The 57,671-nt window shown below is 54.4% G+C and carries 50 protein-coding genes (2 of these 50 cut by a window edge); 28 read left to right on the top strand and 22 right to left on the bottom strand.

What is annotated here, in order from left to right; all coding sequences use genetic code 11:
• On the bottom strand, positions 1-64 hold the 5' portion of the coding sequence (locus BCS36_RS09535; RefSeq protein ID WP_291302660.1) for an aromatic amino acid transport family protein. Its footprint begins 1,166 nt before the window's first position; the window shows 64 of its 1,230 coding nt (coding positions 1-64); its start codon is at positions 62-64; its stop codon lies off the left edge, out of view.
• A complete protein-coding gene (locus BCS36_RS09530; RefSeq protein ID WP_291302659.1) occupies positions 64-1,023 on the bottom strand; it encodes a bile acid:sodium symporter family protein in 960 nt (319 codons plus the stop codon). Before BCS36_RS09530 ends, BCS36_RS09535 begins: the two co-directional genes overlap by 1 nt.
• Positions 1,024-1,294: 271 nt before the next feature.
• On the opposite strand from BCS36_RS09530, the gene ettA reads away from it, so the two are divergent.
• From ettA to BCS36_RS09515, 3 genes are all read left to right on the top strand, one after another.
• Positions 1,295-2,977 carry an energy-dependent translational throttle protein EttA gene (gene ettA / locus BCS36_RS09525; protein ID WP_291302658.1) on the top strand — a complete coding sequence of 561 codons (1,683 nt, stop codon included), beginning with the start codon at positions 1,295-1,297 and terminating at the stop codon, positions 2,975-2,977.
• 151 nt (positions 2,978-3,128) lie between these two features.
• Positions 3,129-4,628 (top strand): DUF4139 domain-containing protein, encoded by a 1,500-nt coding sequence (locus tag BCS36_RS09520; RefSeq protein ID WP_291302657.1) that lies wholly within the window; start codon positions 3,129-3,131, stop codon positions 4,626-4,628.
• A gap of 107 nt (positions 4,629-4,735) precedes the next feature.
• On the top strand, positions 4,736-5,386 hold the full coding sequence (locus tag BCS36_RS09515; protein WP_291302656.1) for an HAD-IA family hydrolase: 651 nt from the start codon (positions 4,736-4,738) through the stop codon (positions 5,384-5,386).
• A 6-nt stretch (positions 5,387-5,392) separates the two neighbouring features.
• Here BCS36_RS09515 and BCS36_RS09510 read toward each other — a convergent pair whose 3' ends face one another.
• The 5 genes from BCS36_RS09510 to BCS36_RS09490 form a co-directional block, all read right to left on the bottom strand.
• On the bottom strand, positions 5,393-6,622 hold the full coding sequence (locus BCS36_RS09510) for an HD-GYP domain-containing protein (protein WP_291302655.1): 1,230 nt from the start codon (positions 6,620-6,622) through the stop codon (positions 5,393-5,395).
• A 218-nt stretch (positions 6,623-6,840) separates the two neighbouring features.
• Positions 6,841-8,064 carry an aspartate kinase gene (locus BCS36_RS09505; RefSeq protein ID WP_291302654.1) on the bottom strand — a complete coding sequence of 408 codons (1,224 nt, stop codon included), beginning with the start codon at positions 8,062-8,064 and terminating at the stop codon, positions 6,841-6,843.
• A gap of 70 nt (positions 8,065-8,134) precedes the next feature.
• On the bottom strand, positions 8,135-8,620 hold the full coding sequence (tsaE, locus tag BCS36_RS09500) for a tRNA (adenosine(37)-N6)-threonylcarbamoyltransferase complex ATPase subunit type 1 TsaE (RefSeq protein WP_291302653.1): 486 nt from the start codon (positions 8,618-8,620) through the stop codon (positions 8,135-8,137).
• Positions 8,608-10,269, bottom strand: a complete 1,662-nt coding sequence (locus BCS36_RS09495) for an NAD(P)H-hydrate dehydratase (RefSeq protein ID WP_291302652.1) — start codon at positions 10,267-10,269, stop codon at positions 8,608-8,610. The genes tsaE and BCS36_RS09495 overlap by 13 nt, the downstream gene beginning before the upstream one ends.
• The gene (locus tag BCS36_RS09490; protein ID WP_291302651.1) at positions 10,269-10,640 is read right to left on the bottom strand and encodes a holo-[acyl-carrier-protein] synthase; all 372 of its coding nucleotides are present in this window, start codon (positions 10,638-10,640) and stop codon (positions 10,269-10,271) included. The genes BCS36_RS09495 and BCS36_RS09490 overlap by 1 nt, the downstream gene beginning before the upstream one ends.
• 170 nt (positions 10,641-10,810) lie before the next feature.
• Here BCS36_RS09490 and BCS36_RS09485 point away from each other — a divergent pair, with 170 nt between their 5' ends.
• From BCS36_RS09485 to BCS36_RS09455, 7 genes are all read left to right on the top strand, one after another.
• Positions 10,811-12,145, top strand: a complete 1,335-nt coding sequence (locus tag BCS36_RS09485) for a UDP-glucose/GDP-mannose dehydrogenase family protein (protein ID WP_291302650.1) — start codon at positions 10,811-10,813, stop codon at positions 12,143-12,145.
• Between the two features lie 168 nt (positions 12,146-12,313).
• Complete coding sequence (locus tag BCS36_RS09480) at positions 12,314-13,915, top strand: sigma 54-interacting transcriptional regulator (RefSeq protein WP_291302649.1); 1,602 nt, start codon at positions 12,314-12,316, stop codon at positions 13,913-13,915.
• Positions 13,916-14,572: 657 nt separating this feature from the next.
• A complete protein-coding gene (locus tag BCS36_RS09475; protein ID WP_291302648.1) occupies positions 14,573-15,778 on the top strand; it encodes an ammonium transporter in 1,206 nt (401 codons plus the stop codon).
• A gap of 26 nt (positions 15,779-15,804) precedes the next feature.
• Positions 15,805-16,143 (top strand): P-II family nitrogen regulator, encoded by a 339-nt coding sequence (locus BCS36_RS09470; RefSeq protein ID WP_291302647.1) that lies wholly within the window; start codon positions 15,805-15,807, stop codon positions 16,141-16,143.
• A gap of 54 nt (positions 16,144-16,197) precedes the next feature.
• Entirely contained in the window at positions 16,198-18,390 is a 2,193-nt protein-coding gene (locus BCS36_RS09465; protein ID WP_291302646.1) for a glutamine synthetase III, read from the top strand.
• 364 nt (positions 18,391-18,754) lie between these two features.
• Positions 18,755-19,618: a diaminopimelate epimerase gene (dapF, locus tag BCS36_RS09460; RefSeq protein WP_291302645.1), complete on the top strand. Its 864-nt coding sequence runs from the start codon at positions 18,755-18,757 to the stop codon at positions 19,616-19,618.
• 15 nt (positions 19,619-19,633) lie between these two features.
• On the top strand, positions 19,634-20,857 hold the full coding sequence (locus BCS36_RS09455; protein ID WP_291302644.1) for an LL-diaminopimelate aminotransferase: 1,224 nt from the start codon (positions 19,634-19,636) through the stop codon (positions 20,855-20,857).
• A gap of 214 nt (positions 20,858-21,071) precedes the next feature.
• On the opposite strand, the gene BCS36_RS09450 is transcribed toward BCS36_RS09455, so the two are convergent.
• The gene (locus tag BCS36_RS09450) at positions 21,072-22,010 is read right to left on the bottom strand and encodes a DMT family transporter (protein ID WP_291302643.1); all 939 of its coding nucleotides are present in this window, start codon (positions 22,008-22,010) and stop codon (positions 21,072-21,074) included.
• A gap of 169 nt (positions 22,011-22,179) precedes the next feature.
• Here BCS36_RS09450 and BCS36_RS09445 point away from each other — a divergent pair, with 169 nt between their 5' ends.
• Positions 22,180-23,607: a PLP-dependent aminotransferase family protein gene (locus BCS36_RS09445; protein ID WP_291302642.1), complete on the top strand. Its 1,428-nt coding sequence runs from the start codon at positions 22,180-22,182 to the stop codon at positions 23,605-23,607.
• 205 nt (positions 23,608-23,812) lie between these two features.
• Here BCS36_RS09445 and gdhA read toward each other — a convergent pair whose 3' ends face one another.
• Positions 23,813-25,162: an NADP-specific glutamate dehydrogenase gene (gene gdhA, locus BCS36_RS09440; RefSeq protein WP_291302710.1), complete on the bottom strand. Its 1,350-nt coding sequence runs from the start codon at positions 25,160-25,162 to the stop codon at positions 23,813-23,815.
• A 222-nt stretch (positions 25,163-25,384) separates the two neighbouring features.
• The gene (locus BCS36_RS09435; RefSeq protein WP_291302641.1) at positions 25,385-26,758 is read right to left on the bottom strand and encodes an NAD(P)/FAD-dependent oxidoreductase; all 1,374 of its coding nucleotides are present in this window, start codon (positions 26,756-26,758) and stop codon (positions 25,385-25,387) included.
• Positions 26,759-27,014: 256 nt separating this feature from the next.
• Between BCS36_RS09435 and BCS36_RS09430 the strand changes: the two genes are divergently transcribed.
• Both BCS36_RS09430 and BCS36_RS09425 read left to right on the top strand, forming a co-directional pair.
• Complete coding sequence (locus BCS36_RS09430) at positions 27,015-28,079, top strand: transglutaminase-like cysteine peptidase (RefSeq protein ID WP_291302640.1); 1,065 nt, start codon at positions 27,015-27,017, stop codon at positions 28,077-28,079.
• Positions 28,080-28,087: 8 nt separating this feature from the next.
• Positions 28,088-30,193, top strand: a complete 2,106-nt coding sequence (locus BCS36_RS09425; RefSeq protein ID WP_291302639.1) for an HD domain-containing phosphohydrolase — start codon at positions 28,088-28,090, stop codon at positions 30,191-30,193.
• Positions 30,194-30,305: 112 nt separating this feature from the next.
• Here the strand turns inward: BCS36_RS09425 and BCS36_RS09420 are convergent, their stop codons facing one another.
• The gene (locus BCS36_RS09420; RefSeq protein WP_291302638.1) at positions 30,306-30,974 is read right to left on the bottom strand and encodes a B3/4 domain-containing protein; all 669 of its coding nucleotides are present in this window, start codon (positions 30,972-30,974) and stop codon (positions 30,306-30,308) included.
• Positions 30,975-31,511: 537 nt separating this feature from the next.
• Here BCS36_RS09420 and BCS36_RS09415 point away from each other — a divergent pair.
• The 4 genes from BCS36_RS09415 (at position 31,512) to BCS36_RS09400 (ending at position 37,408) form a co-directional block, all read left to right on the top strand.
• The gene (locus BCS36_RS09415; protein WP_291302637.1) at positions 31,512-32,618 is read left to right on the top strand and encodes a glutamate synthase; all 1,107 of its coding nucleotides are present in this window, start codon (positions 31,512-31,514) and stop codon (positions 32,616-32,618) included.
• Positions 32,606-34,237, top strand: coding sequence for a glutamate synthase-related protein (locus tag BCS36_RS09410; protein ID WP_291302636.1), 1,632 nt, complete (start codon positions 32,606-32,608; stop codon positions 34,235-34,237). Before BCS36_RS09415 ends, BCS36_RS09410 begins: the two co-directional genes overlap by 13 nt.
• A 58-nt stretch (positions 34,238-34,295) precedes the next feature.
• The gene (locus BCS36_RS09405; protein WP_291302635.1) at positions 34,296-36,554 is read left to right on the top strand and encodes an FAD-dependent oxidoreductase; all 2,259 of its coding nucleotides are present in this window, start codon (positions 34,296-34,298) and stop codon (positions 36,552-36,554) included.
• A 344-nt stretch (positions 36,555-36,898) separates the two neighbouring features.
• Positions 36,899-37,408: a nitroreductase family protein gene (locus BCS36_RS09400; RefSeq protein WP_291302634.1), complete on the top strand. Its 510-nt coding sequence runs from the start codon at positions 36,899-36,901 to the stop codon at positions 37,406-37,408.
• Between the two features lie 150 nt (positions 37,409-37,558).
• Here BCS36_RS09400 and BCS36_RS09395 read toward each other — a convergent pair whose 3' ends face one another.
• The 4 genes from BCS36_RS09395 to BCS36_RS09380 form a co-directional block, all read right to left on the bottom strand.
• Positions 37,559-38,227, bottom strand: a complete 669-nt coding sequence (locus BCS36_RS09395) for a DNA-3-methyladenine glycosylase 2 family protein (RefSeq protein WP_291302633.1) — start codon at positions 38,225-38,227, stop codon at positions 37,559-37,561.
• Positions 38,205-38,714, bottom strand: a complete 510-nt coding sequence (locus tag BCS36_RS09390; RefSeq protein ID WP_291302632.1) for a methylated-DNA--[protein]-cysteine S-methyltransferase — start codon at positions 38,712-38,714, stop codon at positions 38,205-38,207. Before BCS36_RS09390 ends, BCS36_RS09395 begins: the two co-directional genes overlap by 23 nt.
• Positions 38,715-38,968: 254 nt before the next feature.
• A complete protein-coding gene (locus tag BCS36_RS09385) occupies positions 38,969-39,535 on the bottom strand; it encodes an Ada metal-binding domain-containing protein (protein WP_291302631.1) in 567 nt (188 codons plus the stop codon).
• 96 nt (positions 39,536-39,631) lie between these two features.
• Entirely contained in the window at positions 39,632-41,053 is a 1,422-nt protein-coding gene (locus tag BCS36_RS09380; protein WP_291302630.1) for a PLP-dependent aminotransferase family protein, read from the bottom strand.
• Between the two features lie 334 nt (positions 41,054-41,387).
• Here BCS36_RS09380 and BCS36_RS09375 point away from each other — a divergent pair, with 334 nt between their 5' ends.
• The 4 genes from BCS36_RS09375 (at position 41,388) to BCS36_RS09360 (ending at position 44,915) form a co-directional block, all read left to right on the top strand.
• On the top strand, positions 41,388-41,849 hold the full coding sequence (locus tag BCS36_RS09375) for a pyridoxamine 5'-phosphate oxidase family protein (protein ID WP_291302629.1): 462 nt from the start codon (positions 41,388-41,390) through the stop codon (positions 41,847-41,849).
• A gap of 393 nt (positions 41,850-42,242) precedes the next feature.
• On the top strand, positions 42,243-42,563 hold the full coding sequence (locus tag BCS36_RS09370) for a cupin domain-containing protein (RefSeq protein ID WP_291302628.1): 321 nt from the start codon (positions 42,243-42,245) through the stop codon (positions 42,561-42,563).
• Between the two features lie 356 nt (positions 42,564-42,919).
• Positions 42,920-44,392 carry a DUF438 domain-containing protein gene (locus BCS36_RS09365; protein WP_291302627.1) on the top strand — a complete coding sequence of 491 codons (1,473 nt, stop codon included), beginning with the start codon at positions 42,920-42,922 and terminating at the stop codon, positions 44,390-44,392.
• Between the two features lie 241 nt (positions 44,393-44,633).
• On the top strand, positions 44,634-44,915 hold the full coding sequence (locus BCS36_RS09360; protein WP_291302626.1) for a hypothetical protein: 282 nt from the start codon (positions 44,634-44,636) through the stop codon (positions 44,913-44,915).
• Between the two features lie 274 nt (positions 44,916-45,189).
• Here the strand turns inward: BCS36_RS09360 and BCS36_RS09355 are convergent, their stop codons facing one another.
• Genes BCS36_RS09355 through BCS36_RS09340 form a run of 4 tightly spaced genes read right to left on the bottom strand, consistent with a single transcriptional unit; the run spans position 45,190 to position 49,738 of the window.
• Positions 45,190-46,044: a 1-acyl-sn-glycerol-3-phosphate acyltransferase gene (locus tag BCS36_RS09355; RefSeq protein ID WP_291302625.1), complete on the bottom strand. Its 855-nt coding sequence runs from the start codon at positions 46,042-46,044 to the stop codon at positions 45,190-45,192.
• A 3-nt stretch (positions 46,045-46,047) separates the two neighbouring features.
• Positions 46,048-47,271 carry a replication-associated recombination protein A gene (locus tag BCS36_RS09350; protein ID WP_291302624.1) on the bottom strand — a complete coding sequence of 408 codons (1,224 nt, stop codon included), beginning with the start codon at positions 47,269-47,271 and terminating at the stop codon, positions 46,048-46,050.
• The gene (locus BCS36_RS09345; protein ID WP_291302623.1) at positions 47,268-48,023 is read right to left on the bottom strand and encodes a 16S rRNA (uracil(1498)-N(3))-methyltransferase; all 756 of its coding nucleotides are present in this window, start codon (positions 48,021-48,023) and stop codon (positions 47,268-47,270) included. The genes BCS36_RS09350 and BCS36_RS09345 overlap by 4 nt, the downstream gene beginning before the upstream one ends.
• Positions 48,020-49,738 (bottom strand): hypothetical protein, encoded by a 1,719-nt coding sequence (locus tag BCS36_RS09340; RefSeq protein ID WP_291302622.1) that lies wholly within the window; start codon positions 49,736-49,738, stop codon positions 48,020-48,022. Before BCS36_RS09340 ends, BCS36_RS09345 begins: the two co-directional genes overlap by 4 nt.
• Positions 49,739-50,022: 284 nt before the next feature.
• Between BCS36_RS09340 and BCS36_RS09335 the strand changes: the two genes are divergently transcribed.
• From BCS36_RS09335 to BCS36_RS09325, 3 genes are all read left to right on the top strand, one after another.
• Positions 50,023-51,060, top strand: coding sequence for a GAF domain-containing protein (locus tag BCS36_RS09335; RefSeq protein ID WP_291302621.1), 1,038 nt, complete (start codon positions 50,023-50,025; stop codon positions 51,058-51,060).
• A gap of 2 nt (positions 51,061-51,062) precedes the next feature.
• Complete coding sequence (locus tag BCS36_RS09330; protein ID WP_291302620.1) at positions 51,063-52,088, top strand: rod shape-determining protein; 1,026 nt, start codon at positions 51,063-51,065, stop codon at positions 52,086-52,088.
• Positions 52,089-52,367: 279 nt separating this feature from the next.
• On the top strand, positions 52,368-53,153 hold the full coding sequence (locus BCS36_RS09325; protein ID WP_291302619.1) for an inositol monophosphatase family protein: 786 nt from the start codon (positions 52,368-52,370) through the stop codon (positions 53,151-53,153).
• Between the two features lie 35 nt (positions 53,154-53,188).
• Here BCS36_RS09325 and BCS36_RS09320 read toward each other — a convergent pair whose 3' ends face one another.
• Positions 53,189-53,704, bottom strand: a complete 516-nt coding sequence (locus tag BCS36_RS09320) for an NUDIX hydrolase (RefSeq protein ID WP_291302618.1) — start codon at positions 53,702-53,704, stop codon at positions 53,189-53,191.
• Here BCS36_RS09320 and rimI point away from each other — a divergent pair.
• The 4 genes from rimI to BCS36_RS09300 all read left to right on the top strand — a co-directional run bounded on the left by rimI (position 53,703) and on the right by BCS36_RS09300 (position 56,771).
• On the top strand, positions 53,703-54,176 hold the full coding sequence (gene rimI, locus BCS36_RS09315) for a ribosomal protein S18-alanine N-acetyltransferase (protein WP_291302617.1): 474 nt from the start codon (positions 53,703-53,705) through the stop codon (positions 54,174-54,176). The two genes, BCS36_RS09320 and rimI, sit on opposite strands and share 2 nt — an antisense overlap.
• A gap of 17 nt (positions 54,177-54,193) precedes the next feature.
• On the top strand, positions 54,194-54,961 hold the full coding sequence (tpiA, locus tag BCS36_RS09310) for a triose-phosphate isomerase (RefSeq protein ID WP_291302616.1): 768 nt from the start codon (positions 54,194-54,196) through the stop codon (positions 54,959-54,961).
• Between the two features lie 53 nt (positions 54,962-55,014).
• The gene (gene secG / locus BCS36_RS09305) at positions 55,015-55,395 is read left to right on the top strand and encodes a preprotein translocase subunit SecG (protein WP_291302709.1); all 381 of its coding nucleotides are present in this window, start codon (positions 55,015-55,017) and stop codon (positions 55,393-55,395) included.
• Positions 55,396-55,664: 269 nt separating this feature from the next.
• Complete coding sequence (locus BCS36_RS09300; RefSeq protein ID WP_291302615.1) at positions 55,665-56,771, top strand: Smr/MutS family protein; 1,107 nt, start codon at positions 55,665-55,667, stop codon at positions 56,769-56,771.
• A 25-nt stretch (positions 56,772-56,796) separates the two neighbouring features.
• Here the strand turns inward: BCS36_RS09300 and BCS36_RS09295 are convergent, their stop codons facing one another.
• Positions 56,797-57,210, bottom strand: coding sequence for a DnaJ family domain-containing protein (locus BCS36_RS09295; RefSeq protein WP_291302614.1), 414 nt, complete (start codon positions 57,208-57,210; stop codon positions 56,797-56,799).
• On the bottom strand, positions 57,197-57,671 hold the 3' end of the coding sequence (gene mutS, locus BCS36_RS09290; RefSeq protein ID WP_291302613.1) for a DNA mismatch repair protein MutS. The gene runs 2,315 nt beyond the window's last position; the window shows 475 of its 2,790 coding nt (coding positions 2,316-2,790); the start codon falls outside the window, past its right edge — the gene reads right to left on this strand; the stop codon is at positions 57,197-57,199. Before mutS ends, BCS36_RS09295 begins: the two co-directional genes overlap by 14 nt.

Genomic DNA, 57,671 nt, shown 5'->3' with positions numbered 1-57,671 from the left:
CGCCAATGGCCGTCCCGGCCACAAGGGTTGAGCCGCCAAGCACGGGAGGGAGGCGAAACTTCATTATTGATATGTATCCTTGGTCGGGGGGGTTTTGGGATCGCGAGTGTGGAAATAGTTTGCAAGCAGCGCGCCTGAAATATTTTGCCAGACGCTGTACAAAGCGCCGGCAATGGCCGCCGTGGGAGAAAAATGCGCCAGCGCCAGGGCGGTGGCAAGGCCAGAATTTTTGGTGCCTACAGAGATGCACAGGGCACGGCCCATACCAGTGTCAAAACGTCTGAAGCGCGCCAAAAAGCTTCCAGCCGCAAGACCTGCAAGATTGAGGCAGATGACGGCTACCAGGATGTCAAAGCCTGCCCGCAGGATATTTTCGGCGTTTATGGCCAGGATTCCAGCTACCACAAGAGTGATGGTCAGCGCTGAAAACAGTGGAAGAAAAGGGAGGGCGCTTTTTGTCAGTCTTCCGCAAAAACTGTGAGCCACAATACCCAGCAGAACAGGAACCACAACAATCTTACTGATAGATACCATGAGCCCCCATATGTCCACGGGGATCCATACGCCGCCCAAAAGCCAGGTGATCAAGGGCATAAGAATGAGAGAAAGAAACGTGCCTGCAGACGTGAGGGTTACCGCGTAAGGTACGTCACCCTTGGCGATATAGGCCAGAACATTGGAAGCCGTGCCCCCCGGCGCTGCGCCCACAAGAATGAGCCCCATGGCCATATCCGGCGGCAGGGAGCACAGGTGGCAAAGGATGAAGGCCAGTATGCCCATTATGGCGAACTGCGCCCCAATGCCCCAAAGAATCCGGCCCGGGCTGGTTAAAATATGGCTGAAGTCGCCAAGGCGCAGCGTCATGCCCATGCCGAACATGATGAAGCCAAGCAGGATGGTGATATGGGGGGCTACCCATAAAAAAATCTCTGGCCGCCAGAGAGCCAGAGCGGAACAGGCAATAACCACAAGACCCATATAGCGCGTAATGGCGGCGCTAATTTTAGTCGCGAAACGCAGCAAAACAAATTCCTCCGCCAGGGGCGTCACAAGTCATGTGGGGGATACTGGCAGAGTAGCGCTGGCTTGGCAATAGCCCCCATAAAAAAGGTACTGACAATAAAGGGTTGGGCAAAACGTTGCGTATGCCGCAGCGATCTTGCGGCAGGAAGTTCACTTGAAAAAGCTTTTCCAAGCAGGTAGGCTGTTTCTTTAAGAACGCGCCCATTTGGCGCGCGTTTTCGTGCCGCACTTCTGCGCAAGGCGAAAACGTCACCAAATTTTGAGGAGCATCATGAGCAACGAACCAGACAAGATTATTTATTCAATGATCCGCGTGACCAAGCGCCACGGCCAGAAGGAAGTGCTGAAGGACATTTCCCTCTCCTATTTTTATGGGGCCAAAATCGGCGTGCTTGGTTTGAACGGCGCGGGTAAATCCAGCCTGCTGCGAATCCTGGCTGGCGTGGACCAGGCCTATGACGGCAAGACTGTTCTAGCCCCAGGCCACACCATAGGCTATCTGGAGCAGGAGCCTCTTTCCAATGAAACGCGCACCGTGCGCGAGGTGGTTGAGGACGGCGTCAGCGATCTGACCGCCATTGCCCGTCAGTTTGAAGAAATCAACGCCAAGTTCTCCGAGCCGATGGAACCGGAAGAAATGGACGCGCTGATCACGCGGCAGGCTGAAGTGCAGGAGCTTATGGACGCCAAGAATATTTGGGATCTGGATTCCCGGCTTGAAATGGCCATGGATGCCCTGCGCTGCCCCCCTGGCGACATGCCAGTGCCCCAGATTTCCGGCGGTGAGCGCCGCCGGGTCGCCCTGTGCCGTCTGCTGCTGCAAAATCCTGATATCCTGCTGCTGGACGAACCAACCAACCATCTGGATGCCGAATCCGTGGCCTGGCTTGAACGCTACCTGTCCACTTTCCCCGGCACGGTTATTGCCGTCACGCATGACCGTTACTTCCTTGACAATGTGGCGGGCTGGATTCTCGAACTGGACCGCGGGCGGGGCATTCCCTGGAAGGGCAACTATTCGTCCTGGCTTGAACAAAAGCAAAAACGCCTTGCCCACGAAGAAAGATCAGAGGCCGAACGGCAGAAAACCCTGCAGCGAGAGTTGGAGTGGGTGCGGATGTCTCCCAAGGGGCGGCACGCCAAGGGCAAGGCACGCCTTAACGCCTATGAAGCCATGCTCTCGCACGAAAGTGAAAAGCGTGCGCCTGACCTTGAAATCTACATTCCGCCGGGACCGAGGCTTGGCAAGAGCGTTATTGAAATTGACGGGCTCAGCAAGGCCATGGGCGACCGTATGCTGATGGACGGCGTGAATGCCATCATTCCACCAGGAGCCATTGTGGGCATCGTTGGCCCCAACGGCGCAGGTAAAACAACGCTTTTCAAGATGCTGGTCGGGCAGGAAAAACCTGATACCGGCACGCTCAAGGTTGGAGAAACCGTGCAGTTCGCGTACGTTGATCAGGGGCGTGAATCCCTTACGCCCGGAAAAACCGTGTACGAGCTCATCAGTGACGGGGCAGAGGCCATAAAGCTCGGCAACCGCGAGGTCAACGCCAGGGCGTACTGCACCCGTTTCAACTTCCACGGGGCGGATCAGCAGAAAAAGGTCGAGGTGCTCTCCGGCGGTGAGCGCAACCGGCTGCACCTGGCGCGCATGCTCAAGTCCGGGGCCAACGTGCTGCTGCTTGACGAACCCACCAACGATATTGACGTCAACACCATGCGCGCTCTTGAAGACGCACTGGACAACTTTGCGGGCTGCGTACTGGTAATCAGCCATGATCGCTGGTTCCTTGACAGGGTGGCCACGCACATCATGGCCTTTGAAGACGAGGCCAATGTGGTTTTTGTCGAAGGCAACTATTCTGATTATGATGATGACCGCAAAAAGCGGCTCGGCAAAGATGCCGATACCCCGCACCGCCTCAAATTCCGTAAACTGACACGATAAACGCCTCCCCCCCGCGTCGGCTGCCCGGCGCGGGGGGGCAGGTTCTTCTGGAGGGCAGATGGATACATGGAAAAATATGCAAGGCCGCGCCCGCAGCCGTAAGTTTTCAGACAGCGCGCGCATCTTGGTCTTGAGTCTCTTGGTGACACTTATGGCCTCAGGCGGCGCCTGGGCTGCCACCGGAAAAATTGCCGCCACCGCGCCAACCAGTCCGGTTTCCGTCATTCTTTCGCCTTCTGGCGGTCAGGTTCAGGTTGAAGAAACCCTGCCTGTTGTCATGAATGATGATATGGGCGTTTTAAGCTTTGTGCTGCCTGGCGGTGCTGAAAATCTGCAGATCAATGTGCCGGGGCATGTCATCGCCCGTTGGACTACCTTTCCCCAGGCGTTGGAGCATAAAGGTCATCTCGCCGCCATGCGCGAAGCCCTGACGACGGAGATTAACGAGGTCAACGGCAAGCTGGCTGCGCTCAAGGCCCAGCTGGCACTGTGGCAGAATCCGCCTGTCAGCAGTTCCTATCAGGATCTTGTCCAGAGGGAAAAAAGGCAGGAGGGCGCAATCCCCGGTCTGATCATTGAGCAGGCTAATCTTGTCAGCCATCTGGAAACGCTGCGTCAGCAATTGGACCAGTTGCCCCTGAGCCCGGAGATGGGGCAGCGTGTCACCATCGCTCTGCGCAAGCCCATCAAGGATAATAGTCTTAAAGTAACCTACAGTTATCAATTGCAAAATTGTGGCTGGCGGCCAGTATATTCTTTTGACGCAAAAACCGGCAATGGCAAAAGTAACGAAACCGCCGTTCGCCTGATGGCTGAAATATGGCAGCTTTCTGGCATTGACTGGCAAAACGCCCAGATTACCCTTATTTCAAGAGGTGAAGGGCCGCGCGAACCCGCAGCGCTGAGAAAGTGGGTCGTCGATTCACAGGCCACGCCTGCGCCCATGCCTGCCCCGGTGGCCCGTCAGGCCGCAAGCCGGGCCATGATGATGACGGCTGAAGCTGACGCTGCCCCCATGACGCCCCCTGTGGTGCATGACAGCAGCGCGGTATTCGCCCGTTGGAGCCTTGCCGTGCGCGGCCTGCCCGAGGGGCGCTCCCGTCTGCTCATAGTTGAAGATATGTGGAAAACCTCCTTGCAATGGCTGGCCCGCCCCACCACAGGCGACAGCCGCGTGTGGCTCATGGGCAAGTATACTCTGCCGGCAGAGCAATCCTGGCCTGATGGTTCTGCGGAGTTTTGCGTGGATGGTCAGGGAGTCGGCCAGGGCTTCTTCACCCCACGTGGGGGAGAAGCAACCCTGTATTTCGGGCCTGACCCGCGCGTACACATAAACGTCATTGTGAACAGCAGGCGTCGTGGCGAAAGCGGCTTCCTTGAAAAGAGCCGCACCTGGACATGGGCCTGGACGTATGTGCTGACCAATACACACAAGAATCCGGTCAGTGTTCGTCTTGAGCGGCCAATGCCAATGATAGTTGATCAGGGAGTCACGGTTACCTATAACGATGCGCCGCCCTCACAGCAGGTGCCTGATGAGCAGATGCTGCTGTGGAATGTCGACGTGCCCGGCGATGGCAAGGCCGAAGTCAAGCATTCCGTGACCATCACCTCGTCCAAAGAAATACCGATGATCAGTGATATTCCCTAGTGCGTCAGCATGGGTAATTCATAAAGTAAAAAGCCGCCCTGTCTGAGCAGGGCGGCTTTTACAACCACGAAACAAGCGCATAAACGTTTGATGAGGAGCAAAATCACGTGAGATTTAATCCCATTTTTTTTGACCTTGACGGCACCATTACTGATTCGGCGCAGGGCATCATACGCGCGGTGCAGTATGCGCTGGAATATTTCAATATCTCCGCCACGGAAGAAAGCCTGATTCCCTTCATCGGCCCGCCGCTTCGGGATTCGTTTGCGCATTTTTTCCCCGGAGATACTGAAAAACTGGAGCAGGTGGTCGCCAAGTACAGAGAATATTATGTGGAGCAGGGTATTTTTCAGTCCCGCCTGTATGATGGCATTGCTGATCTGTTGCGCCAGCTGGCTGAGAACGGGCACACCCTTGCCCTGGCAACCTCCAAGCCGGAACCCTTTGCCGTGCGCATTATAGAGCATTTTAACCTGACCCGGTATTTTGCCTGCATTGCAGGGGCGCAATTCAAAGGAGAGCGCACCGACAAACCCGCTGTGCTGCGTTATGCCTGCCAGACTCTCGGCGTTACGCCTTCAGCGGGCTGCCTGATGGTTGGCGACCGCAAATACGATGTGCTTGGCGCGCATGAAGTTGGCATGCCCTGTGCCGCCGTCTTATACGGCTATGGCTCGGAAGAGGAATTGAAAAAGGCTGGCGCGGATCAGATATGCCCCGATGTAAAGGGGCTGCGGAAGTTTTTGATCGGGGCGTGATGGGCGTTACTGGAATGCTTGAGACAGAAGCAACGTGATGTCCATCTGTTCGGCCTCATTTTCTGCCAAAGAACGCTCAATCTCAACTTCGGGCTCTCTGCTCAAATCCAGAATGCGCGGCTTTATGGGTCTGCCAACCGGATCAAAAGCCAGCATGATGCACGGCTGGGCGGGGAAGTTGGGATTAGAGCGGCAAACAACGCCGCGCTCGCCGCTGGACAGATGCACTGGCGTACCCACAGGATAGATTCCCATCATTTTGATAAAGCGCTCAACATATCCGGGGGCCCACGCCTGTCCCCGCATTTTGTACATGACGGCCAATGCCACATTGGCTGGCATAGGCGTTTTATACACCCTTCGAGCTGAAAGGGCGTCGTAGTTGTCGCTCACGGAAAGAATACGGCCATAGATGCCGATTTTTTTCCCGGACAAACGGTACGGATAGCCGGTGCCATTGTGCCTTTCATGGTGCTGCACGACACCTTGCAAGACTTCCGGGCTCACGTTTTCCACTTTTTTGAGCTGATTGTACCCAAGCAGCACATGAGACTGCATGATCTCCTGCTCGTTTGGCATAAGCCGACGTGGCGCGTTGAGAATTTCTTGCGGAACAAAAGCCTTGCCAAAATCATGAAAAAGGCTGGCCATGCCGACAAGATGCAGGTTGTCTTCTGACAATCCGAGATAATGGGCATACGCAACGGCGAAAATGGTCACATTGACCGAGTGCGTGTACGTGTATTCGTCGGAGCTTTTAAGTTTTGACAAGGAGATGAGCGCGTCAACATTGCGGTTGAGACTGTTGACGATGGATTCCACGTACGGCTGAGATGCCGCCACGTCCACAGCGCCGCCCTGGGCGGCCTTCAGCAGGCTTTTTACATGCTCAAAAGAATCGCTATAGATGGCTTTGGCCTGATGTATTTCTTCGCCCAAAGAAACCAGCGGGGTGCGGGGGTCGGTCCAATTCGAGTAGTCGCCATCATCATCGATTGCTGATCCACCCGGATGGTCAGCATCGGGGTCTTTTGCAAAGCCGTCCATTTGACTGAAACGGCTGGGGTCATGATACGCTTCTGCAAAACCCTGCTTGATGATGGTATCTATCTCTTCCTGCGAAGTAATAAGCCCCTCCTGCATATACAAAAGGGGAGCTTTAAGCCAGGAAATTCCAGGATTAACAATATACATCCCTGGCTTGAGCTCAGTAATAATTATTTTTACTGGATCCATAGCCGCGAAACCGCCTCTCTACATCCGGGCCACTTTGACGTGGCCCAGATATTCAAGTGTGGAGTAAAGACTCGCTGGAATTATTTAACTTTGAAATTAATCTGACGTCTGCGTGAGCAGGCGCGCGCCATAAGGGCGCAAGCGCGGCCCGTCAGGTATATTGTCACAACACAGATATGACAAAAGATTTAAAGGGATATACTTGATGTAGATATCCTCTAGCCGATATCCCAGTCAAGGCCGAAAGTGTCGTGCAATATACGCACGGCCAATTCAACATACTTTTCCTGAATCAGAATGGTGATCTTGATTTCAGAAGTGCTGATCATGAGAATATTGATGCCTTCCTGCGTAAGGGCGGCAAATGTACGGGCCGCGACGCCCGAATGGTTGCGCATGCCCACGCCAATGGCCGAAACCTTGGCCACGCTCACATCGTGCAGAACTTCAGAAGCGCCGGTTTTTTCGGCAACCTCTTTCATCACCGTCAGCGTTTGCTGCAAATCTTTGCGCGAAATGGTGAAGGTGATGTCCGTATGACCGTCCAGGCTGGTGTTCTGAACAATCATGTCGACAAGAATGCCTTTTTCAGAGAGCGGCCCGAACACGGCAGCGGCCATTCCAGGCACATCGGGCAGATCGCGGATGGTCACGCGGGCTTGATCTTTATCGTACGCAATGCCGGAAACAAGAACGGCTTCCATGCTGGAATCCTCCTGAGTAACAAGGGTGCCGGGATCACTGCTGAATGTGGAGCGCACCCGCACGGGAACTTTGTATTTTTTGGCAAACTCCACCGAACGTATGTGCAGAACCTTGGCCCCCATGCTGGCCATTTCCAGCATTTCTTCATAGGCGACGCGGTCCATTTTACGGGCGGTTGAGCAGATGTTCGGGTCAGTGGTATAGACGCCGTCAACATCTGTATAAATTTCGCATTCGACAGATCCCAGAGCCGCAGCCAAGGCCACCGCCGAAGTGTCGGATCCGCCGCGACCGAGAGTGGTTATGCGGCCATCTTCAGTGCAGCCCTGAAAACCCGCCACCACAAGCACATCGTAATCTTCCAGAAAAGCGTACAGGGCTTTGCTGTTTATGGAGCGGATGCGCGCGCGGCCAAAGTCATCATCGGTAGTAATGGGTATCTGCCAGCCCAGCAGGGATCGGGCACGAATTCCCGCGTCCTTGAGCAGCATGGTGAACAGGCTGATGGAAACCTGTTCGCCTGTGGCCACAAGAGCGTCGCATTCGGCCTTGTCTGGCGTGCCCGACCATTCATCGGCAAGCGCTAAAAGGTGATTGGTTTCGCCAGATCTGGCTGACAATACGGCTATAACCTTGTTGCCCTGAGCGAGGCCGTGCAGAACTTTTTCTCGCACCTGCTTCATGCACTCAAGTCTGGCTACGGAGGTGCCGCCGAACTTTTGTACTAAAATTTTCATGCCTGTATCCATTGCCCATAATCCTTAAAGAGTACAACAGGCCAGCCACGTAGACGGCTGGACCCCAGCCTCAGGCTTTGCGCATGGGCCATTGACCGCGCAAATGACGTAACAGAGCTTCGGCCCGGGAGCCGTGCGCATGTATCGTCAGTGATCGACCTTCTTCGCATGCCTTTAAAGTGATGTCCAGATATTCTTCAGGTCTGTCCTGTTCCGGCAGTAATTCAGACCACTCAATTATATTTAAAACCTTGGGATTATCCAGTGCTTCAAAAAGCTCTTCTGGCAAAGATCCGGCACAATGGTAAAGATCGCAATGCAGCACTGGCGGTACTGTTGCATAGTGATTGCACAGGGTAAAAGAAGGGCTTGCCACTTCCGCTTCTGATCCTCCCGGTAAAGAAAGCGCCATGAAGCGTGTCAGCGTTGTTTTTCCGCTGCCAAGATCTCCATGCAACAGCAGCGTTCGTATTTTTGCGTCGGCAGTTACGGCCTTCACAAGCATTTCGGCAAAACGGGCTGTATCCTCAAGGCTGTATAGTATTATCGAGGCCATGCAAAAGTATCTTCCTGGTCTTGCTGGATGGTGTGAAGCACATGAGGCAGGGCATCCGCAGTCGCTGTTGAAGTGTTTCCCCGCAGGGGCCAGTGCTCTGCCAGGCTGCGTCCGGCCAGGGCGTGCAGGGCTACGCCCATGCCTGCTCCAAGTAAAGATGGATGACAGTCCCAGGGCAGGGCAGCGCTGTGTTCACACAGAACATCCGCTCGTGAAGCCAGCAATCCGCCAATGCAGCCCGCCAGTACATCGCCCGATCCACCTACAGCCAACTGGGGGACGTCATAGGGGCAAATCAGTGTGGGGCCAGATGACTGGCGCACCATGCTGCCTGCCCCCTTGAGCACAGTAACTCCGCAACTTGCAACGCACAGCTTATCCAGGGCAGCCCATCGATCGCTCTGAACAATGTGGGCCGATTCGCCAAGGAGCATGCCCGCCTCGCCGGGGTGCGGCGTAAGGACATCTTCTTTGCGGATTTTACCCAAAAGCCTGGGTTCATACGAGAGCAAGGCCAAGGCGTCGGCATCAAAAACCGTTGGGGGTCGCTGTGTTTCCAGCAGGGCATGCAGAAATTTTGCGCCGTCTTTTCCTCGGCCCATCCCCGGACCGATCACCACGGCAGTGCAATTTTCCATCAATGAGCAAAGCCTCGCTGAAATATCAGACGGCCAAAGTGCCCCTGTGTTCTCCAGGGCCAGAGTCATGATTTCAGGCCATCCGCACTTGATGTCGGCAACGGCATCAGCGGGAGCGGCCACTGTCACCAGCCCCACGCCAGTACGCAGAGCCGCGCGAGCGGCAAGGTGGGCTGCGCCGCCATAGCCAGGCGCGCCACCCAGAATCAGGATATGGCCGAAAGTGTTTTTAAAGCTGTTCTCAGGCAAGCCGGACGGGGAAGCAAGGGGCGCAAGGCAGCGCCCGTCAAGCAGATAGCTGGAACAGTGCGCGCCTTCGCGCACCCTCGCTGGTATGCCGATATCGCGCACATGTACAGAACCTGTCCATTGTCTGCTCCAGGGTTGGGCCAGTCCAGGTTTACCGGCCGCAAAGCAGACCGTGCATGTTGCCCGTATTGCAACCGGCATGGGCTTGCCAGTGCAGGCGTCCAACCCTGAAGGGATATCCAGCGACATTACCAAACGTCCGGGCGCGAGTTCGTTTATGGCTTCAACAAGGGATAAGGCATCCGCACGCAGTGGACCGCGAAAACCGGTGCCAAGCAGGCCGTCCACAATCATATACGGCAGTTCATGCTGCGGCAGGTTCCAGCGGTTTTGCCTGTACCGCAGTTGATAAAAGGGCACGCCAGCGGCCCTGGCCACCTTCAGGTGTCGCGCGCTGGCCCCTTTGTGCTGGCCTTGCGCTTTTGTATGCAGCACAAGAGGTTTCGCGCCAGCATCAAGAAGGTAGCGCGCCAGGCAGACCGCATCGCCCCCGTTATTGCCGTTTCCCATAAATAGCCAGACAATCTTGCCAGCAAGATCCGGACAATAACGGCGCAGAATGACAAAAGCCTCACGCGCGGCGTTTTCCATCAAGAGCATTTCAGGAAGTCCAAGAGCCTCTGCGCCCTTATCCCAGGCACGAATTTCCTGCGGAAAGGGCAGGGGAGGCAAAAGAAAGCGGGGCGAGGAAGAATAATTCATCAGCTCTCCAGAACCACCACGGCCACAGCCGAAGAGCGGTCATGGCTGATAGATACGTGGCAGCGGGTAACGCCCAAGTCCTGGGCCCGTTGCAATGCCTTGCCGTGCAGCAGCAAATGCGGTTTGCCGCCTGAACCGGGAACAGTCTCCACCTGATCAGGCCCGATGCCCTGGCTGAATCCCGTGCCCAGAGCCTTGACGGCTGCTTCCTTGGCGGCAAACCGTCCGGCCACATAATTGAGGGGATGCCCGGGCATGCCAGCCAGTTCTTTTGGCCCCAGAATCTTTTCGGCAAAACGCAGACCAAAGCGGCCAAGACTTTTTTCTATACGGGCAAGATCAACGATGTCGATGCCCATGCCTACTATCATTTTATCCCCGTTGGTGCGCAAAGGTTTGTGTGCCGGGACTTTTGCCTCTGGAGAGCTGGTTGCCCAATGAAAAAAAATATCGTATATCCTGCCATCGACGAACTATTTTGACCCGTTCCCGGTTGTAACGTCAAGGGTGCGGCCTGTGTTGAATACAGGGAGAATAATACATGAAATTGTGCATTATCGGCACCGGCTATGTGGGCCTGGTGAGTGCCGCCTGCTTCGCTGAAATGGGCAATACAGTGACCTGCGTTGATGTTAACCCCGCTGTTGTGGACAAGCTGAACGCTGGCTCTGTGCATATCTTTGAACCCGGCCTTGAACCCATGGTACGCCACAGCCGTGCCGATGGGCGGTTGACCTTCACCACCTCGCTTGCAGAAGGCATTGCGGAGGCCGAGTGCGCGTTTATTTGCGTCGGCACGCCGCCCCAGCCCGATGGTTCCTGCGATCTGAGCTATGTGCGCCAGGTGGCCAGCGAGATCGGCCAGCATATGCAGAAAGACATGGTCGTTGTGGACAAATCCACAGTGCCGGTGGGCACGGCAGACGAAGTGCGCGGTCTTATTGAAAAAGAGCTGGCCGGGCGCGGCGTGGATCTGCATGTCGACGTGGTTTCAAACCCCGAGTTTTTGAAAGAGGGCGACGCCATTTCTGACTTCATGAAGCCTGACCGCGTGGTCATTGGCACGGATTCGGAAAAAGCCGCCGCGCTTATGCGCGAACTTTATTCGCCTTTTGCCCGCACCCGCGACAAAATCATTGTCATGGGCGTGCGCAGCGCCGAAATGACCAAGTATGCCGCCAACTGCATGCTGGCCACAAAAATTTCATTTATCAATGAAATTGCCACCATTTGCGAGCGCGTTGGGGCGGACGTGCGTGATGTGCGCACCGGGATAGGATCAGATTCCCGTATTGGCTACCAGTTCATCTATCCCGGCGTAGGGTATGGCGGTTCCTGCTTTCCCAAGGATGTGAAGGCGCTTATCCGTACTGCTGAAAATGCGGGTGTACGGCCGGAACTGCTCAATGCGGTGGAAGCCGTGAACGCCCGACAGAAAAAATACATGGCCAGCCGTGTTGAAGAATATTTTGCGCCCCAGGGCGGCGTGGCAGGCAAGACCCTGGCCATGTGGGGTCTGGCCTTCAAGGCAAACACCGATGATATGCGTGAAGCAGCCGCCATTACCATTATCAACGAACTGACATCCCGCGGGATGAAAATCAGGGCGTTTGACCCCGTTGCCGCCGACAATGCACGAGCGATTTTTGCCGATAACAAGCTGGTGGAAATTGTGGACGACCAGTATGCGGCCTGCCAGGGCGCGCAGGCGCTGATGGTCGTGACTGAATGGAACCAGTTCCGCAATCCGGATTTTGCAAAGGTTCGCAACCTTCTGACCGCGCCGCTGCTTTTTGACGGACGCAACCTGTATTCTCCGGTTTCGATGGCTGCCCACGGTTTTGCCTATTTCTGCATCGGAAGGGCAAACGCCTAGCTGGCAAAGATTTGTCATATGAAAGCTGTGTAGCTAGCAAAAGGGCTGATCGTGCTGTTCAGCCCTTTTTCAGTTTTTTGGCAGATGTTTTCTGACGCCCTGGGGAGAGCCGTTTCGTCCTCCCTTTGGCCAATTGCATGACCCGCATTGGTGGAGTATATTTGGCACATGAGCAAGACCACTCCTTCCCCCCAAGAAAGCGTCAAACAAACGCTGCATCCTTCTGATTCTGCGGGCGACCACCATGAGCAGCAACTCAAACTGCTTTTTGATCTCGCCCAGGTGGTCAACACCACGACGGATCTTGTGCAGGCGCTGAGTAAGGCGCTTTCGCTTATGGCGGGCCATCTGCATATGATGCGCGGCGCCATTACGCTCATATCTCCGCATACTGGTGAAATACGCACAGAAGCGGCCTATGGCCTCAAGCCCGCCGAGCTGCGCCGCGGTCGTTACGTGCGGGGCGAGGGCATCACGGGCCGGGTTATTGAAAGTGGCCGCCCCATGTATATTTCCAATGTGTCGGAAGAGCCGCTTTTTCTTAACCGCACCCGTTCTCGGGACTTGGGTAAAGAAGGGATATCTTTCATCTGCGTTCCCATCCGGCTCAACGATCAGGTGGTGGGCGCGCTGTCTGTTGACCATTTGCTGGTGGATGAGGCAACGCTTGAAGATGAAATGCGCCTTTTGACTATTGTCTCCACCTTGCTGGGACATTCCGCCCTGGAAACCCAGGGGAGAATGGATGAGGAAACCTCCTCACCTTTACGGCCAAGGGGCTTTGTAGGCAATTCTGAAGGGATGCAAAAGGTTTATGCGCAAATTGCCCAGGTTGCGCCATCAGCTACAACGGTTTTTTTGCAAGGCGAGTCTGGTACGGGCAAGGAGTTGGCGGCTCGGGCCATACACGTTGGCAGCGCGCGCACAAGCAAACCCTTTATTTCGCTCAACTGCGCGGCCTTGCCTGAAAGCCTTATTGAAAGCGAGCTCTTCGGGCACGAGCGTGGCGCGTTCACAGGGGCCAACGCAACACGCAAGGGACGCTTTGAACTGGCCAACGGCGGCACGCTATTTTTGGACGAGGTCGGCGAGCTTTCGCTCATGACTCAGGCCAAACTTTTGCGGGTGCTGCAGGAAAGAGCTTTCGAACGCCTGGGCGGCATGGAAACGCATTATGTTGATGTGCGCTTTATTACCGCAACCAACCGAAATCTTGAGCACATGGTCAATCAGGAAACTTTTCGGCGTGACCTTTTTTACCGCCTCAATGTTTTTCCCATATATCTTCCGCCACTGCGTGGCCGTCCAGAGGATATCCTGCCCCTTGCCAACCATTTCATCAAAAAGTTCGCGCAGATCAATGGGCGCGAAAATGTACGCCTTTCCCTGGCCGTTATGGATATGCTGCAACGCTACGCCTGGCCGGGCAATATCCGGGAGCTGGAAAACGTAATGGAGCGTGCCGTGCTCCTTCTTGGCCGTGAAGGCCTTGTGTTGCCCCAGCACTTGCCGCCCGCCCTGCATGGCGTCCACTGTACCACTGTAAACGGGGAAAATGTGTGTACCCTGCGCCCTGGATTTTCCGGCACTTTGCAGGATCAGCTTGACGAACTGGAGCGCGCCTCCATTGTGGAGGCCCTTGAGTTCAGCCAGGGCCAGATGGGAAAGGCAGCCGCCAGCCTTGGGCTGACTGAAAGGATAATGGCCTTGCGTATGAAAAAATATGGCATCAGCTACAAGGATTTTCGGCTCAAGCGAGAGCGGATGTAATAAACTTGTGGCGAATCCTTTGCTGGCCTTGTAGTTTTACATTTTTTTCTTGTAAAATCGGCTAATAAGGGAGTTTAATCGGGCTTTTTACCTTATTGTGAGAAATCCGCGCTAAGAACAGCCAAAGAGAAAATCTACATTATTGTATTTTTATTGCGCCGCCGTGCAAACGTACTTGATAGGCCTGAGACAGCTTGCTGTTTCAGGCTTTTTACTTTTTTCGGTCTGGACGAACCCGTTTTTATATTAAAATCTACGAAAAAGTATAATTTTTCAAAATTTCTATATCTAATTAATATTATTAAGTTTTACGGAATTTACTCTTTTTGAGCTTGGTGACTCCAGATCGTAGATAAAAATTTTCTACGCATTTGTAAAAAAATGGCAGATTGAGAGAGGGCGTTTGCGGTAAAAAACAGCAGGGTCTGTGAAAATATTATTTAATATTAGATAGTTATTTATTGGCATGATGAGTGTTTTGGCCTTTGGCATGGATAATGCCTAAGTGGGTATGTACTGGCAACGGCATTGTGTCGTTGTGGCGGATCTGGCGCCGATCCGCCGAAGAGGTTCAGTCAACACGGTACTTCTCTGCTGCATCAACTGAAAATTTCATGCGATGAAGCTGGGTTGGCCGTAAAGATCAAGGATGCCCGTATGAACGCCTCGGATACCGCATTTATCATTATCTGCGCCACAATGGTCATGCTGATGACCCCGGCTCTGGCCCTTTTTTACGGTGGTTTGGTTCGCGCACGCAACGTACTTTCCACGCATATGCACAGCTACGCCTGTTTGGGACTGATCTCTGTCCTGTGGGCCTTTGTAGGGTATACCCTGGCTTTTGGCGACGACGTGGGCGGACTGATCGGCAACCTCAATTATCTCTTTTTGAAGGGAGTCGGCGGTGAATCCGCCCCCATGGCCCCTCAACTGCCGCACACTGTTTTTATGGGGTTTCAGTGCATGTTCGCGGTACTTACTGTGGCCCTGATTTCAGGCGCATACGCTGAACGCATCCGTTTTTCCGCCATGCTCCTTTTTTCCGGTCTTTGGCTCATATGCGTTTACTCCCCCATGGCTCACTGGGTGTGGGGCGGCGGCTGGATGGGCTCTATGGGCGCCCTTGATTTCGCGGGCGGAGCGGTTGTTCACATGTCTTCCGGCGCTGCGGCCCTGGCCTGCGCCCAGGCTCTTGGCCCCCGGCTGTCCACTGGAACGCAGCACAGCCCGCACAGTCTGCCCTTGACCCTGCTTGGCGGCGGCATCCTCTGGTTCGGTTGGTTCGGTTTCAATGCGGGCAGCGCCCTGGCCGCCGGCGCCCTTGCCGGACAGGCTCTGGTGACGACACATATGGCCTCTGCCTGCGGTATTCTCGGCTGGATGCTCATCGAATGGAAGCACACTGGCAAGCCCACAAGCCTTGGCGCAATTTCGGGCGCGCTGGCTGGGCTGGTGGCTATCACACCTGGCGCGGGCTATGTTGAAGTTCTGCCTGCCATGCTTATCGGGTTCATTGGTGGTCTTGTGTGCTACGGCGGCGTGTTCTTGAAGGGCAAGCTTGGCTATGACGATGCTCTTGACGTGGTCGGCATTCACGGCGTTGGAGGCACATGGGGCGCGCTTGCAACCGGCCTTTTCGCCAGCGCCGCCATCAACAATGTGGACGGACTCTTCTACGGCAATCCTGGTCAGGCCTGGATCCAGGTGGTCTCCATCATCGGCACCTGGGTATTTGTCTACACAGCCACTCGCGTGATCCTTTATGTCGTGAACGCTATCGTCGGCCTGCGCATCGCGCCTGAAGAAGAATTTACGGGCCTTGATCTCGGCGAACATAACGAACGCGGCTACAATATATAAGGCTTGCCGAAAAAAGGAACAACAGCATGAAAAAGCTCGAAATTATCATCCGGCCCGGCATGTTTGAAAAAGTCAGGGATATGCTCTCGGAACTGGGTATTCATGGCCTCAACTACACTGAAATCAAGGGTTTTGGACGCCAGCGCGGGCATACAGAAGTGTACAGGGGAACTATCATGCAAGTGGACTGCTTACCTAAAGTAAAGGTTGAAGTTGTACTGCATGAGGACATGCTGGAGTCTGTGATCAATGCAGTAATGTCCACGGCCAGAACCGGCCAGGTTGGCGACGGCAAGATTTTCATCAGTGATGTGGAGGATGTTGTTCGCATCCGCACAGGCGAACGTGGCGATGCGGCTCTGTAAGAGTTGCCCCCCGAATGACACCAACTTTTGTTTAAAGGATAAAGGAGAAGACGTATGAGTTCCCCCCGTAAAAAGGCTTTGTTCAAGGCGATAAATACCGCTCCTGTTATGCCCTCCAGCAAGGATGAATGTGGGTGCGGCGCTGAAGAAGGTTTTGGCCGCTATGTGTTCGGCCTCTCCACCATGCGGAAGCGCCTGCCCAAGGACGTATACCGCAAGCTGGCCAAGACCATTCGTGACGGTGAACGCCTGAACCCCGAGATCGCCGATGTCGTGGCCAATGCCATGAAAGACTGGGCCATTGAAAATGGTGCAACCCACTACACCCACTGGTTCCATCCCATGACCGGTCTTACGGCTGAAAAGCACGACGCTTTTTTGTCGCCCACGTCCGATGGTCAGGTTATCAGCGAGTTTTCAGGCAAGATGCTTATCAGCGGCGAGCCTGACGCGTCCTCCTTCCCGTCCGGTGGCATTCGTTCGACCTTTGAGGCCCGTGGCTACACCGCGTGGGATCCTTCTGTTCCCGTGTTCATCATTCCCGCTCCGTACGGGGCCACATTGCACATCCCCACATACTTCTATTCGTATTCCGGCGAAGCCCTGGACCGCAAGATTCCTCTGTTGCGCTCCCTCTCGGCTCTGTCCAGGCAGGCGTTGCGCATTCTGCGCCTGTTCGGCAACCAGTCGGCCAGCTACGTGCGGGCCATGGTGGGCCCGGAACAAGAGTATTTTCTGGTGGATAAAAACCTTGCGGCCCTGCGTCCCGACCTTTTGCTGGCAGGCCGTACCCTGTTGGGCGCGCCTTCTCCCAAGGGCCAGGAAATGGAAGACCATTACTTTGGCGCTATTCCCGGTCGTGTCATGAGCTTCATGCAGGACGTCGAAAAAGAGCTGCTGGCTTTGGGCATTCCTGCCAAAACCAGGCACAATGAAGTGGCCCCCGGCCAGTTCGAGCTGGCGCCCGTGTATGAAGAGGCAAACATCGCCTGCGACCATAACATGTTAACCATGAATATGATGCGTCACCTTGCGGGCAGGCATGGCTTTATATGCCTGTTGCATGAAAAACCCTTTGCGGGCGTGAACGGCAGCGGCAAGCACAACAACTGGTCCATGGGAGACTCCGATGGCCAGAACCTGCTCAACCCCGGCACGACGCCTCAGGACAATGCGCAGTTCCTGGTTTATCTGGCCGCCGTCCTGCGTGCGGTGCACAAGCACAGCACGGCGCTGCGTCTCGGAACTGTGGGTGCGGGCAACGACCATCGCCTTGGGGCCAACGAAGCGCCTCCGGCTATCCTGTCCGTGTATCTGGGCGAGCAGCTCACTGATGTGCTTGAGGGCATAATCAATGGACGCGGTTCCAAAAACAAGAAAAGCGGCTTTATGGAGGTCGGCGTGTCGACCCTGCCGCCCCTGCCCGTGGACCTTGCCGACCGCAACCGCACGAGCCCCTTTGCCTTTACCGGCAACAAGTTTGAATTCCGCGCGGTTGGCTCATCACAGTCCGTCGCGCCCGTGAACATTGTGCTTAATGCCGCTGTGGCCTGCGCTCTGGACGATATTGCCACCGAGCTTGAGGCTTCCGTCTCTGCTGGCACGGATTTGAACTCCGCTCTGCAGGAACTGCTGCCCCGCCTCTTTAAAGAGCATATGCCTGTGGTGTTCAACGGCAACGGCTATGCCGAATCCTGGGCTGAGGAAGCTGCCCGCCGCGGCCTTCCCAACCACAACAATACAGTAACTGCTCTGGAGCACTACAGTGATCCGGACGTCATGAACGTTTTCCTGCGTCATGGCATCCTCACTGAACGCGAAATTATTTCACGCCAGGAAATACTGCTTGAAAACTACTGCAAAACCATCTGCATCGAGGGCAACCTCATGCTTGATATGCTGCGCACCTCTGTACTGCCCCAGTGCGTAGTGGCTCAGGCCAGCGCCGCTGACGTGGTGCTTAAGACCCGTGCCGTACTTGGTGAAAAGGGTGCAGCTGCTGAAGAGACATACTTCAACACCCTGCGGGGTCACGTTGTGGCTCTGCAACAGGGTGTTGTGGAATTGGAAGCGGCCATTGCCAAAACCCACAAAACTCATGGCGCACTTGAAGAAGCCAAGGCCGCGCGTGACTGCATCCTTACGGCCATGCACAAGTGCCGCGAGCATGCCGATGCCCTTGAAGGCATCGTGGACGACACCTTGTGGGTGCTGCCCAAGTACGCGGAATTGCTGTGGGTACACTAGACATCAGTGCCGATGAATAGTGAGCGTCCCATACCGTTCAACCGCACGGAGGACAGTGACGCGTAGTGCATTTCCTGAAAGTTGATGACAGGAGTCTCATCCCGGGGGGGAAGGTGGTCTCCCTGTCATCGGCCCTTGCGGCAAGCCGCAAGGAGCCACGGGCCTCGCCGTTCGCCGCAACGGACGGCGAAGGCCGGTGGCCACAAGGTGGAGAGTCTGGCGGCTCTCCACCTTTTTCATGTGGCGACGTAAGCCCCATATTTACTTTTATTTTGAATCAGAATAATTTGTTTATTCATTATATAGTCAATAATGTTTTCTTGGAGCGTTGTACGCTTTTGATTTGACAGGAAAGGAGAAATATATGGCTGCCGCATTGCGCTTTACGAAGATGCAGGGCATCGGCAATGATTATGTCTATGTCAATGGCTTTGAAGAGCGCGTTGACAGTCCTGGCGAACTTGCCCGGAAGATTAGCAACCGCAATTTTGGCGTCGGTTCGGACGGACTTGTGCTTATTTTACCCTCGGCTTCAGCCGATGTGCGTATGCGCATGTTCAACGCTGACGGTTCTGAGGCGGAAATGTGCGGAAATGCGGTGCGGTGCGTAGGTAAATACGTGTACGACCACGGCATTCAGGTGAAAGATGTGATCAGGGTCGAGACAGGCGCAGGAGTGAAGGTTGTGCGCCTGTTGTTCGAGGCTGGCGAAGTTTGCGGCGCGACCGTTGATATGGGCGAACCCGAACTGACCCCCGCAAAGATTCCCGTGCTTACAGCGGCCTCATCAGACGGCGGGCAGCAGCGTTTTGTGGCCCACCCCGTGGATGTGAGCGGCCAGTTGTACGAAATCACCGCCGTTTCAATGGGCAACCCGCATGCCGTTATATTCATGAAGGGCATTGATGAGCTGGATTTGCCCCGTATGGGGCCGGATTTTGAGAACCACCCCCTATTCCCCAAGCGCACCAACACGGAATTTGTCGAGGTTATCTCTTCCACCCGGGTGCGCATGCGCGTATGGGAGCGCGGCGCTGGTGAAACGCTGGCCTGCGGTACAGGCGCGTGCGCCGTTGCCGTGGCCTGCGTGCTCAATGGCTATACCGGGCGTGACGTCGAGGTGGAACTCAAGGGCGGAACACTGCAAATCCACTGGGATGAAGGCAGTAACCACGTATACATGACCGGCGGGGCGGTGACCGTCTTTGCCGGCGAATATTATATCTGATCACAGGGGCCATAAATGACTACCGTAAATAGCAATTTTCTCAAGCTGCAAAGCAACTACCTTTTTGCCGATATTGCCCGCAAGGTGGCTGCCTTTAAGGAGGCAAACCCCGACAAGCGCGTCATCAGCCTGGGTATTGGCGATGTTACGCGTCCCCTTGTGCCTGCCGTTATCAACGCGTTGCACAAGGCTGTGGATGAAATGGGCGATGCCGCGCATTTTCATGGCTACGGGCCTGAGCAGGGCTACGCCTTTTTGCGCGACATTATTGTTGAGTATGATTACAAAGCCCGTGGCGTGAACCTGAGCGCTGATGAGGTTTTTGTCAGTGACGGTGCCAAGCCTGATGTGGGCAATTTTCAGGAGCTTTTTGCCCAGGACAGTCTTGTTGCTGTTACCGATCCGGTGTACCCCGTCTATGTTGACTCCAATGTGATGGCTGGCCGCTCCGGGGAAATGGAAGGCAAACAGTGGAGCAACATCGTCTATCTGCCGTGCGTGAAAGAAAACGACTTTGTGCCTGATTTTCCCAAGGTGCGGCCAGATCTGATCTACCTTTGCTATCCCAATAATCCTACCGGAACAGTGCTGTCACGGGCGGCCTTGCAGGGATGGGTTGACTATGCCCGGCGCGAAGGCTGCGTCATTATGTATGATTCAGCCTATGAAGCTTTTATCACTGACGCGGATGTGCCTCACAGCATCTATGAGCTTGAAGGCGCGCAGGAAGTGGCCGTTGAGTTTCGCAGTTTTTCAAAAACAGCAGGATTTACAGGTCTGCGCTGCGCCTATACCGTAGTGCCAAAGGCTTTGCAGATCAGCGACGGCAAGGGCGGCAAGGTCAGCCTTAACGCGCTGTGGAACCGCCGCCAGTGCACCAAGTATAACGGCTGCCCCTATATTGTTCAGCGCGCGGCCGAGGCTGTGTACAGCGAACAGGGGCGCAAGGAAATCATGGGGGTGATTGCAGGGTATCAGCGTAATGCCGACATGCTGCGCACTGCCGTGAGCGAAATGGGCCTTTCTGTATACGGCGGTGTGAACGCCCCCTATATATGGGTGCGCGTGCCCAGTGATACGGATTCCTGGGGATTCTTTGACAGATTATTGCAGGTTGCCCTCATCTGCACGCCCGGCGCAGGCTTTGGCGCTTCCGGCGAAGGGTACGTGCGCCTGACCGCCTTTGGTTCACCTGAAGATACGGAAGAGGCAATCAAACGACTGCGTGGCTTGTGCTGATACGGGAATGCTTGCCATAAGGTTGACCTGATTTATTAAACCAGAAACCACCTGCACGTTGCGGGTGGTTTCTGGTTTTCTGCGCCCTCAAGGCAATGATCATGACTGCAACAATAATTTTACTTAGCCTGTATAGTGTTTTGTTTCGCCTTTTAATCCAGGATAGGCACTATTTTTTACGCTATCCGGCATTTACCAGCGCGTTGCGCTTTTGTCATGTGTTTTTTGTGATAGTTTTTATGGGCGATATTCTTTCTCCCAACAGTGTGTCAGAGGCACAGGAAAAGAATATTCCTGTCAGAACAAAGAGAAGGCCAATCCAATGAACAAAGTCTATGTGTTCGTGCAAAACAAGCCAGGAAAAAAATACACTGCTTAAGGGCACAAATCCGGTAAATGATCCTGCCACCCCCGCAGGCACTTCAGCTACTCCCTTGAACCAGAACACATAGGAAAGAAAAGAAACAAAGAAGCCGTAGTATGCCAGGCATACTACGGCTGGCGTGTTCATGCGCGCAAAATCATAGCCGACCGCGTCATACAGCGCCAAGGGCAAAAGGCAGGCGAATGCGTACAGTGAAACCAGGGTTGTGCGAACCAGTGCGGATATAGGCTGGCACAGGGATTTGCTCATCACTGAAAACAGGGATTCACACAAAATCGCCGCCAGAACAAGACAGTTCCCGAGCAGTGTGGCCCCGGCCTCAGCAGAATTTTCAAGAAATGGCATGATATTCATGGCAGTGATGCCTATGGAAACACAAGCCGCGCCAGCAAGCCGGGAACCGGGCAACTTTTCGCGTAACAGCAGTACCGCCAAAAAAGCTATAAGCACAGGGGCCGTGCTGCCAATCAGACCCGCCGCCGTGGCCGACGTGTGCTTCAATCCCCAAAACATGAAAACGCGGTAAAGCACAACGCCGCAAAGCCCTTGGGCAAAGAGGATTATGTGTGTTTTGCGGTCTGAGGGCCACGTAGTTTTATGCCGACGCAGTGCTGGAAAAAGCAGAAATGGAAGGCTGAAGGCAATGCCCAGTTCTGCGCCCAAAAAAATGGGGATGTCCGAAACGATTATCTTGCCGGCCACAACCGCGCTGCCCGCAATGGCCATTGCCATAGCAAGGTAGCAGTAGGCTTTCATCTGTCTGTTCATATTCACCTGACATCGTCGGTTGATTGCCATTCTGGTTGATAATGGGCGATTTTTACCACTGCGGCGAGGCTTCTTGCTCTCGACCTGATCTGCATATATTTATGAAAAATGGTATTTAACAGAGCCACTTTTTAATGAATATTACCAGACCACTTTTTCAGGAGAACATATGTGGTTCACGCCGGACAAAAAAAGCGGGGTGCCCGTATCACGCCAGCTATACGAAAAAATTAAATATTTTATTCTTTCTGGGGAGTTGCGAGAAAGGGAAAAGCTGCCGTCCAGCCGGGCGCTTGGCAAAGACCTGAACCTTGCACGGAGCACTGTTTTGGAGGCCTATGATCAGTTGATTGCAGAAGGCTATCTGGAGACCCGCCAGGGATCAGGCACAACGGTTGCGCAGGGCATTATCGCCATGTCGCACACACCTGCCGTTACAGCTCCAGCCCGGCTTCATCATGACGAGGGGCACACGAGCAAAGGGCAAAACAGCGAAATTATCAGTTTTCGTTCAGGCATCCCGGATCTGGAGGCATTTCCCAAAAAGGAATGGGCAAAAATTTACGCTCATGTCAGCGAATCATTGCCTTCATCTTCTTTTCGGTATTGCGAAGCGGAAGGCGTATGGGGCTTGCGTGAGGCCATAGCGGCATATCTTTTCAGGATGCGGGGAATCAGGGTATCCCCGCACCGTGTAATGATAACCTCAGGTTCAACTCAGGGATTGAGCCTTGTTGCCCGGTTGCTGCGCAAAAAGGGCGATGTCGTTTTTGTGGAAGACCCCGCGCATACAGGAATGGCGGCGGTTGTGACTCGCGCTGGGTTGCGCATGCAGGGTATTGGCGTGGACGAGCAGGGCATGGACGTGTCGGCCTTACAGAAATTTTTTGCAGCGCCCAGGCCAGACGTGGCTTTTGTATATACGACGCCATCCCATCAGTACCCCCTGGGCGCTATCTTGCCCATTCAACGGCGTCAGGCTCTTGTGCGTTTTGCCCGCGAAATGTCCTGCGCCGTGGTTGAAGACGATTACGACAGTGAGTTTCGCTATGAGGGCGCACCCACAAGTGCGCTATATGAACTTGACCCTGAAATGGTGATCTACCTGGGTTCTTTCAGCAAAATTCTTGCCCCCGCCTTACGTCTCGGGTTTGCCCTCATACCAGAGAGCATGATGGACGACTGGAGAAGAGAAAAAAGGTATATGGATGTGCATACCGATGCTCTTTCGCAGCATGCCCTTGCGGAATTCATCCGTAAGGGCGGCCTTGAGCGGCATATCTGGAAAATGAAGAAGATCTACGCTCGTAAAAGAAGTCACCTGCTGCAGTGCCTGACGAAAAATTTTGGCGGGGCGGCAACAGTTAGAGGGCAGGCGACTGGTCTTCATCTTGTGGCGAGCTTTTCAGGCATTGTGTTTACTGAGGAGGTGACGGAAACGCTTTATGGCAAGGGTGTGAAGGTGTATCCGGTGGAGCGCTATTCCCTGAGAGGTGACGGCAGCCATGCCCACGAGATAATTCTGGGCTATTCACACCTGACGCATGAAGAAATTTCACGAGGCATTGAAGTTATCAAGAAAACGCTATGCCTTTAAGGCTGTTGGCCCTCATCAGCGTGTCAGCAACACTTTGCAGAGACTCAAACAGGTAGATTTTGAGATGCTGTGATGCCTGGAAGACGCAGCCATTGCTCCCCCGCAAAGCATTTCAAAGCGGTATTGCTCTGCTACAGGGTTCATGCAAAAAGCCGGAAGCCCTTGTGGGGCCTCCGGCTTTTAATAATCCGTGCGCTGGGGTTTGTTATACGCCCTGGGCCACCATGGCGTCTGCCACCTTACAGAAACCAGCGATGTTCGCGCCAACAACGAGGTTGCCGGGCACGCCGAATTCTGCTGCCGTATCAGCGGCGCTCATGTAGATATTATTCATGATCTGGCGGAGCTTGTTGTCCACAGCGTCAAAGGACCAGCTTTGCATACTGGCATTCTGGGCCATTTCAAGCTGGCTGGTGGCAACGCCGCCCGCATTGGCCGCCTTGGCGGGGCCGTAACAAATGCCCGCGTCAAGGAAGGCGTGCATGGCATCCAGAGTGGAAGGCATGTTTGCGCCTTCAGCCACACACTGGCAGCCATTGGCAAGCAGCGTCTTGGCGTCTTCAAGGTTCAGTTCGTTCTGCGTCGCGCAGGGGAAGGCAGCAAAGCAGGGTACTGACCATACGGCATTACGCCCTTCAGGATAGCTGCTCACCGGGGTGTACACGGCGGAGGGGACGATTTCCGCGTAGCGGCTCAAGGACGCGCGCTCAACTTCTTTGACCTGCTTGAGCACGTCTACCTTGATGCCTTCAGGGTCATGAATCATCCCGCGTGAGTCGGACACGGTGACAGGCTTGGCGCCGACCTGATACAGCTTTTCGCAGCAATAGATGGCCACGTTGCCAGCGCCGGAAACCACGCATGTTCTGTCTTCAAGGCTTTTTCCCCTGGCGTCGAGCATGCTCTGCGCAAAGTAAACCGCCCCGTAGCCCGTAGCTTCGGTACGCACCAATGATCCGCCAAAAAGCAGGTTTTTGCCCGTAAGCACACCTTCGTAGCTGTGCGTAAGGCGCTTGTATTGGCCGTAAAGATAGCTCACTTCGCGACCGCCCACGCCAATGTCGCCAGCGGGCACGTCAACGGTAGCGCCAATATGATGGTACAGCTCACTCATGAAAGCCTGGCAGAAACGCATGACTTCCATTTCAGATTTGCCCTTGGGGTCAAAATCCGCGCCGCCTTTAGCGCCGCCAATGGCAAGGCCAGTGAGGGAGTTTTTGAAAATCTGCTCAAATCCCAAAAATTTCAGAATTCCCTGGTTCACGCTGGGGTGAAAACGCAGGCCGCCCTTGTAGGGGCCAATGGCAGAGTTGTATTGGATGCGGAAGCCTTTATTAACCTGTACCTGACCGTTGTCATCGACCCACTGCACACGAAAAGAAACGGTGCGTTCCGGCTCAACTAGGCGCTCAAGGATTTTATTGCGCTCATATTGAGGATTTTTGTCCAATACGGGCTGCAAACTGTGCAGCACTTCTTGTACAGCTTGAAGAAATACGGGCTCGTAGGCATATCTGTCCTGAAGATTGCTTATTACGCGCTGCACGTAGGACATCATCGTTCTCCTTGTGGGGGATGGGTCAGGATTACGCTATAAAAAACCACTCTGATTTTTTGGCGGGAAAAATAGTTACTCCAACTTAACTACGTCTGACAAGGCTTTTGGGCATCCAAAATTCACGTAACCAGAAAAAACACGTCAGCGGCGTAACGATTTTTAAGGACAAACCCGCAACATAAAATCGAAACGCCGCTGAAATGATTCACACGCGAAGCATCAGCCAATTGCCTGGCGAGGAGCCTCCAGGGCCGAGTGTAAAATTTCATCCAGAGTTGGATGCGCAAACATGAAGGAGTGCAGGCGTTCTTCACAATACTGGCCGAGCAGCAACAGCTGGGCCACCGTCACAAGATGGGAAACGCCGTGCCCCAATGCGGCGATTCCCGCAATAGAGCCGTTACTCCATATGATTTTAACAAATCCGCAGGCATCTCCGCCTGCCTGGGCGATGGCATTGGACATCAGCTGGGCGCGGGAAACCGTAACTTCGCCGCCTTCCGTCAGAGCCTGGCGTTCATTCATGCCGACCCGCATGATCTCAAGGCTGCCGTAAACGCATGAGGGCACAGGGCCGGATGCATAGGGATCGGGGTCTTTTTCAAGAATGTGCCGTGCTACGTAGCCTCCCTGATGTTCAGCTGCATGGGCCAGCAGGGTTTGTCCGTTAACATCGCCGATGGCGTATACGGCGGGAGCGGCCATCAGATATTCGTTAACACTCACAAAACCGCGTGGATTTAATGTGCATCCGGCTTTTTCAGCGCAAAGACTGTCTGTATTGGGCGTCCGGCCCACAGCCACAAGGGCTTTTTCAGCCCGCAGCTCGCTTCCATCTTCAAGGGTAAGCACCGCCTGACCGTCGCGGGTGAGCAGCGATGCGGCCTTGACTCCGCAGATGCAGGTAATGCCCGTTTTAGCGAGAAGTTTTTGCATCTCGGCAGCAATATCATTGTCTTCTGTGGGGGCAATGTGTGGGGCTGCTTCCACTATGGTTACCTTGCTGCCCATGGCGTTGAAAAAATCGGCCATTTCCAGGCCAATGGCTCCTGCGCCAACGACAATAAGGCTTTCGGGCACCGTGGGGATGGCAAGCATGTCCGTACTGTCCAGCACGGATTCATGATCGGGGGTAAGCCCAGAAAAAGCCGCCGAGCGCGAACCCGTGGCCAGAATGATATGACGGGCCTCAAGGGTGGTGCTGACAGCGCCCTCTGCGTCAAGAATTTCCACAAGGTGCGAGCCAGCGCAGCGGCCACGGCCATTGAATAAAACGACTCCGGCCTGCTCAAGCCCCTTGGCCAGCGTTTGGGCGGAGCCTCGGGTAAAACGCTGAATACGCTTTTGCAATGCGTCATAATCTATATCAATGGAGCCTTTGGCCACACGTTGGCGTTCAAGACCACGCAGCAGACCTTTGGGGGCGGTGGCGCCCAGCAGCATCTTTGTGGGTATGCAGCCGCAGTTCAGGCACACGCCGCCCCAGTGGGCGCTTTCAACAACGGCGACGCTTGCGCCGCCATCGGCCAGAACGCGGGCAGCTTTTACCCCGCCAGGTCCGCCGCCAATAATGACTACATCAAACTTGCTCATGTTTTTTCTCCGCCATGCTTTCTGTTGTCCAGGCTTACAGTCAATTTGACCCGCAACCATGTGCAGCCGTAAAAATCTATACCATCGGCAGGGTAAAGGTCCAATGCAAAGATGTCGCCGTATGAGCCAAAAAGGGGAAACAAGCGCCGAGTTTCAACGGCGGATGCTGTTTTTGCATCTGGACGCAACAACCTGTACAATATAGTTTACGAAAAAGAGCCGACACTTTCTCGCAACCCCACCGTAACCCCCCTACATGAAAAATAACCGTCGACTGCGTATTTCCCTGATAACGACCCTGTCTGTGGCAGTGGTGTTTTTGCTGGCGGCATTTGCCTGGCGGCACTTCACTCCTGTGGCTGCCAATGCAGAGCCACGTGCGGGCACAGTGATTGTTGCCGGTGGACTTGTTGGCGACGATTATGCTCCAGATCGCCCCATAACAACAACTTATGACAGGGTTGACCAGCTAGAGCCCTCACCACAGTACGCCCCCGACAGGCGGGTTACGCCGCGTCCCTCTAGCCAACGGACTGTTCAGACAAAAAAAGAAAACCCTACGCCGCCGATTGAGGAAGATGCATCATCGGATGACGCGGTTGCTGCCGCGCAGGATGAAAGCAATACTTCTCTCGCAGATGCGAATAAAGATGCTCCTTCGGATGCTGCATCAGACGTTAAGGACGAGGAGTCCACACCCGCCCCGGATGCGTCAAAGCCGACTGCAGAACCTGCAAGCGTAAAACCCGGCACGTCCGGCGCCAAGGTGCAGCTTTTTGGTACCGTGGAGTTTAAAAGGCCCCTGTCTTCCTTGCCAAACTGGCTTAACCTGCTTAAACGCAACGCAAAAGACCCCATTTTCATTCCTGGCAAATATTTTAAAAAAAATGTCACCTGGGACAGTTTTAAGGAAAAAGCGCAGGGGAAAAGCCCCATGGAGCTTCTGCGCTATGTCAACACATTCTGGAATACCTGGCCCTACAAGGAAGACATCGTAAACTGGGGCGTTGAGGATTATTGGGCCATACCGGCAGAATTTCTAAAAAAATCCGGCGATTGTGAAGACTACGCTATAGTCAAGTATTTTACGCTTAAAGAGCTGGGCATCCCCTACGAAAACATGCGCATCGTGGTCGTTCGCGATACCGTGCGAAACCTGGCGCACGCCGTTCTGGCTGTGTACATGGACGGTGACGCCTATATACTTGACAATCTCAGTAATGCCGTTTTGTCTCACAGCCGGATCAGGCAATATAGTCCACAGTATTCGGTGAACGAAGTGGGCCGCTGGGCGCACCTTAAAGGTCGCAAAGTAAGGTAGGTAACAATATGATGACGCAGGAAATGGACGCCCAAAGTGTGGCCAGCAAGTACCGCCTGAAAAAAGCCGTAATTGTGGCGGTCAGTCTGGCGCTTTTTGTAGTGGCCGCCGCCGTGGCGTATGTGTTTTGCACGCTTCAGATCAGAAATGTCACGCAAGAAATCCTGAATAATCAGCGTGATATGGAACAGGTTTGGATGGACAAGTCTCTTGAAGCCATCCATTCATGGCACAATGGTCTCGCAGAACAGTCGCGTTTTATCAGCTCGGCTGAAATGTTTCGACTTTTTGCTGTCGATGTTTCAAACCTTGGGCATGACGGCGCCATACGACTGTCGGCTCCCGATGCGGAATCAAGCAGTGAAGAGGCCCTGCGCTCGCTGGCCGAGCAACTCCCCTATATGCAGGACCTTTTGCGCGATTTTGTCCGCAGCAGACAATGGACAGCAGCCCGTATTGTCATGCCCAATGGTCAGCCCCTGATTGTGCAGGATCATGATGCTCCCTTAACGGAAATGCAGACGGAACTGGTGCGCGAGGCGGTGGCCGACAAAGCGCTGTCTTTCGGTCCGGTGCGCGTTCTTGGGCAGAATCTTGTCATCGACATGGCCGATCCGCTCTACGAAGTCCTGGGGCAGGGCAGCACCAAGCCTGTTGCGGCACTGCTGGCCACAATTCCCGTGGACAGGGCACTGGCGTCCTTTCTGTCGCTGAGTCAGGAGCAGCATCGGGAAATCCGGCCTTGCATTGTGCAGAGCGAAGGCAGCACCGCACAGGTCATCAGCCTGCGTGGCGGCAAGGCAGAACTGCTCCCGACAGAGGTACAGCTGGATAAAAGCAACTTCACGTTCAAGCGCAGGCCGGGTATTGGGGAGCAGGGCGACGTGTATTCCCTGGGCAGCTATATCAGCGGGCTTGACTGGTGGGTCGTACTGGAAGTTCCCGCCAGTGAAGTTGACGCGGTACTGAAGAATCAGGCCCATCAGATTTATGGCCTCGGCATTCTTGGCAGTCTGGGAACAGCCCTGCTGGTTGCCTTTGTGTGGGCCAGCATAGCGGGGCGTAACTATCGCACAACTGCCAATCATTTTATGCGCCTCTACCTCCTTATACGTCAGCAAAAGCTTATGCTCGACAGCGTAAATGCCTCACTTCAGGCGGGATTGCTGCTGGTCAACAGCCAAGGGCAGGTACAGATGTGCAACCCTGCATTTAACACCATCGTCGGAAAGACTGAAGAAGATCTCGCTGGCTGCGGTGTTGCTGACTTGCTGCCGTCTGCAGCCTCCGCAACCTTGCTTGAAGGCATGAACACGGTGGCGGCGAAAAAGACTGAAGGCAGTATAGAGGTGTCGCTTGATCAGCCGCAGGGAACCCGTTTGTACCGGGTGACGCTTTTTCCCTTTGAAGACCGGTTGCAGATGGAATCACCTGTTTCAGGCGGATGTGTGGGCATTTTTCAGGATATCACGGAGTTCCGGCGTAGGGCAGAGGCTGCCCGTGAGCGTCAGGCCAGCAGTACTGCCGCATTGGTACGCGCCATTGAAAGCGTGGATGTGAACCTTATAGGGCATTCGCAGAAAATGGAGCAGGTTGTGGACCTTCTGTTCTCAATCATGGATCTTTCCAATGAAAATAAAGAAACACTGCGCCTCGCGGCCCGGCTTTCTCAGGTAGGCAAGATCTTTGTGCCGCATCAACTGCTGACCAAGACGGGCAAGCTTACTCCTGAAGAGCAGAGTGAAGTCATGCGGGCGCCAGAATACGCCTACAGGGTGCTGCAGGATTTGCAGTTTGGTCTGCCAGTGCCCGATGCCGTTTACCAGATGGGAGAGCGGCTTGACGGCACCGGCCAGCCGCGTAAGTTGCGCGGTGACGACATCACGCCCAACGCGCGCATTCTGGCGGTAGTCAACGCTTTTTGCGCCATGGTCAGCCCGCGTTCCTACCGGGCCGGCATGGATCCGCAGGAGGCTATCGCGTTGCTCAAGCGCGATCCGGGCTTTGATCAGGACGTTGTGGCAAAGCTGGCGGCTCTGTCGAATGACAGCTTGAAAAAAGCCATTTCCGCCGGAGCTGACGCATCTTCAAATCCTGTTCACAACGTGGTGTAGCGCGGGCAAAGCAAGTCTCATACAATGAAGTAAAGATGCGCCGGAAGCCTTTATGGAGGCTCCCGGCGCATCTTTTTTTGCAGATTCTACGTCAGCTATATCAATTATCACATCAAATTATCGTGACGAACGGTTCCTCAACACAAGCGTAACATTTGAAATAGTGTTTTGCTAGATCAAGATTTTCTGTCAGTGCCTCCAGACCTGAAAAAGAATACATAACCGTAATCGCCTTCTTTGTATCGCCAGTAATCATTGCTCGTGTCGAATCGCTAGTGGGACTGCCAAAAGGGCCTGCGTCGTCGGCTAATACAGGCATATTTTCCAGGGTCATGTCTGATTTGCCAATACCGGCATAGCTTTCACCCTGTCGTCCCAGACGTAAGACAATTTTTTGCCCTATGTGTGCGGCATCGTATGACCCCAGAGAAAAGCCAGTTTCAAGCGACACCAGGTTGTTGGCATCAACCAAAGAATTAATCTGATATAGGGCTTTTCCCTGGCGCACGCGTCGGTACAGGGCTTCGGATGAAATCCTGTGCCTACCCGGATCGACTCCAAAGGATTTATAGGCGGCGCGTGCCATGGCGATGTTGGGCATATCCGGCAAGGCTGTGCCAGCAAGTTTTTGCTCCAGCAAAGGGGCAAAGGTGTTTTCGTAGAGATCCCAAAGATCTTGGTTCTTGGGGTAGACGTCAACCGAGTAGCAAAGGCAGCCCATATGCGTCGCAGGCCAGGCGCTCTTGAAGTTTTCGTCAATAGTGATAGTTGGCATTTGCATGGGATCCTCTTGCTTCCTGAAGGCATTACCACCCTGGTGATTTTTTGAATGCTGAAAAAGTCGGGCATCATCCTTGTTTTATGCCGCTTCAGCAAGAAGACATTTCCGAGCAAAGCGCGAGAGCAGTGTCATCGGCGTTCCTGCGCATATCAGTGAGATTTCCCTGATGCCCGCTGTCTCCTGTGGTCACACAAAAATATGGTGTCACCAAGCGTACAGGGCCGGTTTGAATGTGAAAAGAATTTTTTAAAATTACCCGCCGTAAGTTCTTGCTTATCATTGCCGTTTGTAGCAAGGTCATTTTCCCCCCTGTGACAGTGACCGAAATTGCCCGCCAGCGCGGTTTCGGCAATCCACCGGATTGCCCGGCCTCCCCAAGGCTGTATAAACCAAATTTCGATCACCGCTCATTGGTTGCGCATTTGCGCCCAATCGAGCTTTCAATTGGCGCCTCCCCCATTGCGGGTACATCAGTGTTGCGGTTGCCGCGTATTGCGGACCGGTCTTTCCGTGACGCTTTTTACCGAGGTTACAGATATGTGCAGAATAGGCTCTATCAAGAGCAAGACGCCAGTGCCCCCCTCAGTGGCGCTCAATCTTATGTTGCCACAACAGGAAGGACACGATAACTCCGGCTTCGCCATGGTCATGCAGGACCTTGAGGGCGTGTTCAGCCACTACAAGGATAAACCCTTGCTTTCTTTGGCCTGTACTCCCCAGGGTGTGCAGCTTGCCAACGATTTCATGGAAGAAAAAGGCTTTGTGCAGGTGGCCCAGTGGGTGCCGGAAGTGGACAAAAGGCCCGGTCTGAAGATTGAAGCCATGCCGCGCTACGTCTTTCGCAACTATGATTATCCTGAAATCTACCGCTACCGTAGTCAGGCAGAGCGCGAAGACCTTTTGCTCGACACGCGCCTTGAATTGCGCGCCTTGCTTGAAAAAGACGGTAACGGCTTTGTGTATTCCTTCTGGCCCGATGTGCTGACGCTGAAAGAAATCGGCGATCCAGCGGATATCGCCACCTACTTTCGCCTCTGGAATGATGACGGCCGTCTCACCGCACGAAACATCGTCACGCAGTGCAGACAGAACACCAACTACGACATTGTGCGTTATGCGGCCCATCCTTTCTTCCTTCAGGGCTACACCCTCTGCGCCAATGGCGAAAACACCTTTTTCACCAAAAACAAAGAATTTCAAAAAGCCTTGCACAGAGGCTATATAGGTTTTGAGTCCGACTCTCAGAACTTTCTTTACACTTTGCACTATGTGCTGCACGAGCTTGAGTGGCCCATCCGCTACTACAAGCATGTCATTACGCCCCTGCCTTTTGTGGAAGCCGAACAGCGCGCCGACAGCAAGGTGCTGGGGCTCATCCGCGAGTCTCTTGCCCATCTTGAGATCAACGGGCCCAACACCATTATCGCTCTGCTGCCCGACGGCAGAATGATGACCTGCTGCGACTCAAAAAAACTGCGCCCTGTGGTGGTTGGCCGTGACAAGGATATGGTGGCGATTGCTTCAGAGGTGTGTGGCCTCAATGCCATTATGCCCGACAGAAATGTGGCGGAAGACATCTATCCGCACGAAAGGGAAATGGTGGTCATTGACAACGATCTGGCGGTGCAAAGATGGAATCAGTAAGAACTCAGGATGTCAGCGTTAACGATCTGCGCTGGAAGATAGATTACCGCCCGGAAATGTGCACCATGTGCGGTTCCTGCGTGGCCGCCTGTACATTCAATGCCATTGAAGTGACCATGATGCGCCGCAGCGTGACGCTTTCGCGCAAGGCCTTTCCTGATCCTTCACAAGAACATATGGCCCGGCCCGTCATTTCGCAAAAGCCCAGCATCGAGCATGCCTGCGTTGGTTGCGGCATGTGCGAAAAAATATGCCCTAACAGCGCGATTCGCCCTGTGCGCAATATCGACCAGCGCTTTCCCCTGCTGGCGCGTGGCCATGGCCCCATCAAGCGGGGCGGGCGCAGCAATCTTGCCATGCCCCGCACGCTTGATTCCATTGTTGTGGGCCGCATAAGCCAGATGACAGACCCCGCTCTGGATTCGGAACGGCACACTTTTGACATCCGCTCCCCCCTGGGTCGCGTCATGCTGGCGCAGGAGCTACCCTTGCGCGTCGAGGGCTCAAGCCTTGTGCTTACCGACCGCACGCCTACGGTAAACTGGGTGTATCCGGCCATATTCAGTGATATGAGCATCGGCGCGCTATCTACCAGAGCCTGGGAAGCCATTGCCGTTGCTACGGCCTACCTGAACGAAAAATGCGGCATGCCCGTGCGGATGTGTTCTGGTGAAGGCGGCATGCCAAGCAGGTTGCTAGAATCTGAACAGCTAAAGTACATGATCCTGCAAATCGCCTCCGGCCACTTTGGCTGGAACCGCATTATCAGGGCCATGCCCCGCATGAAAACAGACCCGGCAGGCGTGCTCATCAAGATAGGGCAGGGGGCCAAACCGGGGGACGGCGGCCTGCTGCCCGCAGCCAAGGTTGCGCCGCACATTCAGGCCATCCGTGGCGTACCCAGGGCTACCCTGCATTCGCCGCCGAACCATCAGGGCCTGTATTCCATCGAAGAGTCGGTGCAGAAAATGCACCTTTCGCTCAATGCGGCTTTTGGTTTTCGTGTGCCTGTGGCCATAAAGTGCGCCGCCTCGGCCACTTCCGTTTCCGTTTACAACAACCTGCTGCGCGATCCCTACAAGATTTGCGGCGGTTTTTTCATCGACGGCATACAGGGCGGCACTGGCGCTGCCAACGAGGTATCGCTGGAGCATACGGGACACCCCATCGTTTCCAAGCTGCGCGACTGTTACCAGGCAGCCGTGGCCCAGGGGCTGCAAGGGCAGATTCCCTTGTGGGCGGGCGGTGGCATAGGCCTTTCTGGCAACGCCGCAGCCGACGCTTTCAAGATGATCTGTCTCGGAGCCAATGGCGTTATTATCGGCAAAATACTCATTCAGCTGCTCGGCTGCGTTGGCAACGAGCAGGGGCGTTGCAACGCCTGCAATACTGGCAAGTGTCCCACGGGCATCTGCACTCAGGATCCGCGTCTGGTCAAACGCCTAGACGTGGACAGGGGCGCGCAAAACATTGTGGACTACATGCTGGCCTTTGACGCCGAGCTGCGCAAGCTGTTGGCCCCGGTGGGCAACAGCTCCATGCCGGTCGGACGTTCAGATGCGCTGGTAGCCACAGACAGAGCCGTGGCCGACAAACTGGGCATTCAGTATGCCTGCTAGCACTTTGCACGAGGATGACAGTATGTTGCGCGTAAATACACTGCAAAATCACGAGAGGATGTCCACCCAGGATCTTCTGTTGGCCATTGAGGCCGCAGTGGAAAAGGGCGAGACGGATTTTTATATCGAGGCATCGGGGCAGCACGATATCGGCGGCCCCCTGTGGAACAGGGACGGCAAAAAGCTCACGTTTACCGTGAACAATCCCGGCCAGCGGGTGGGCTCCATGTGTCTGCCCGACACTGAAGTTCTGGTTGAAGGTTCGGCCCCTGCTGATGTGGGCTGGCTCAATGCGGGCGGTCGCATTACTGTGCGCGGAGACGCCGGCGATACTGCGGGGCACTGCGCCGCAGCGGGTGTTGTTTATATCGGCGGGCGCGCGGGCACGCGTTCCGGCTCGCTCATGAAGCATGACCCCGTGTATTCGGCTCCCGAATTGTGGGTTCTCAAGAGCGTGGGCAGCTTTTCCTTCGAGTTTATGGGCGGCGGCAAAGCTGTGGTCTGCGGCTATGAAAGCCAGACCATGCCGTCCATTCTGGGGGAACGTTCGTGCGTGGGCATGGTGGGCGGCGTGGTATATTTTCGCGGCCCGGTCGGTCAGCTGCCGCACGATGTCAGCGTCAGCGCCATTGATGAAGCTGATATCGCCTGGCTTGAAGCCGGACTGGACGACTTTCTTACCGCCATCGACAAACCTCGGTTGCGCAAGGAACTCTCCGTCTGGAAGCATTGGAAAAAAATCACCCCCTTGCCTTTTGAAGAACGCGATCATGAAGAAATGCCCAGCATCGGGCAGTTCCGCGCAAAAGAATGGGTTACTGACGGCATCTTCAGCGATGTGGCGCCAGATGATTTTGCGATCAATGGGCTTGTGGCGCGTGGCGACTATCGTCAGCGTGTGCCCCTGTGGGAAAACGCGCGTTATGCCGCTCCCTGCGAATTCAACTGCCCGGCCTCCATTCCCAGCCAGGTGCGCTTTAACCTGCTGCGTGAGGGTAAGGTGGACGAAGCCTACCGTCTGGTGCTGGACTACACGCCCTTTCCGGGTTCTGTCTGCGGCAGCGTGTGCCCCAACCCCTGCATGCAGAGTTGCACGCGCACACAGTTGGACAGCGCCGTGCAGATTGGCGCGCTTGGTTCCTGCTCGGCCGATATAAAAGTGGCCAAGGAAAAAAAGCGTACCGGCAAGCATGTTGGCGTTATAGGCGGGGGCGTGGGCGGTCTTACTGCGGCTTGGCAACTGGCCCGCATGGGGCATGACGTCACCGTGTACGAAGCTGACGCTGTCATGGGCGGCAAGCTTGAACAGGTCATACCGCGTGCCCGACTGAACCATGATTTGCTGCAAAAAGAACTCAAAAGGATTGAAGACCTGGGCGTGCGCTTTGTAAATAACTGCACTGTTGACGCCAAAAAATTTGCGGAGCTTCGCAAAAAACACTCAGCCATTGTTGTGGCCACGGGCGGTCATGTTCCCCGTATTTTCCCCTGGCCGGGACATGAAAAAATCGTGGCTGGCATTGACTTTCTCAAGGCCGTGAACAAGGGCAAAGCCCCCAGGGTGCCGGAAAACGTCATTGTTATCGGCTGCGGCAATGCGGGCATGGACGCCGCGGCAGGAGCCTACGCTTCTGGAGCCAAGCTGGTAACCTGCGTCGACGTGCAGAAGCCCGCTGCTTTTGCTCATGAAATTGAACAGATTGAGGCTTTGGGCGGCAAGCTTGTGTGGCCGGTGCAAACCAAGGAAATCACGGACAAGGGCCTCATTACGCAGGAAGGCAGGCTTATTCCTGGTGAAATGGTCATCATTACAGTGGGGGAATCGCCCGACCTTTCCTTCCTGCCCGAAGGACTGGAAAAATTCCGCGAATGGCTTGTGCCCAAGCCGGACCAGAGCATTATGGATGGCGTTTTCGCCGTTGGCGACGTTATCAAGCCTGGTCTTTTGGTACACGCCATTGGTTCTGGACGGGATGCTGCTCTTTCCGCCGACGCCTGGATGCACGGTGAGAGCTATACGCCAAAAGAAAAGCGCCTTGTTCCGTCAACCCGACTGCATACGGCCTACTTTGCCAAATGTCATGACCAAGACCTGCCCAGCCCACAGGACGAATACAGTCGCTGCATCAGTTGCGGCTCGTGCAGGGATTGCAAAATGTGTCTCAAATCCTGCCCGGAGAAAGCCATTGACCGCAAGCAGGACGAAAACGGTTTTGAATACGTGTCTGATCCAGCCCGCTGCATAGGCTGCGGCATCTGTGAAGGCATTTGCCCTTGCGGCATATGGACCATGTACCCCAACTGGGACATGAGCTAGTAGAGTCATGTTGTTTTGAAATGCTTTGTGGGGGAGGGATCTTTTTGCACAAGGGGTTCCTCCCTCACGCCCCCGTCCACAAAAATCTTTATTTCGTTTTAGTATGCTGCAACTTTTCCGGCGGCTGGCGTGGGCAGAAGGTATTCGCTTCAGAACACATACACGGACTGCCGCAGGAGCGGATCAATTCAACAGGCATAGGTCAGGCCTATCGGCAAGACTACCTATAACAGCCGCGCGCTGTGGATACCTGTCCATGGCGCGCGGCTGTTTTGCATGCTTTTTCTTTTATCCAGAACTGTGTATACTAATGCACACGTCAGTTTATTGCAGGAGAGAACATTATGGACGTTTTAGAAGCCATTTTTACCCGTCGCAGCATTCGTGAATTCACCAATGAAGACGTAAGTGAAGCTGATTTGGAAACCCTTTTGCGCGCGGCCATGGCGGCCCCCAGCGCGCATAACCGCCAACCCTGGCATTTTGTGGTTGTGCGTGACAAAGCCTTGCTCGCTCAAATTGCCGCGCTGCACCCTTATGCCAAGATGGCAGCCCATGCGCCTTTGGCCATAGTGGTATGCGCCAATCCCGCAGAGGCCAAAGAAGCTGGTTTTTGGCAGCAGGACTGCACAGCTGCATTGGAAAACATGCTTCTGGCGGCGCGTGGATTAAATCTTGGCACAGTATGGTGCGGCATGCACCCCATTGAAGACAGAGTGGAGCCCATCCGTCACTTGCTGAAAATCCCGGCGGACATCAATGTCCTGGCTCTGGTCGTGGTGGGGCACCCTGCGCAGGCTTTCAGCAAAGTCGATCGCTACAAGGCGGAAAAAATTCACCATAATGGTTGGTAGGCACGGTAAGCGACGGTGCACAGTCTTATGACCAGGAGTACGGGTCGGGCCATGGATATTTCTTGGCCCGACCCGCTTTCTGGTATGGCGCAACACACATCAAACCCGGTTGTTGGCACGGGTCGGCTGGTGCAGCGTGCAGACAGGGCATTATTTCAATTTTGCGCCCCTGTTTTTTACCAGTGCGCAGTCTTTCAAGCTGGCGCAGGCCCCACCCGCAATTGCCCACAGATACAAGCTGGCAACAGAGGCATAGGGCGAATAGCGCTTTTTATACTTGGCGAAAAGCTTGGGCGTAATCGTACGGTGCCGGTACAGCATGCGCAGGCCGCGCTGTATGGCCAGATCATCCCAACTCAGGATGTCCGGACGCTGCATTGAAAAAATCATCAGCATTTCCGCCGTCCAAAGGCCTATGCCTTTAAGTTGCACAAGCATTGCGCTTACTTCTGTATCCGTCATGGCTGGCAGAAGCGTCAGATCAAGCCCGCCATCCCTAACGGCGTCGGCAATGCTTTTGATGTACAATGCCTTGCGCATGGAAATACCGCAGGTCTGCAGATCTTCAGCACGCAGATTTTCAAAATTTTCTGGAGTGATGGGGGCAAGGCGCTCCTGCATCCTGTTCCATATGGTCACATGGGCCTTTGTGGATATCTGCTGGCCAACAATGGAGTTTATAAGCGCCTTGAACAAATCGGGCTGCACCTCGCGGTGGATATGCCCGATTTCATCCATGGCGGCAGACAGGACACGATCACGCGACCTGAGCCATTGTTTTTCTTTTTCGCCATATTCAAAATAATTTGTGCTGGTCATGCTTTTTTTCAGTTCTGGCAGGCTGCCAGATTTTTTCATGGTCCAGCAGGTACTGCTTTATGGCAAGCCCCCCCGCGTATCCAGTCAGACTCCCGTCATGCCCGATGACACGATGGCAGGGCACAATAATGGCAACAGGGTTACGGTTGTTGGCCATCCCCACCGCGCGGCTTCCGCCAGGTTTGCCCACCAATACCGCAATGTCTTTATAGCTGCGGGTTTCACCAGCAGGAATGGTCATCAGGGCCCGCCACACAGCGGCTTGAAACTCGGTGCCGCCCAGATGCAAAGGCACATCGAATTCTTTACGTTTACCCTCAAAATATTCGCCAAGCTGCATGGCGGCCTTTTGGATCACCGGCGTTTCCGCTTGTTCAAAGCCTTCAGGTGGAGCCTCGGTGCTGAAAAACACCCCGCATATGCCCTCATCATCGGCGGCTATGCCGATTTTACCGATGGGAAAAGTGTAAAACGCTATGTTTTTCATCAAGCATCTCCATTTTTGTTCAGAGCAATGCGCTCAGAGCAATGTGCGCAGATTCGCATCAAAAATGCGCAATCTCAAGGTCTGCGTAAGTCTCATGAGGGGCAGCACCGTATAACAACATTGCCTCTGCATCTTCGGGCGGGCGTCTTTTGCGCCGTCCTCCCAAAAGTTTCAGAGCGTAAATGTATAAATAGGATTTTATCGCATGCACCAGCTTGATGACAAAGCCATACTGTGATGTATCCTTTATACATTCACGCTTCCTGCAACGTTGATTGGACGCGAAAAGTATGCGGTGTCGTGCCTGTCTGTTTTTTAAAAAAAGCATAAAAAGCTGACAAACTGTCAAAGCCGATGGCGGCGGCAATATCAATGATGGGCATGTCTGTTGCGGCCAGCATTTTTTTTGCCTGCTGTTCGCGCCTGTTGCCCAGATAACGCGTGGGCGTCATGCCGTACTGTTGCCTGAAGAGGGCAGCCAGATGGCTTTGCGTGACACCCAGTTTTTTCAACTCAGCCATCAGCAGTGTGCGTTTGCCGCAGTGTTCGTCCATAAGCTTTTTTGCCTGCGCGGCAAGTCCAGCTACAGGCGCTTGCCCGCAAAGCTCTGGTCGGCATCGTTTACAGGGGCGGAATCCCGTGTGCTTGGCTTCTTCTTCTGTCATAAAATACACGGTATTTTTTCGCAGAGGAGTTTTTGACCTGCACGAAGGGCGGCAGTATACGCCCACAGTTTTTACGCCATAGAAGAATTTTCCGTCATATGCGGAATCACAGTCAACCACTGACTGCCACATGGTATCTTCCGAAAACCCGGTCATATAAAGCCTCGTTCCATTTTCTGACTTGTATAACACAGTGGCGGTTCTGGGTCTTACTCATTTTCAAGATGCAATTCATACTGGTGACGCCCAGGCTCAGGACCACGCGGTTTTCAACGCATTCAGGGCGGATATGATGTCTGATTCGGACAGCATGCCATAGTCCAGGAACAGGCAATTTTTTGAGCACCGCGTTTTGTCTGCCCATAAGCGTGAGGCTGGATACACCTTTATGCCGACGGCCTTGGCCCGTGCCATCAGTTCATTTTCGTCGGGACCATCCACCAGTTCAAGCAAAATGTGCAACCCCGCATTATGTCCGTGGGTACGAACTTTATCACTCCAAAGACGGTTGACCGTGTTCACAAAAACATCGTGTTTTTTCTTTTTGAAGAGGCATAGTTTTCGAAGATGCTTCTCCCAGTGCCCATCGGCCATAAAACGGTGCAACACGGCCTGTTCAAGCCAGGGAACTGTGCACTGGAAACCCGCAAACACGGAGTTGAACCTGTCATGAAGATGAGGGGGCAACACCATATAGGACATGCGCATACCGGGGGAGAGCACTTTTGAAAACGTGCCAAGGTAAATGACGTGGCCTCCGTGGTCTATGGACTGCATCGACGGGATAGGGCGGCCATCATACCGAAGTTCACTGTCGTAATCGTCTTCAATGATAAAAGCATCATTATCCCCAGCCCATTGCAACAATTCTATTCGTCTGCTGATCGACGTGACGATGCCTGTAGGAAATTGGTGCGATGGCGCTATGTGCGCCAACCGGGCTGAGGATCCGGCCAGCACGGCAATATCCATACCGCTGGCATCCACAGGTACGGGCACAACCGGCATGCCAAAACACTCATAGACGGCCCTTGCGCCAGCATACCCCGGATCCTCAAGAGCGACCAGGCGGCACTCCGCCTGCAACAGGCGCAGAATAGCCATAATTGATGGCTGTAATCCGCTGCACAGTATCACCTGTTCCGGAGAACACCGAACCCCCCGGCTTTGGTAAAGATAGGCGGCCATCTGGCGGCGCAGAGGCATATAGCCGCCCGCAGCGCCATACCGATGCATTTCTGCGGCGTAGTCGGATTGTGCGTTGTCGGACAGAACCTCGGCAGTCAGCTTGCGCCAGATGGCAGCGGGAAAGGTTGATCCATCGGAGTTTTCATAGCTGAAATCATACTTGTAGATTTCATCCCTCTGCTGTTCATCGGCGCGGGGCGTCGCAAGGAAATTTTTTGCAGGGCTCAAATCTGATGGGGGGATGATGCCGTAAATGGCATTGACCGTATAACCGCTTCCCGGGCGGGCAGACACATACCCTTCAAGGGCAAGCTGAGCATAGGCGCTCTCAACAGTATTTTTCCCAAGGCGCATCTGCCGCGCCATTGCACGGATGGAAGGCAACCTTGCGCCCTCAGGCATTGCGCCTGACAGGATATCCGCGCGTATTTGGCTGTATATCTGTTGAAAGAGCGGCACGCCATTGTCGGCATCCAGTTCCAGCACGCGGTTCTCCCATGTCAGTTGTGGACCTGGAACACATTGCCGTTAAGATCACGCATTTTCGACACTTGAAGGCTGCGGTTCCGGCGCTTGTCTGTGAATGTATCGCGGTATCCCGGCAATCGCCTGTCCCACTTTCCACGCGAGACGCGACCAGCAGGCAATTTCAGTTTGATAAGGAGTTGGTGTTGCGGGTCACGGGCAGCGGGGCAGCATGTCAGGGGCCGCATCAAAGTGTCAGGCGAAAAAGCTTTAAACTGTCCCTATTCATTATACATGAATCAGTGCTATTCTTAGGGTCACATTAATATATACGAGGGACACTATGCAGGCAAGAATGAAAAAATACCCACTGTCGCAAGAGAAAATACATGATTTGCTCACTGTGGAGCCAGTAGGCAGGTTGGCCAGCACAGGTGCGGACGGTTTCCCTTATATTACGCCGGTACACTTTGTTTTTATGGAGGGGAAAATAGTTATCCATGGTTTGGCTGTTGGTGAAAAACTTGCCAACATCAAAAGAGATCCGCGTGTTTGCTTTGAGGTGGAACGAATGCTCGGGCTTATACACGATGCGGAAAAACCATGTGATACAAATACCACCTATGAAAGCGTCATAATCAGAGGGCACGCAACCGTGGTTGCCGATACTGACGTAAAGTTAGCCGTGTTGGATGCTTTTGTGCGTAAATACACACCGCAGCATTCAGGAAAATCGTATCCGGAAGCGATGGTTAAAATGACTGGCATCATTGAATTATCAATACAATCCTGCACGGGAAAATACTATCCGGCGTAAGAGCGTGAAGTCTCTGCACGGCAGACTATGGTGAAAAAATAGATAACTGGCTGTTATTTCATGAACTGACTTTTTCTTCATAACACGGCAAGCCATTTGGTAATTTGACAAGGCGGTTTTGCGGTATATTGTATGAGTATGGAAGAGGCAAAATTTATGGTGTGTTGTGAGCATGATCACAGAAAACCAGGCGACCCACCTCTACGCTAGCATTACTGGTGCTGCATACCTTTGGGAGTGTGCGTTCAAAACGTTTACAGCATTCCCTACAAGACAAACCGCGCTGACGCCTTCACGGCAAGCGCCTGTGACCGCAGCGGCCAGTGCTGTTTCATAGTGAACCTCCTCTACTGCAACACCGCTAAAGCAGCCATGACCGGCAAAGGGAATGTCATGAAAATACTGCAGCTTGATTCTACCAGAGAATTTTCACCCAACGTCATGAAGCGTTTCTTTCTTGTGGAGGATTCTCCCAACTTCAAGATAATCAACTTCAACCTTGACGCTGGCGTCGTCTTTCCCGTGCATTCGCATGACCTGGACGGGGAACTGTCCATACAGATTCTTGAAGGCGAGGGCTTTTTTCTTGGAGCCGATGGCGCGAAACTGCCCGCAAAAACGGGAGATATCCTCATTTCTGAAATTCGTGAACCTCACGGGGTTGAAGCCACAACACGCATGCGCCTGCTTGTGACCATTACCCCGCCCATCTAGAGCATTTTACCTTGAAAAAGGGCACATGCTTTAACGCTGCACGAGAGAGCAGCGCGCCCAAATAGGGCACGGATTCTGCCGAAAATGCGACTTTCGGCAGAATGACAAATTGGAATGTGAAGCATTTCAAAGTTAATCTGATCTGGAATCGATTGCCTTTGAAACGGCGCAGCCTCAAAGGTTATACAACCAGCCCTTTACAGGGCAACTGTGCGGATAAACCGCGCCACGCTTTTATGGCGTGTGCCTGCTTATGCGCAGCGGGCCAGGGCAGCTTCAACATGCAACTGCTCTGGTTCGCTGCCGCTTCACAAACCCAAACCAGGACAACGCTGCACAAACAAGTCGAGGTAGCCATGTTGCTGACCAAGGATACGAGTATTTATACCCTCACCACGGAATATCCTTTTCTCATAGACTCTCTGGCAAGCCACAACAAGAGCTTTGAAAAACTCAAAAATCCTCTTTTGCGGCAGACAGTGGGCAGGGTTGCATCTGTGGAAAAAGCGGCTGGCATGGGTAATGAGAGTGTTCTTTCACTTCTCTTGTTCATTGCTGGCGAAATTATGACGAATACGGGCGAATCTGTTGAAATTGCGGCTCCCGAAGCCAAGGGCGCGAAGCCGGGCGACACAAAGGCGACTCAGGATCAACGCCTGACCGCGCTTAAGGAGATAATCAAGGATCTTCATGACGGCGTGGAATTCAGCCAGTTGCAGGACAAATTCAATAAAACGGTGGGTGATATCACGCCGCAGGAAATTGCCGCCCTGGAGCAGACTCTTGTGAACGAGGGCCTGCCCGAGACGGAAATAAAAAGGATGTGCCATCTGCATGCGGCCCTGTTTCAGAATGCGCTGGAAGGTCAGCAGATGCCTCAGGTTCCGTCCGGGCATCCAGTGCACACCTATTTGAAGGAAAATGTTCAAGCAAAAAAGCTTATTGCTGAAATCGGGGAAGCCCTGGGCCCATCCAAGATGCCAACCGAGGCTGAATGGCCTTTTGTGCTTAAACGCCTCAGCTTTCTTGTTGAGGAGCTTGCCGGCATTCAGGTCCACTACGTACGTAAGGAGAATCAGCTCTTTCCTCTGCTCGAAAAGCATGACCTGAGCGCTCCTGGCAAGGTCATGTGGGAAGTGCACGATGACATCAGAGGCAAGTTCCGCCGGACGCAGGAGCTTCTGGCAGACAACAACAGGGTGGAAGGTTCCGCAGCTGTGCAGGACCTCATTGATGAAGTTGCTGAAATGGTTCGTAAAGAAGAAAACATTCTTTTTCCCATGTGCCTTCAGCTGCTTACCGAAGAGGACTGGAGCCGCTGCCGCCTGGGTGACGATGAAATCGGCTATTCTTTCGGCATAACCCCAGAAGGGGAATGGAGCGCGTCTGCTGCCAGACCTGCTGAAAGCACAGGCCAGTCAGGACTTGTTGATCTTTCGACAGGTCAGCTGCCGCGAGAGGTTGTGGATGCCATCCTTTGCAATTTGCCTGTAGACGTGAGCTTTGTTGGCCCGGATGACAGGGTGGCCTACTATTCTGACAGCGCGCACCGTATTTTTCCAAGAAGCGCCGCAGTTATCGGCCGCGAGGTGAAAAACTGCCATCCCCCCAAATCCGTGCACATGGTCACTGAAATTCTTGAAGCCTTTAAAAGGGGAGAGCGCGACAAGGCTGAGTTCTGGTTGGAACTTGGCGGCAAGTTCATCCACATCCAGTATCTGGCGCTCAGAAATAAGCAGGGAACCTATTTGGGCTGCCTTGAAGTGGGGCAAGACGCCACGCATCTGCGCGCCCTGACCGGCCAGAGGCGACTGCTTGAATGGGAATGACGCCAGGGCGTGACAGATAAACATATGTAAGGGCAGGGAGGACAATCCCCTGCCTTTTTTAATGAATCTGTTCGGATGGGTATATTGTCGACCTGAGCGCTAACGACCTTTCCCCAAAAACAAGCTCCGCACCCAATGGTGAAAAGACTAGCATAAACCTCGGTTCTGTGCCATATTCTGGCCGGTTTGAAAAACAGGAACAAGACGCGCATAACGTCCGTTTGCTTGCGGAAGGAAATATATGGAAAAACAGCTGCGAAAGATTAAAGACAGGTGCTTCCTGTGCGCCTTGGGCGTTTTTTTTCTGGCGGGTTGGGTTATTGTGAAGCTGCATGGCTATCTGAGCGGTCTGGGCTTTGAAACCCGCTCAACGCAGATGTTGTTTATTGATTCAATGCTGTATTTTCTCCTCTTTTTTGCAGTGGTGGGCATAAAGCCCGTCTCCAGCTACTTTTTCTCACTGTATTCCAAAAAACTGCAAAAAAAGACTGACGCAACGGAACCTGTCGCTCACGGCGGCTAGGCTCATTCACGCTGAAATGGCGCGGTCACAGCCGTGTAAAGCCTAACGGACTGGCCTTATCAGCGCTGTTGCGCGCCGTGGCAGGCGTCCTCAACCTTTGCGGCACTATGCGCAAAGGCAATTTTCACCTGAGATCGTAGTCATAAAAATTTGAATGCTCACCAGATTCGCGTGAGTAAAAAATTGCCCAACAAGACGGCCCCGCAGGAACTTTTTCCAACGGGGCCGTCTTGTTTTGGCTATCAACGGGGTGAACTATTACGCCCGCAAAATCTCAGGCTTGTACCGCGCCCTGCCGTGGCTGGGAATCATTGGCGCCGTCTTTGCGTATCCATTCCTCAAGGTGGCTGGCAATATGCTGGCAGATGGCCGCGTGTTCTTCCTTGCCTTGCCCCTGAACGTGCAACGGTTTTGCAAAGCAATACCGCACGGGCATGCCAGGGCGCACTGGGCCCAGTTCCTTGATCTTGCGTCCTTGCCCCCAGGCATCAGTTTTCAGCGCAATGGGAACCACAGGCACCCCTGCCTTGCGCGCCAGCTTGACGCCAATGGAATTGAAGTGCCCCTGATCAAAAATCAGCGATCGCGTACTCTGCGGGAAAACAATAATGGATATGCCTTTCTTCAGGCGCTCAAGGCCGCCCTCAAGCACTGCCGTCAAATCTTCGCGCGGATTGGTGCGCCCCACAACTATGGGATCGCGTGAACACATGACAGGGCCAAAGAAGGGCATGGTCGTCAAACTTTTTTTGACCACAAAAGTCACGGGACGCCTTGGGCGTATCATGCCGGGCAACATGAAGGTTTCCAGCGTGCTCATGTGGTTGGCGACAAAAAGGCACGGCCCATCGGTTTCGTTGATGGCATCCATGCCCTGCACTTCAATGGGGCAGCCAACGCTTTCCATCAGGTCAGAAACCCATACACTGGCATGCACCCAGGCGCTGTCGTCGCATTGTCCCTTGGCGGCCTTTGAGCACAGCCAGCGCACCGGGCCGCCGAAAAGGCGACTGTAAAAGCTGAGTGAAGGAAAAAGCCGCGTAAAAAACCCCGCGTGCGCGTTCTGGCTTGCATACTCATTGCCAGAAAGAAATTTCTGCGCAAATACGCCTTCAACAAAAGGATGCATACCTTAGTCTTCCGTTTTTTTGATTTTGTGGATCTTGCGCCACCACTGTGAGAGGCGAGGTTCTTCACCATTATCGCGTGGCTGATAGAAACGGCGTCCTTCAAGCCCTTGAGGCAGGTAGGACTGGTCGATCCAGGAATCCGGGTAGTTGTGGGGATACTTGTATTCCTTGCCGTAGCCCCATTCCTTTTGCAGTTGGGTAGAGGGATTACGCAGGTGGAGCGGCACAGGGCGCGGGCCGTTGAGCTTGATTTCACGCTGGGCATTGAGGTAGGCCGCGTATGAGGCATTGCTCTTGCGGGCCATGGCCAAATACGTCACGGTTTCAGCCAGAGGAATAAAGCCCTCGGGCATGCCCACAAATTCTACAGCCTGCTGGCACGAAACCGCCAGCGACAGGGCAGCGGGATCAGCCAAGCCCACATCTTCCGATGCCGACAAAATGAGTCGACGGCAGATAAAACGCGGGTCTTCACCGCCCTCAAGCAGGCAGGCCAGATAATACAAGGCTGCGTCAACATCGCTGCCGCGAATGGATTTGATAAGTGCTGAAGCAAGTTCGTAGTGATTGTCGCCGTCTTTATCGTGCCGAACCAGCACTTCGGGCAGCGCGGCTTTAATATGCTCAAGTTCTTGCAGATCAGCGGGCAGAGCAGCCACATACTCCACAAGGTTCAGCAGCGTGCGGGCATCGCCGTGCGATGCGCCGGACAGCAAGTCCGCAAGTTCTTCAGACATGTCCATCTGAAGATCGGCAGCGCCGCGCTTGGCCAATTCTATGAGTTCAGGGCGGCCCAGGGGCCGTAACCGCAACACGTGAAGTCGTGAAAGCAGCTGGCGCGTGACGCTGAAAGAAGGATTTTCGGTTGTTGTGGCCAGCAGGGTAAGCTCGCCCGATTCTACCAGCGGCAGAAAAAAGTCCTGCTGCGCCTTGGAAAAACGGTGCAGTTCGTCAAGAACAAGAATATCCACGCCAGAAAGCGAACGGCGCAAATGCTGCAAACCGGCCTCAGGCGCGCTGAGCCGCAAAAAATTTTTGCCTGTGGATTTGGCCAGCAGCAGGGCCAGCGTGGACTTACCGCAGCCTGGAGGGCCGAAAAAAAGCAGGCTTGGCAGGCGCGGGGCCTGCATGAGAGAGCGCAGGCGTCCGCCAAGATGCGTCTGGCCCAGAAAAAGCGCCAGATCATCCGGGCGCATGCGCTCTGGCAGGGGTTTGTTGACGGTCATGGCCGTTCCGCCTCGTGCGATGGAGCCTCCGGCAGCTGCGAAGCCCACCAGTGTATGCCAAGGCAGAGGGTTGCCGCCGTTTCGCAGCGCAGCACCCGCGTGCCCAGGCTTACAGCGCAAAAGCCAGACTGCGTGAGCACAGTAAGCTCTCGCTGCGAGAAGCCGCCCTCAGGGCCAATAACATAAACAGTCAGGCCTTGCTGCCCCGCCATGGCTGGGGAAAGCATGGGCACTGCGTCCTGTGCTTCCCATGGCAAAATGCGGTAGTCGGCTTCCGCCGCATGGCTGACAAGATCGTCCACTCCGCCGCCGAGCACGCGAACCTCCGGCAACCAGGGATTGCCGCACTGTTTTGCGCCAGCAACAAGCTGCCCCTGGCACGCTTCCTGTGCTGCTGCGGAAAGCTTGCCCTGGCTGTGGTCGCCTTGCCACAGCCAAATGCCTGATGCCCCGAGTTCCACAGCCTTTTCCATAAAAAAACCGCGTCGTACGGCCTTGCTGTAGGCAAGGGCAACCACGGCGCGAGCTTCAGACTGTGGAAAAAAATCTTCACTCTTGCATTCAAGGTCGACAGTTTTTTTTCCTGCCTTCAGCACTACAAAGTGACCTATACGGCCCCGGCCATCAAGAAGTCCCACTTCGCTGCCCGGCCCGAGGCGCAAAACCTGACTCAGATGGAGGGCCTCCTGGCCATCAAGACGAACCTCATGCCCCCAGTGCTCCGGGGGCAGATAAAATAACGCCAAACTCATGTTAACATGCTTTCCTTGCCCATACGTGCCTTGCGCACAGCCTTAAAGCCGTCCAGCAAAGAAACGAGGCGTCCGTAATTTTTGCGTATTTCAATTCCTGCAGGGGTCAGGCTATCTTCCGGCGGTTCAATATACTGCCGTTGGAGGTAGCGATCGCGCAATATTTTTTCAACACAGTCGATGATGCCGTCCACCAGTGCGGGAAAAAAGTTGACCACTTCAAATTTCAGCTCATTGAGCAGAACCAGTGCTTCACTGAGCATTTGCCTGTACGTGATGTGTACGCCCTTGCAGGTGCGCGTGCACAAGTCTTCCAGAATCCGCACACGGCGAGCCTGCTGAATATAGCTGAAGCGCGTGCAGACTTCCTGATACAGATCACGCAGGTCTTCAAAAACTTCGTCATTGTCCGGCGAGTAGAGATAATTAGATAACACTTTGCTGACATTGGAAAAAAACTCATCACTATAACTGATCATGCGCCGCTGGTGCTTGGTCAGCCAGCTGTACAGAAATTTGAGTCTCTTTTCATGGGTGTCGGTATTTTCCACAACCTCGGTACGCTTGAATACAATACGCCCCGTGTATTCGCCGCGCACAATGTCATTCAGGCGCAGGAACATGTTGGACGTATCCTTGATAAGGTTGAGCCCGGTGAGGCGCTCGCCGGTGAGCGGATGCAGCACTTCCTGGGCTACCACCGAAAGCGCGCGATCCTGACGGACGTTGCTCGAATCAAACGTATGTTGGCGGTATTTCACGCGCAAAATGACAACCCGTCGGGGTTTATCAAGGAAAAATCCGTCGCGGTCAATAATCTCAAGGGCTTCTTCATGGTCGGCATCCACAGCGACCAGAGCTATCTTTTCCAGTTGGGGGTAGCGCTGGTTTCCGCCAATGGACATATAGGTCGTGAGGGTGCGGTCAGTCTGCCCGAGAACCCGCAGAAGAAAGTGCTCACCCATTTTATGCAGCTTGCGCGCGAAAAGCGCGCTGGACGTCCGCCGCTCGGACACAATGGGGAAGCCGTAAAGCTCCATAAGATACTGATACACAAACATGCGGTTGAGTTCATAAATATCGCTGTCGCCATAGACAAACTTGCCTATGCGTATGCCAAACCGCTTGAGTTCGCTGTCGATGTCAGAAGGAAAAGAGGCGAACACGCCAGCCAGATGGAACTGGTTGTCCGCATCCCAGGCCAGCACTTGCGCCCTGTCCATATTGAGCAGGTACGGCATAAGTGCGGGGTAGCTTTCCAGCAGCACAGTATCCGTGGAGCGGAACTGCTGGCGAAAGACATCCTGATGCATGCGCGGCAGGCGTGAAGCTAGGGTTTGCAGGTTTTGCCCCATCACCTGGTTTTCCAGCGGGCATGAAGCCCCCTCGCCCTCGGTGACGACCGGATGCAGCCTGTCAAACTGAAAAATCTCGGAAAAATAATCAAGCTGGCGGGCAAAAGCCACCAGGGCGAAGCCAGGCAGCTCTCTGTACTCGAACATGTCATTGTCAAATGAAGGCAGAAGCTCGCGTCCTTCCACAACCGGATAGTTCTTGTTTTCCTGATAGGGTTTCACCAGGCAGAAACGCACATGTACGGCATCAAGAAAATTCTTGAGCGACTCAAGGTCGCTAATGGCAACAGGGGCGGACAAGCATGTTGCATCCCGCCAGGGTTGACCATTTTTGCTGAAGACCTCTTGCCACTTAATCATTCCTGCATCCTACAGACCAGTCTTTCTCAATTTTTTATACTTATTTTTAAAATAATTCCAGTGGGCATAGTTGATAAATAAATATTTTACACAAGAGTCAACCCCTTACAGGGGCAGCGGAGCCATATTTTTACATATTTATCCTTTTTTCTTCAGATTGCCTGACCTGTTGCATCGTCCTATGATCAAAAGCAGTTGCGGGGGGCGATGCGCTTTGCTACAAGAAATGAGTTTATTGATACATCTTGGCGGTCGATCCGCATCACCATAAAACCCACAGCACCATGACTGAAAATTCTTTAGAAAAACATATACTCAGTATCGTTTGCAGCGTTTTTGACGCATACTCTGTTGTCTTGTTTTTGCCTGACGAAGAAGGCGAGGGACACCATCTCGCCGCCGCCTTCAGCCTTGGCGACAAAATCGGGGCCAAGGCCACGGTGTTGCCTGGCAAGGGGCTGGTGGGCTGGATTGTGCGCAATCGCCAGCCGCTTCTTGTTCCCAACTTCGATCAGCGGCAGAGCAACCTTGGCTACTATTCCGGTGGCGAAGAGGCCGCCATCAAGGCCTTTATGGGGTGCCCCGTGCCAACCGGCGGGGCATTGTGCGTTGACAGCAAAAGACAGTATTCTTTTTCTGACAAAGACCACAAAATTTTGCAGATGTTTGCTGAGCTTGTGGCGCGCCAGCAGGGCAGCAAGGGCCGCCAGGATCTGGCTGGCAATATTCCACGCTACTTTGTGGAGTTGGGCGTCATACAGGACCTGCGCTTTCGCTATAAACGCTGGCCGCAATTTTTACAGAACTATCTGCGCATCATGGTTGAGGCTACGGGCTTTGACTACTGCGCCTTTGCTTCTGTGGAAACCCCCGGCGAAACGTATTGCGTGGAAGCAGAATCCGCGCGGCTTCTTCTTGACGGGCCGGAGCCCCTCATCTTACCCATGGGCAGCGGCATAACCGGCTGGGTTTTTCATAACGACCAGCCCGTTGTGGCCGAAGGGGTAGAGGGCGCACCTTCTACCGTCTTATTCGGCAAACTCCCTGACATGCCAGATTTTCAAGCCGCCATTTGCATGCCTGTTATGGTCAACAAAAGTACACGCGGCGTTTTGTGCCTGGCTCACACGCAGCCCAGGCAGATTGACGAATCCATGCGCAGTTTTGTGCGTCAGGCCGTAGACCATCTGGCGCTGTTTCTGGAAAATCTGTACCTCAAGGTACGGTTGCGCACCATGCTGCCCCGAGCCAGGGTGCACAGTGACGGTCCCCAGGTATATGATCCGGACAGCGCCCCCATACCACCTCAAAAAGAATATTAATTATGCTGTTGCGGCGCATTTTCCGTTTTCTGTCGAAAGACATAGCCATGGATCTTGGCACCGCCAACACCCTGCTTTACACCAGGGCGCACGGCATTGTCGTCAATGAGCCGTCAGTAGTTGCCCTTGACGCGCATACAGGCAAAGTCCTTGCTGTGGGAGCCGCCGCAAAAGAATACATCGGGCGGACACCCCAGCGTATCCGCGCGGTTCGCCCCATGAAGGATGGCGTCATCGCCGACTTTGACGTCACGCGGGCCATGATTTCCTATTTTACGCGCAAGGCCATCACGGGGCTTCGTCTGGTCAGGCCTTCCATGTCCATCTGCATCCCCACCGGCATTACCCAGGTTGAAAAAAGGGCTGTCATTGACGCGGCCATGCTGGCCGGAGCGGCAGACGTCTCAATGATCGAAGAGCCTATGGCTGCTGCCATAGGGGCTGATTTACCCATCCACGAGCCCTTGGGCAATCTTGTTCTGGACATTGGCGGCGGCACCAGCGAGGTGGCGGTCATCACTCTGTCCGGCGTTGCCAATACCCAGTCGGTACGTATAGCGGGCGATGCCATGAATCTGGCCGTACAGCGGTTCATGCGTGACGCGTTTCGTATGGAAGTAGGCGACAATACAGCTGAAAACGTAAAAAAGATTATTGGCTCGGCCATGCCCATACCCAATGCTCCCATCCTTGAGGTTTCGGGCAAGGATATGGTTCGCGGCGGCCCCCGCGTGGTCAAGGTAACAGAAGCCCATATTCGTGAAGCCTTGAGAGAGCCAGTTCAGGCCATTCTTGAGGTAGTATTGCGCGCTCTGGAAAAAACGCCGCCTGAACTTGCCGCAGACATCTACCGCAATGGCATGCTCATGGCTGGTGGAGGCTCACTGCTCAAGGGGCTCGATGAGTATATCGCCCGAGAAACCCGCCTCAAGGTTTTTGTTGATAAAGATCCGCTTACCACAGTGTTGCGCGGCACAGCCAAAGCCATGCTTAACCGTGAAACATACCGCTCCGTCTTTATCAACTAGCCCCATGCTCTTTGCGAACATGTATCCTCAACGCTGACAGCACGCCTGTTACGACACTGCACAGCGCAATTGCATCGTCTCGCTCAGCCCCACAGGTGAACCCTCTCGTGCTGCCATGCGTCAACTGCAACGTGTGATTGCTCTGAATGTCGCCAACCTGACATGTTTGGATAAATTGAAGTCCAGGGGATGCATCTGATCGCTTGAGTCTGTCCGGCTACTGCCTGGCCGAATTTAGCGGGGTCCCTTCGCGCTTCGACTTGAAACAAAGGATTTTTCATGATTGATGCCAGTTCCATTCTCAAAAACTGCGTGGATATTGTCCTGCAAAGCGGTGAGATCATACGCGAACACTGGGAATTGCCCAGCAACGTGCGCCACAAGGGCAGCATTGATCTGGTCACCCAGACCGATCTGGCTGTAGAAGCATTTTTAAAGGAAAAGCTGGCGGACCTCGTGCCCGGCGCGTGTTTTCTCGCAGAGGAAAGCAGCAGCGATGACCAGGCGCCTGACGAACTATGCTGGATCATCGACCCCGTGGACGGCACCACCAACTTTGTGCACCGCATCCCACAGGTGGGCACATCAGTGGCCCTGTGGCACAAGGGGCGTGTTGAGCTTGGTATTGTCAATGTGCCCATGCTGCGGCGCTGCTACTGGTCGGCTCGTGGTCACGGAGCCTTTTGCAATGACAAGCCCATTAGCGTGAGCGGTGTGGACAGTCTCAATGATGCCCTGGTGGGCACAGGTTTCCCTTATGACATTGCCACCCGCCTGCCGGAAATAATGGAGCGGCTTGCCCTGGTTCTGCCCATGGCGCAAGGCGTGCGACGCATTGGCGCGGCCTCCATTGATCTGGCATATGTCGCCAGCGGAAAGCTGGATATTTTTTACGAAGCCGGGCTCAAACCGTGGGACTTCGCTGCAGGCATACTGCTTGTGGAAGAGGCGGGGGGGCGCATCAGCAACCTGAACGGCGAGCCCTTGCGTTTTGGCGAGCCCCTTCTTGCGAGCAACGGGCGTTTGCACGCCCTGGCCGTTGATTTGCTGAGCCCCACGACCTGAGCGTAAACCAGTTTCAGCAACAGAAATTGCGTTGCTCAGAAATGCGAGAGGTATCCGCCCTCAAGGGCGGCATACATGACAGGGGAGAGCAGATCGCCAAAGTGAGCGCCCAGTCCTTTCAGCTCATCCTGATCCACCAGCAGGTGCCTGTCGCGCGCCAGGGCCTTGGCGTTAATGATGGAACGCGGCAGACTGGCCGTATACAGGTGAAGAAAGGTCAGGCCATTGCTGGCCGAGGGCGGCATGAGGCCCAGGCAGGCAAGGCGGCCGCCCTCCTGGCTCCATTCCTGGAGCAGGATATCCTGGGCGCTGCTCTCGCACGGCATCCCGGCTGCAACCTGGCCGTATGACGAAAATCCCCAGCCCTGTTCACCCAGGGTCAGCAGGGCGCGCCCGCTTCTGTCGCGAACGAGCAGCGCCACGGCGCGGTGCAGCAGACCTTGGCGCAAAACATCTTCTTTTGCCATAATGCACAGGGGCGCATTGTTGCGGTCCACCACTTCAAGGCTTTGTGCCGGATTTTTCAGGCCTTCATAAGGAAACGTTTTCATGAGCACGTCCACAGGGCAGGCATGGCGCATGCGGCAACTTGAAGCATGCCATGCCGAAAAAATGTCTGCTATCGAACGCGAGTGTTTTACGTTGCCCTGGTCTGAAGAGCAATGCCGTGCCGCCTTTGCCCAAAAAGCCTTTGCGGCCTTTGGTCTGTTCAATGGCGAATGCCTCGCGGGCTACATTTCCATTTATCATACCGGTGATGAGCTGGAAATACTCAATCTGGCTGTGCGGCCCAAGATACGACGTCTTGGACACGGAAAACGCATATTGCGCACTGTCTTGCGTCTGGCGCGTAAAATGGATATTCATAGAGTCTTGCTTGAAGTACGGACAGGGAACAAGGCTGCCATTGCCTTGTACGAAGGCTGCGGCTTCCATAAAGTGGGGCGACGCCGCAACTACTATGCCGACACGGGTGAAGACGCCCTTATCTACCTATGTGAGCTGGACTCCTGTCAGCTTTAACGCCTCAAGGGGTACGTATGCATAAAATCATTGCCGCCAACTGGAAGATGTACAAAAACCGTACAGAGGCTGCAACCACCGCTGCTGAAATAGCTGCGGCCCTGCCCGCAGTTTTGCCGGAAGGGCGAGAAGTTCTTGTTTTTCCGCCAGCGACGGCCATTGAATGTGTGGCCCAGGCCTTTCACGGGCAAAAATCGCTGACTGTGGGGGCGCAGAATTTTTATCCCGCGTCCGAAGGCGCGTTCACAGGGGAAGTTTCTGTGGGCATGCTGCGGGATGTGGGCGCGGAGTGGGTGCTTGTCGGACACTCCGAACGGCGGCATATTTTTGGCGAAAGCGATGATATGGTCGCGCGCAAGGCAGTATTTGCCTTAAGCCACGGCATGAAAACCATGCTCTGCATTGGCGAAAAACTTGAAGAGCGTGAGCAGGGCCAACTGTATGCAGTGCTGGAACGCCAGTTGACGGCCTTTTTTTCGTCAAAGCCTGATGCAATGGCTGATGACGCCCTGACCGAGCGCTTTGCCATTGCCTACGAACCTGTGTGGGCCATTGGCACCGGCAAGGTGGCTGGCCCGGGTGAAGTGCGCGAAGCACACGGCGTGACACGTGCCCTGCTTGAAAAATTTATGGGTGAAACCGGCAAAAAACTGCCTATTCTGTATGGTGGCAGCGTCAAGCCAGACAATGCCGGAGCCCTTATTGCCCTTGACAACGTGGATGGTCTTTTGGTAGGAGGAGCCTCTTTAGAGGCGCAAAGCTTCCTACAAATTATCGGGGCCTGATGCCCAACTTCTGGCGCGCCGTCGGGCAGTGGCCGGACGGCGAGGAGGAATACGTGCAGACTCTCATTCTTACGCTGCATATCATTGTATGCGTGTTGCTTATTATCCTTGTACTTTTGCAATCGGGCAAGGAAGGCATGGGCGTCATATTTGGCGGGGGCAACACTTCTGTTTTCGGCAGTGGTGGTGCTGGCGGCATTCTTGCCAAACTTACCACGCTTATGGCGGTGATTTTTGTTATCACCTCTTTGAGTTACACGTATGTCACCAGTTCGCGGCCCAGCAGCGAATCTACCATTCTTAATGTAAAGATTGAAGAACCTGTGGCGCCTAAGACCAACACCGCGCCGCCCGTTCCGGCCGCACCAGCGGCCCCCGCCGGGCAGCAGTCTGCTCCGGCTGGCAATCAGGATGCCGCGCCTGCGGGGCAGTAGCACTTTGATTTCATGATTAAAAAAGCCGCGGCATGCCGCGGCTTTTTTTTCAGCCAGAGCAAACATCTTTGAGAAGGTATATTTTCAAAGATCACGCGCGCCTTTATGGTATACAACGAGCAGATGCAGCGTGCTTGCGCCTTATGGGCGAGAGCCCAATAATGCAGCCACCGCGCGATTCAAACGATAGCCGTCTGGCGAAATGAAGCTTCACGGATGGCGCAACAATACGCGTAGCAACGCTCAAAACTCTCCCTGTGGGGTTGACCATGTCCGACTCCGATTCTTTTGGTGAAAATCCTTTCAAATCGCTCAATATCGGCAAGCTTCCTGAAAAAAAAGCGGGAAAGCCTGCGGGATCCCATACTGCTGCCAAAACGAAAATATATCAAAAGGCGCACCCCACGCCCCCCGGAAGCGACGCTGGCATTAACGAGGAAGAGCGCGACCTTTTTTTACGCTCCGTTGGACAAATACAGTCACCCAAAGCCCCCCAGAGCACAGACAGAACGCACAAGCAATCCGACCCGGGAATGTTCCTTCTGGAAGAACATGCCAGTTTCCCTGATTCCGGCGACGCAAAAAACAAGCAAAACAAGGGCAAAAAAAACATGCCTGTCCCCCGGCCTGAACGTGGAGAAAGGGGAGGAGCAAAGAAGGACAGCACTTTGCCGACCAAAAGGGCAAACCAGCCTGATGCGGCGCACGACGGTCTCCGTATGTGCGCAAAAAAGCGTTCAAATTCCGATACGGCACAACTACCCCCGCGCGAGGCAAGCCATGACAGTACCCTGGCTGACGCCGATACAGACGACGCCGTCTTCCTTCAGGCCATGGGTGAGGTTGTTCCTCTTCAGGGGCGTGGGCGTGATGTGGCGCCAGTGCCTGCTGCTGCTACGCCTCCGCCTCACGGTGAGATCAGCCTTCAGGATTTCATGGATGGCAAGTTGGAATTTGCCTTGTCATTTTCAGACGAATACCTTGAAGGCCATGTGGTGGGGCTTGATCAGATGACCATAAACAAGCTGCGGGCAGGCGCCTTCAGCCCCGAAGCGCATCTGGACCTGCACGGGCTCAATGCTCTTCAGGCTTTTGAGGCCTTGCGTGGTTTTTTACGCGGCAGTTGGTATAAAGGATTGCGCACCGTGCTGGTGGTGCCGGGTCGGGGACGCAACTCCCCGGACGGGATAGGCATCTTGCGTGAAAAGCTGCAAAACTGGCTGACTCAGGACCCCTTCAAAAGGGTCGTGTTGGCCTTCTGCACTGCGCAGCCCCACGATGGAGGGCCAGGGAGCGTCTACGTATTACTGCGCAAGTACAAGAAAAAGGGGCGGGTTTATTGGGAACGCACGCCAGCAGATGACGATCTTTACTGAGAGGGGCTGCCCGAAGGCAACAGCGTCAGGCAGACTGCGGGCTTTTTTTGCCTGATGCGGACAGCCTGTCCAGTAGCCTGTCATAGTAAGGATCATCCTGCTCAAGCTGCAAATGGCGCTGACTGCGCATTTTCGCACGCGCAATCATAAAGCGCAGCTTTTGCATTTGCCGCACACGCTCCTGCTCATCCTCACAGTTGTCCAACATGTCCACAAGGCGGGTCAGCTCCTTGCGTTCTGCCAACTCCGGGGGCAGACAGCCCGCGTTGCTCAAAATCTTGTAGGCCATGCGCAATTCCTCGGGCACATGGCTCGTGTCTTCCAGTTCCAGCGGTTTGCCTTGCCCTGGCAAGTTGTCAAAAAGCCCCTGCGCCTGGGCCTCTTCAATGCGTCTTTCAGCAATGAACTGGATGACAGACCAGGGATTAGCCCCTGCCATGGTCTTCTCCTTCCGGCGCATTCTGCGGGCTGTCTTGTGGTTGTGCGGAAGACGTAGCGGCTGTCCCCCAGAGGCTCTTCCATTCCATCAGTGTTTTCAGCGCGTCAATGGGGCTCAGCTCTTCAGGCTGCATATGGCGCAGCAGTTCAACCACCGGATGCTCCGCACGCGGGGGAGCCGCTTGAAGAATGGGCAGGTCATCCGCCGTTTTTGCCTTGGGCTCGGGCAAGTCCAGCCCGGGCAGGCATACGGCTGTGACTACCGCCTTGCGCGCAACATCGCGCCCACGTTCAAGATTGGCCAGTATGGCCCTCGCGCGCTGCACAACGGGGCCGGGCACGCCAGCGAGCCTGGCCACCTCAACGCCGTAACTTCTGTCAGCAGGGCCAGGTACAAGCTTGTGTAGAAAAAGAATATCGCCACCATACTCGCTAATGGCTATATTCATTGTAAAAACACCG

Origin of the sequence: Desulfovibrio sp. MES5 (assembly GCF_002237645.1) — a bacterium.
GTDB lineage: Bacteria > Desulfobacterota > Desulfovibrionia > Desulfovibrionales > Desulfovibrionaceae > Desulfovibrio.
The sequence above is the reverse complement of the archived record's forward strand: the minus strand, read 5'-3'. Positions and strand labels throughout refer to the sequence as shown.

What these genes read in the sequence shown, in the direction of transcription:
- ettA (WP_291302658.1), top strand. Translation starts at nt 1,295, where the DNA reads ATGAGCAACGAACCAGACAAGATTATTTATTCAATGATCCGCGTGACC.
- BCS36_RS09520 (WP_291302657.1), top strand. Translation starts at nt 3,129, where the DNA reads ATGGCCTCAGGCGGCGCCTGGGCTGCCACCGGAAAAATTGCCGCCACC.
- BCS36_RS09510 (WP_291302655.1), bottom strand. Translation starts at nt 6,622, where the DNA reads ATGGATCCAGTAAAAATAATTATTACTGAGCTCAAGCCAGGGATGTAT.
- BCS36_RS09505 (WP_291302654.1), bottom strand. Translation starts at nt 8,064, where the DNA reads ATGAAAATTTTAGTACAAAAGTTCGGCGGCACCTCCGTAGCCAGACTT.
- tsaE (WP_291302653.1), bottom strand. Translation starts at nt 8,620, where the DNA reads ATGGCCTCGATAATACTATACAGCCTTGAGGATACAGCCCGTTTTGCC.
- BCS36_RS09495 (WP_291302652.1), bottom strand. Translation starts at nt 10,269, where the DNA reads ATGAATTATTCTTCCTCGCCCCGCTTTCTTTTGCCTCCCCTGCCCTTT.
- BCS36_RS09490 (WP_291302651.1), bottom strand. Translation starts at nt 10,640, where the DNA reads ATGATAGTAGGCATGGGCATCGACATCGTTGATCTTGCCCGTATAGAA.
- BCS36_RS09485 (WP_291302650.1), top strand. Translation starts at nt 10,811, where the DNA reads ATGAAATTGTGCATTATCGGCACCGGCTATGTGGGCCTGGTGAGTGCC.
- BCS36_RS09480 (WP_291302649.1), top strand. Translation starts at nt 12,314, where the DNA reads ATGAGCAAGACCACTCCTTCCCCCCAAGAAAGCGTCAAACAAACGCTG.
- BCS36_RS09475 (WP_291302648.1), top strand. Translation starts at nt 14,573, where the DNA reads ATGAACGCCTCGGATACCGCATTTATCATTATCTGCGCCACAATGGTC.
- BCS36_RS09470 (WP_291302647.1), top strand. Translation starts at nt 15,805, where the DNA reads ATGAAAAAGCTCGAAATTATCATCCGGCCCGGCATGTTTGAAAAAGTC.
- BCS36_RS09465 (WP_291302646.1), top strand. Translation starts at nt 16,198, where the DNA reads ATGAGTTCCCCCCGTAAAAAGGCTTTGTTCAAGGCGATAAATACCGCT.
- dapF (WP_291302645.1), top strand. Translation starts at nt 18,755, where the DNA reads ATGGCTGCCGCATTGCGCTTTACGAAGATGCAGGGCATCGGCAATGAT.
- BCS36_RS09455 (WP_291302644.1), top strand. Translation starts at nt 19,634, where the DNA reads ATGACTACCGTAAATAGCAATTTTCTCAAGCTGCAAAGCAACTACCTT.
- BCS36_RS09450 (WP_291302643.1), bottom strand. Translation starts at nt 22,010, where the DNA reads ATGAACAGACAGATGAAAGCCTACTGCTACCTTGCTATGGCAATGGCC.
- BCS36_RS09445 (WP_291302642.1), top strand. Translation starts at nt 22,180, where the DNA reads ATGTGGTTCACGCCGGACAAAAAAAGCGGGGTGCCCGTATCACGCCAG.
- gdhA (WP_291302710.1), bottom strand. Translation starts at nt 25,162, where the DNA reads ATGTCCTACGTGCAGCGCGTAATAAGCAATCTTCAGGACAGATATGCC.
- BCS36_RS09435 (WP_291302641.1), bottom strand. Translation starts at nt 26,758, where the DNA reads ATGAGCAAGTTTGATGTAGTCATTATTGGCGGCGGACCTGGCGGGGTA.
- BCS36_RS09430 (WP_291302640.1), top strand. Translation starts at nt 27,015, where the DNA reads ATGAAAAATAACCGTCGACTGCGTATTTCCCTGATAACGACCCTGTCT.
- BCS36_RS09425 (WP_291302639.1), top strand. Translation starts at nt 28,088, where the DNA reads ATGATGACGCAGGAAATGGACGCCCAAAGTGTGGCCAGCAAGTACCGC.
- BCS36_RS09420 (WP_291302638.1), bottom strand. Translation starts at nt 30,974, where the DNA reads ATGCAAATGCCAACTATCACTATTGACGAAAACTTCAAGAGCGCCTGG.
- BCS36_RS09415 (WP_291302637.1), top strand. Translation starts at nt 31,512, where the DNA reads ATGTGCAGAATAGGCTCTATCAAGAGCAAGACGCCAGTGCCCCCCTCA.
- BCS36_RS09410 (WP_291302636.1), top strand. Translation starts at nt 32,606, where the DNA reads ATGGAATCAGTAAGAACTCAGGATGTCAGCGTTAACGATCTGCGCTGG.
- BCS36_RS09405 (WP_291302635.1), top strand. Translation starts at nt 34,296, where the DNA reads ATGTCCACCCAGGATCTTCTGTTGGCCATTGAGGCCGCAGTGGAAAAG.
- BCS36_RS09400 (WP_291302634.1), top strand. Translation starts at nt 36,899, where the DNA reads ATGGACGTTTTAGAAGCCATTTTTACCCGTCGCAGCATTCGTGAATTC.
- BCS36_RS09395 (WP_291302633.1), bottom strand. Translation starts at nt 38,227, where the DNA reads ATGACCAGCACAAATTATTTTGAATATGGCGAAAAAGAAAAACAATGG.
- BCS36_RS09390 (WP_291302632.1), bottom strand. Translation starts at nt 38,714, where the DNA reads ATGAAAAACATAGCGTTTTACACTTTTCCCATCGGTAAAATCGGCATA.
- BCS36_RS09385 (WP_291302631.1), bottom strand. Translation starts at nt 39,535, where the DNA reads ATGACCGGGTTTTCGGAAGATACCATGTGGCAGTCAGTGGTTGACTGT.
- BCS36_RS09375 (WP_291302629.1), top strand. Translation starts at nt 41,388, where the DNA reads ATGAAAAAATACCCACTGTCGCAAGAGAAAATACATGATTTGCTCACT.
- BCS36_RS09370 (WP_291302628.1), top strand. Translation starts at nt 42,243, where the DNA reads ATGAAAATACTGCAGCTTGATTCTACCAGAGAATTTTCACCCAACGTC.
- BCS36_RS09365 (WP_291302627.1), top strand. Translation starts at nt 42,920, where the DNA reads ATGTTGCTGACCAAGGATACGAGTATTTATACCCTCACCACGGAATAT.
- BCS36_RS09360 (WP_291302626.1), top strand. Translation starts at nt 44,634, where the DNA reads ATGGAAAAACAGCTGCGAAAGATTAAAGACAGGTGCTTCCTGTGCGCC.
- BCS36_RS09355 (WP_291302625.1), bottom strand. Translation starts at nt 46,044, where the DNA reads ATGCATCCTTTTGTTGAAGGCGTATTTGCGCAGAAATTTCTTTCTGGC.
- BCS36_RS09350 (WP_291302624.1), bottom strand. Translation starts at nt 47,271, where the DNA reads ATGACCGTCAACAAACCCCTGCCAGAGCGCATGCGCCCGGATGATCTG.
- BCS36_RS09345 (WP_291302623.1), bottom strand. Translation starts at nt 48,023, where the DNA reads ATGAGTTTGGCGTTATTTTATCTGCCCCCGGAGCACTGGGGGCATGAG.
- BCS36_RS09340 (WP_291302622.1), bottom strand. Translation starts at nt 49,738, where the DNA reads ATGATTAAGTGGCAAGAGGTCTTCAGCAAAAATGGTCAACCCTGGCGG.
- BCS36_RS09335 (WP_291302621.1), top strand. Translation starts at nt 50,023, where the DNA reads ATGACTGAAAATTCTTTAGAAAAACATATACTCAGTATCGTTTGCAGC.
- BCS36_RS09330 (WP_291302620.1), top strand. Translation starts at nt 51,063, where the DNA reads ATGCTGTTGCGGCGCATTTTCCGTTTTCTGTCGAAAGACATAGCCATG.
- BCS36_RS09325 (WP_291302619.1), top strand. Translation starts at nt 52,368, where the DNA reads ATGATTGATGCCAGTTCCATTCTCAAAAACTGCGTGGATATTGTCCTG.
- rimI (WP_291302617.1), top strand. Translation starts at nt 53,703, where the DNA reads ATGAGCACGTCCACAGGGCAGGCATGGCGCATGCGGCAACTTGAAGCA.
- BCS36_RS09320 (WP_291302618.1), bottom strand. Translation starts at nt 53,704, where the DNA reads ATGAAAACGTTTCCTTATGAAGGCCTGAAAAATCCGGCACAAAGCCTT.
- tpiA (WP_291302616.1), top strand. Translation starts at nt 54,194, where the DNA reads ATGCATAAAATCATTGCCGCCAACTGGAAGATGTACAAAAACCGTACA.
- BCS36_RS09300 (WP_291302615.1), top strand. Translation starts at nt 55,665, where the DNA reads ATGTCCGACTCCGATTCTTTTGGTGAAAATCCTTTCAAATCGCTCAAT.
- BCS36_RS09295 (WP_291302614.1), bottom strand. Translation starts at nt 57,210, where the DNA reads ATGGCAGGGGCTAATCCCTGGTCTGTCATCCAGTTCATTGCTGAAAGA.